The following is a 57,671-nucleotide window of genomic DNA, read 5'->3' as shown; positions in this document are numbered from 1 at the left end:
TAGAATTTGTCCGTTTTCTCTTCATTTTGGGCACCTCCACTATTGTTACAACTTAGTTCCTTTAATTGAAGGGTTCGACTCATCATCGGGCCCTTCATTATTTCCAGAAATTATTTTCCGGGATCGGAATAAAGGCTTCTAACAAAGTTGGATGTAACAATATTTAAAGTAAGAGTAATTTTGATGCTGTTTTATCAAAACCCTGTTACATGAAAGAATTGCTGGATTTGGTCAGTCTGTTTACTGATAAATGAAGATTTATTTTTTAAATTATGAATAATGCGTGATGCCTTTTTCAAGCAGACCCATCAAGTTTTGTTTTTCTTCAGGGAATTGATACCCTTCATAACTCTGGCTTAATAGGAGTCTGCCATTTGGTGTGGTCCAGAAATTTCCTGCATGGTCAAAACATATTCTGGAAGTTACATTCAGGGTTTCAAGTGTTTGTTTGATTTCCAAAAGCTGCTCTTTGGGGGTCATTCGGTCCAGTTCGTTCCTGGAAGCCTTTTCAAAGAATATGGTTCCGGGCCTGGGGGTAAAGGGCCGTGACCTGATGTAATGGGGATTGATTTGATTGAGGACATGGGCGGTATTTTTTGCATGGTCGTAAGACATGGCCTTTCCGCCCAGTCCCGGCATCCAGTATTCTGAAATCTGAAAACCTGCTTTCATGGCTTTTTGGCCGCCTTTGACATGGTCTTCGGGCGTGGTGCCTTTTTTGATTTTTTTCAGCAGGGCGGCGTCTCCTGTTTCAAGCCCGATATGAAGCCGGTTAAGACCTGCCTTGCGAATTTTTTCAAGATCAATGGCTGGTTTCCTTACAATGGTTCTGGAGCGGCCATAAGAAGTGACCCTTTGAATTGTCGGAAAGGTTGTTTTTAAATGTTTTAAGATCTGAACCATGTGATCCGTTTTCATGATCAGGCTGTCGGCATCCTGTAAAAAGACGGTTTTCCCTCCAACGGCCAGCCAGTTGAAGAGCATGGAAATACCAGGGTGAAAATAAAGTTCAGGTGTTTTTTTTAAGAACTGATCAAAAATTTCGGTCGTAATCAGCCCTTCTTTGCCCTGCTGCATTGATATCTTTTTTAGCTGTAAATATATTTCATGCATGACATTGATATCCTGAATGATATCCTTAGTGCTTCGCAGTTCAAATTTTTCCGATTTATACATGGCGCAGAAAGTACAATGGTTCCAGGGGCAGTTGCGCGTCATCCGTAAAAGGAGGGATGCAGTGCCACCTTCACTTGGCGGTCGATATATGCCGGTCTCAAACTCATAGTTTCTGCTCGAAGGTTGTTGCATGGATTTTCTTATTTTATCTCTTCATAGACAGACAAAAGGAACAATGTTGCAAAGGGCTGAAGGAATAAAAAGCCGATAAAGGATGATCCGCCAACGGTCGTCAGTGCGGCAAAAATAATAAAGACAATGATATGATCGGAAAGGTGAGCGCTTGTGACCATGGAGATGCTTTTTTTAATGGCATCCAAAAGCCCATATTGTTTGTCCACCATTATCGGGATCATATAGAGGCATGTGTAACCCATTATAATGGTGAACAAAATACCGGGTATAACAAACAGGGTAAACCCGATGACAGTGATAATAAAGACAACCAGACCGAAAATGAATAATGGTAGAAATAATCGGAGTTGCGAAAAAACATCCTGGGCTTTGGGTTCCCGGTTGTGTTTTAATAATTGAAACAGGGAATGGGTATATCCTGCAAATGCAACAGGCGTCAGGATACCGATGGAAACAATACTGACAGCAGCGGTCACAAGCGTTAAAATAATCAGTGATACAATGTTATTGATGCAATGTTTCCATGCTGTTTCAATATGATATTTCATGTTCATTATTTTTTCCTTTGTCTTAAGCAAATAAATAATTTAATATAGTAGCCTAAAAAAAATGAGTCAGTCAATATAAAGGGATGAAATTATCTTGACAAAATAAAAATTGGAGGCTTATTTTAGTTTAAATAAACAAAGTTAATTTTAATTGAATCCACGGAGGATGGTATGGAAATTAGAGTCACCCAGGCAAAGACGAACAGGACAAGGCCCAAAGATTCTGATCTGGGCTTTGGCCAAGTGTTTACGGATCATATGTTTGTCATGGATTATTCAGAGGATATTGGGTGGCATGACCCGCGGATAGAACCTTATGCGGATCTCTCTATTTCCCCCTCCGCCATGGTTCTTCATTATGGTCAGGCCATTTTTGAGGGGTTGAAAGCCTATAAAACACTGGATAAGAAGATCTGCCTTTTCAGGGCCAGGAATAATTTTGAAAGAATGAACCGGTCTGCAAAAGGAATGTGCATCCCGCGTTTTGATATTGATTTTGTCATGGATGCCTTGAAACAATTGATCAGGCTGGAAGAAAAATGGATTCCTGAAACCATTGGGACGTCTCTGTACATAAGGCCCACAATTATTGCAACAGATCCGTTCTTAGGCGTTCGGGCATCCTTTACCTATAAGTTTTATATTATCCTTTCTTCTGTTGGTGCATACTATGCCGAAGGATTGAACCCGGTGAAAATATGGGTTTCAAAGGACCATGTCAGGGCAGCCAAAGGCGGTGTGGGTGAATTTAAGACTGCCGGGAACTATGCAGCAAGTTTGATTGCATCTGAAAAAGCAAAAAAGGAAGGGTATGCCCAGGTGCTCTGGCTTGATGCCCTTGAAAGAAAGTATATAGAAGAAGTCGGTGCCATGAATATTTTCTTTCTCATAGATGATGAATTAGTGACCCCCAACCTTACCGGGACTATTCTGCCCGGGATCACACGGTATTCAGTCATCAGCCTTGCAAAAAACTGGGGGATGAACATATCTGAAAGAAAAATCAGTATTGACGAAGTGTTTAAGGCCCATGAAGATGGAAAACTCAAAGAAGTGTTCGGCTCTGGAACCGCTGCGGTTATTTCTCCTGTCGGCGAAATAAAATATGGTGATAAGGTTATTTCCATAGGTGACGGGACTCCCGGTGAAACAGCAATGAAGTTTTATAATGCATTAACCGACATACAATACGGAAAAGCCGAAGATAAAGAAAACTGGATTGAAATAATTGATTAATTGGAGATAAAATGGCGAAAAAGAAAGGAATTATACCCATTGGCAAAAGGATAAGGCGGGTCAGGCTGGATAAAAAAATTAGTCTGGACACAATGGCCAATGAAACAGGATTGTCAAAAGAATTTATTAAGAAAATAGAGTCAGGTGATCAAAGACCATCGGTTGGAACGCTTTTGCAAATTTCAAGAACCCTTCATATTGATTCAAGTTTTTTGCTGAAAGAGCAGGATGATGCCATTGAAGAAAGATCCAAGGCGTATACCAGGCGGACGGATAACTATGCTTATACCCCATTGACCCCCACTGCTGAAAATAAACATCTTAAAGCCTTCAGGATCCTGGTTGAAGCTGAAAAAAGCCATGGTGGGGTGGGGTTTCAGCACGAGGGAGAGGAGTTTGTTTATGTTCTTAAAGGGAAGGTGGAAGTCCAGGTCGGTGATCATGTCAACAAATTGAAAAAAGGGGATTCACTCCACTTTAATTCCGGCGTTAAACATGACTTGCGAAATACCGGTAAAACAGATGCAGAACTTATTGTTGTGGTGTATGCACCATAGCGTTTCAGGGAAATAAAGGAGTTAATCATGTTATTCAAGCTTACCGATGAACAGTTGATGATTCAGAATATGGTCAGGGAGTTTTCCCGGAAAGTCATCGCAGCAACCGCATCAGAAAGAGATAAAACAAAGGAATTTCCCGCTGAAAATTTTCGGCAGATGGGTGAACTCGGATTAATGGGGATGATGATCCCTGAAGAATATGGCGGTGAGTCTGCGGATACGATTTCCTATGTGTTGGCATTATCGGAGATTGCCTACTCATGTGCGTCAACATCAGTTGTTATGTCGGTTCAAAATTCAATTGTGTGTGAAAGTCTTTATAAATTTGGGACAGAGGAGCAAAAACAAGAGTTTCTGGTTCCCCTGGCTTCCGGTGAAATAATTGGTGCATTTGGTCTGACAGAGCCTGATGCCGGATCTGATCCGGTCAGCCAGCAGGCAACAGCTGTCAGGGATGGCGACCATTATATTTTAAATGGAACCAAGCGATTTATTACATCCGGCAAACATTCAAAACTAGTCCTGGTAACTGTAAAAACTGATGAGAGTAAAGGGCATAAGGGGATCAGCTGTTTTATTATTCCCAAGGGAACGCCAGGGTTAATTGTCGGCCATATGGAAGACAAAATGGGGTTGAGGGCATCTGACACAACCGATATCATACTTGAAAACTGCAGGGTTTCAGCAACCAATATGCTGGGTAAAGAAGGAGATGGTTTTAAAATTGCCATGTCAGGTCTGGACAGTGGCAGAATCGGCATTGCTGCCCAATCATACGGTGTTGCAATGGCTGCCTTTGACGCTGCCATAAAATACGCAAAAAAAAGAAAACAATTTGGCATGGCCATTTCAAAGCACCAGGGCATACGGTTCCAGATTGCGGATATGGCTACTCAGATTGAAGCGGCCAAACAATTGATTTTTTCAGCGGCATCCATGAAGGACAGAGGAGAGTCCTATACAAAGGAGGCTTCCATTGCCAAGCTGTTTGCATCTGAAATGGTGAATGATATTGCGGCAAGAGCCATTCAAATGCATGGCGGATACGGGTTTACCAAAGATTATGATGTTGAAAGATTCTACCGGGATGCAAGGGTGTTTACCATTTATGAAGGCACCAGCGAGATCCAGAGGATCGTCATTTCAAACCAGATTCTTAAAGACAAGAGAAAGCCTTGATAACATCATTTTTTTGACTGGCTTGACCTAAGGGAAAAAAGCAGCCATTTGGGGGAACCCTGAAAATGGCTGCTTTTGATAGTTTAAAAAGAAGTTAAGGGTCTAATAACCGTCTTTAAAAATGCTTGCTGCGGTTTTAACATCCTCAGGACAGAATATGAACAGGCATTTGCCGTCTGAATCAGACACAGACCCGTAGACATAATTAATATTAATACCTTCCTCGCCAAATTTTTTGGTAATTTTTGTAAATTCACCGGGTTTGTTTGTAATGTCAATGGCAACGACTTCCTTTGAATCAAACAAATAATCGTTTTCTTTTAAAAGATCTATGGCTTTTTCCGGCTGGTCAACAATGAGCCGGATCAGGGCAAATTGGGCAGAGTCTCTTCTCATGGAACTGTAGCTTGCAGAGGATGCAAATCTTTTTAAAGATTTGCCTCTGGCTTCAAAAAGGTTCTGGACATATGCAGATGCATCCTGGATGGTGATAGCATCAATATTAATAGTGTCTCCGGCTAAAAGTTCAGTTAATTTTGCAAGTTCCCCAGGTACGTTTTTAAGAAAAAGAGATATTTCTATTCTGATCATGCTGCCCCCTTATAGTCTGTATAATTACCTTTAACTGTTATTTGTGATATTCACGCCATCATCAAACGCTTTCATGTTCAGCGGAATAATTTTTGCCTTGGCGGCAAACTCTTCTTTAACACAGTTTTTCAAAATTTCCAAATCAACAAGCTTTGTTTTTGCAGCGAATGCGCTTAATGCAACAATGTTAGCTGCTCTGATGCTGCCTGCTTTTGTGGCAATATCATTTGCCGGAACAATCAGTTCGGTAATATCATCTCTTTCACTCCGGGTGGGAATAAGAGAGCTGTTTATAAAAATAACACCGCCCGGTTTTACATCCTTGGCAAATTTTTCCAGGGACGGACGGTTCATAGCCACAAGATGGCTCGGATTCTTAATGATGGGAGAGCCGATCCTTTTGTCACTGATCACAACGGTACAATAGGCGGTTCCGCCTCTCATCTCAGGTCCATATGACGGCACCCAGGCCACAAAAAAATCTTGTTTCATTGCTGCATAGGCTAAAAGTTTTGCGCTGAGCAAAATTCCCTGGCCGCCAAATCCTGCAAATTTTATTTCTGTTTGCATTGGTTTCTCCAAAAATTATAATACCTATTCAGGTACCTTGTAATCTCCCAGTTCATAATATGGCAGAAGATTGTCCTCGGCCCATTTTAATGAATCAAGTGGTGTCAGACCCCAGTTGGTCGGGCAGGTGCTGATAACTTCCACAAAACTGAAACATTTTCCTTCTACCTGATATTCAAAGGCTTTTTTAATGGCTTTTTTAGTTTTATTGACCTGCTGGGGTTTTAATACCGCCTGTCGGGTAACATATCCCGGGGTCACAAGCTCTCCCAACAGGTTCGCCATCCTTATGGGCATTCCGGTCTGATCTGTATCACGGCCCATAGGTGCTGTGGTGGCGCGTTGACCCGGCATGGTTGTCGGCGCCATCTGGCCGCCTGTCATGCCATAAATGGCATTGTTAATAAAAATGGTTGTAAATTTTTCACCTCTGTTGGCAGCATGGATGATTTCACCCATACCAATACTGGCAAGGTCACCGTCTCCCTGGTAAGTGAAAACGATGAGATCGGGCCTGACCCTTTTCATTCCCGTTGCCATAGCAGGCGCACGCCCATGCGCGGCTTCCTGGAAATCAAAATTAAAATAATTATATGCCAGCACTGCACACCCGACCGGGGCAATCCCCACTGTTCTTCCTCTTATACCTAATTCGTCAATAGCTTCTGCCACAAGCCTGTGAACAATGCCATGGGTACAGCCGGGACAATAATGTGTGTAATTGTCACTGAAGCTTTTTGGCGTTGAAAATGTTTTTCCCATTATATTTTTCTCCTAAATTTTGCGATTAGAGCAGCCCTTTAATAACATCGATAATTTTTTCAGGCGAAGGAATCTCCCCACCGCATTCACCATAAAAATCAACTTTTTTCTGGCCTTTAATGCAGCGTTCCACATCCTCGACCATTTGTCCCATGCTCATTTCAATGCTGATGACGGATTTGCAGCTTTCTTTGGTAGCTGCTTTAAAAATCGCTTCTTCCGGAAACGGAAACAGGGACTTCGGCCTTAACAGCCCAACTTCAATCCCTTCTTGTTTCATCATATCAATGGATGTTTTACATACACGGCTCATGGTGCCGTAACTGACAATGAGGACTTTATAATCCGTGTCTGTATTATACCCTTCGTACAGCACTTCCTCTTTTTTCATCTGTTCATATTTGGCTTTCAGGGCAAGGTTGTTCGCGTTGAGCTCTTTTGGATCAAGGAAAAGAGATCTGACAAGATTTCTTTTATTGCTTTTTCTTGTGTCCATGCCGCTGGTTGCCCAGTCGTCTTTATTAGACGGTTCTGTCTTAAGGTCATCCGGGAACTCCACAGGCTCCATCATCTGTCCGATTAATCCGTCACCTAAGATCATCACCGGCCCGCGATATTTTTCTGCCAAAGTGAAGGCTTTCATGGTCATTTCAACCGCTTCCTGAACACCGTCCGGTGCAAGAACCAGCAGGTGATAATCCCCGTGACCGCCGCCTTTGGTGGCCTGGAAATAATCTCCCTGGGAAGGCAGAATACCGCCGAGTCCCGGGCCGCCCCGCATAATGTTGACAAATACGGCAGGGCACTGGGCCGCTGAAATATATGAGATGGCTTCACTCATCAAACTGACACCGGGACTGGAAGAGGTTGTCATGACTCTTTCACCGGCAGCGGCTGCACCAAAAATCATATAGCCGACAGCCACTTCGCTTTCGCCCTGCAAAAATACGCCATCAACTTCAGGCATCCTTTTTGCGAGGTATTCGGCAACTTCAGACTGGGGGGTGATGGGATATGCAAAATAATTTTTACATCCAGCCCGGATTGCGGCTTCACCAATCGCTTCATTCCCTTTCATTAACACTTTAGACATTCTTTTTATCCTTATTCATTAATCAGTGGTCACTTTTTCGGGGCTCACTTTTTCGGTTTCAACAATGCTGATGGCAACATCAGGGCACATGATACAGCATATGGTGCAGTGGATGCAATCATCAGGTCTTGCCTGATATACGGGAAAATGTCCTTTCGCATTCACCTTATCAGTGATTTCTAGTACTTTTTTGGGACAGAAGTTGATACAAAGCCCGCATCCCTTGCACCGCTCAGAATCAATAATATGTTGGTACGCCATTTAAAATACTCCTTTGTTCTCAAACCCGTTTCCAGGGAGGATTCAGTTTCCTGTTTATTTCCAGTATGGGGCAGGTAAAACGATCCATCTCAAGTTGCGGTATTAAATGTGATACAGCCGTAATAAATTCAATTTTAAGTCCTGTTTCGCAAGATATATCTTTTAAAAGATTATACCCTTTATAAATATGTTCAGGTATTGTCTCGTCAATGAGATTGGCATTGCTGACAAGTCCTGTTATCTTTATTTTTGAAGAGCTTTCAATCTCCTCTTTTATTTTGATACAGCCTTGGACATTTTCGGTAAACGGCCTGAATGGATTTATAACCTGCAGCATATGGACCTCTTTTTTGGACAGATGGTCTTCCAGTGCGGCAAGCACCGTTACTCCCGCATCATCTCCACCGGCATCAAGAATGGTCAGTTCAGACGGCTGCTGGATGATCCCGGCAACGGCCGGTGCGAGAATGGGAAGATCTGCATGCATGTATTTTTTGTCCGGCAAGACAACCTCAATCCCCATATCTTCAAGATAAACTCTTGCTTCACGGGTTCTGAAATAGGGATTGACAAGATCAAGATCAGCAATCTTTACATCAATACCGTCCTTTTTTCTTGCTGCCGCAAGATTTACCGCAGTTTCGGTTTTGCCACTGCCGTAATTCCCGCAAATAACGACAATCCCTTTAATATCTATATCCAAACAACATTCCCTAAAGGATAAATTTTAATAAATCACTCAAAACTTTAATTAAATCAGAAAATCCTCTGTTTTGCAAATAATTTTTTTATAAATTTTAGTTTTTGGTCAATGTTTGTAGGTTTATCAAGGATTTATTAAATGATCACATATTAAATGATGCGGCAATGGTCTTGACTTCATCCCTGGTCAGCCGTCTGCCCCAGGTGAAACTTTGGGTTTTTATTTTCAAAGTTATCTCTTCCAGTTTTTTTTCATCATGGGAGATGTTCTGCAATTCCAGATATTTTTTAACCATGTGCCTGCCGCATAGAATATTTAAAAAGAATTGTTCTTCTGACATCATTCCGTAGTCTCCATCTGCATGGGTGCCCGCCACATGGGTTTTGACAGCATCCCCGAACATAGGGGTATTAACGGTTAACAGGTGCTCATGGGTCTGTTCATATATTATGGAATCAATATATTTATAATAGGCTTTAAATGCAGGGATATCATCCGTGTTAAGGTTAATATCAAAGCCCTGGTCCTGAAGTGTTTTTGCCGTTGTATAAAGATCGGCAATTCCGTTTCTTTCTCCAATTCCCAAAGCAGAAGCCTCAAGGGCACTTCCGCCTGCCAGAATTCCCATCATAGAGTTGGCCGATGCCATACCCATATCATTGTGGCAGTGAATTGATATGTTTGTATTCCCGGTTTTAGAGGAAAGCCGATTTATTTTTTCAAAGACTTGGTTGGGGGCCATTATCCCCGAAGTATCCGGTAAAGAAAGCATATCTATATGGTGATGACTTAAAAATGAAACGCATTGATCTAAAATACGATCATCAGATCTGCCGATATCCAGCATGGCAATGGAGATGCTGGCGCTGGAATGTTTTTTTCTGATAAAATCAATGGTTTTTGAAAGGCCATGAAGAATATTATCAAGCTGATCAGGCGTTACATCATTTTTTATATGCAGATGAAAATGCAGATCATTCACATGGGTATCCAGCAGAATAGCGGCATCATGAATGTTGGCCCTTCCCATGGCCGCAATGCGGATTTTATATTCGTTTTTTTGGGCGTGCCGGCAAAGTGTTCTGACCGTATCGACTTCAACATCATGGGCAGGAGGGTAGCCTGCCTGGCAGATATCAACATTTAGCTTTTCCTGGAAGTCAAGAATCTTTAACCGCTGTGTGGGGGAGAACATTAATCCTCTGTATTGCATACCTTCCCTGAGGGTTTCATCAATGATGGTAATTTTTTTATTTTCCATGGCGTCCTTTTATTGGATTAAATAGGGGCGGATTAAAATATCCATGAATCAATTTGGGAAAATATTTGGATAATTGTTTAATGATGGTTTCCATCCCCAAAGGCCTGCCGCCGTCTTCTATTTTGGACATAAGTTCATAATATTTTTTAGGATCAAAGTTTAAGTTGCGCCATTGGATCATATCGATTTGATAGGCATCAATAAATTCTTTTAATGCAGCAAATTCTTTTTCGGAATCCGTAAATCCCGGGCAGTTAAGATAGTTGATGGAAACAAATTTTCCTCGCTGTTTTGCTGCTTGAATACTTTTAAGGACATCTGAAAATTGATAGGACTTTGGCCTGAAATAAGCGTGATAGCAATTTTTTCTGACGGAGTTTAAGCTGACCCTCATGGAATCAAGCCCGGCTTTGCATAATTTTTCAACATGCCGGGGCAGGCTGGCATTTGTGTTCAGGTTGATGGTGCCCTTGTCTGTTTTCTCCCGGATAAGCCTTATGGCAGGCTCTATGGCTTTGAATGCAGTTAAGGGATCTCCTTCACATCCCTGGCCAAAACTGACGACCGCCTTTTTAACGTGGAAAATATGTTCAAGGGACACCTGGGCGATTTCTTCAGGGCTCGGGGTAAAGCTGATTCTCTCCTGGCAGGCGCACAGGTTATTTTCTGTTTGAAGGGAGATACATCCAAGACAATTGGCATTGCATACCGTTGATGTGGGAAGAGGCGCTTCATACCGTTTGAGGAAAAAGTTTTTCCCGGCAGGACAGCCATATTGCAAGGCGCAGGTTTCAAGATGCCGGATCAGGCGGTTGCCAGGATATTTTTTCTGCATCTGGTTGACGCCTTTGACAACACCTTTATGAGGCATTTGTCTTAAATCCTGGCGGGGTTCTGTGTCCACAAGTATGGCAGCAGATCTGAAATCGTTTTTCCCAAATCCAACCGCACCATAAGAGAACAATGGGAGCAAATTTTTGATTCCCTCATCATCGTAAGCGCAGAAATGCCGGTTCACATATCCCGGCGAGTTGAATATGGCAACAGGGAATATTTTTTCTTTTGGATCAAACGGGCTGTGTTCAATAATTTCAAACTTGTCTTTCGCGATATTATAGACAATGGGCTTTCTCTGGGGCAGCATCATGAGTTCGCTGCCATGGGGCATGGGCACAGTCTTATCTTTTTTCAATACAACAGGCGTGTTGCCTGACATCCCGGCTGCACCATAGCCTTCCAGCTCAAATATTTCCCCATTTTCTGCCGCCGCAACAGCCGTCAGAATATTTTTATTGATATAACCGATATCTTACTCCTGTCACCCCAAAGATACATCGAGAATCATCATTATCGAAAAACCGATCATTGTCGCCATTGTCACCATGTCGATGTTTGTATTGTCTCTTTGAGCTTCCGGTATGAGTTCCTCCACCACAACAAAAATCATGGCGCCTGCCGCAAAACACAGAGCGTATGGAAGAATATGCTGCATCTTCAGGACAAATAAAGCGCCGATTACCCCGGCAATGGGTTCAACTATACCGGAAGCCTGCCCCATGAGAAAACTCTTCCCTTTACTCATTCCTTCTCTTCTCAATGGCATTGACACCGCAGTGCCTTCAGGAAAATTTTGAATCCCGATACCGATTGCCAGAGCAATTGCTCCTCCAATCGTGGCAGAAGGAAGATCAGCTGCTACCGCTCCAAAAGCAACACCGACAGCTAAGCCCTCAGGTATATTGTGAAGGGTTATGGCAAGTACTAAAAGGGTACTTCGCTGCCAAGACGTCTTTATGCCCTCACTTTTATCAATACTTAAGCCCGGATGAAGGTGCGGCAGGAATTTGTCAGTCAGTCTCATGAAAATTCCTCCCCCCATAAATCCTATGACAGCGGTGAGCCATGGGGTATGTCCCAATTGTTCCGCCATCTCTATGCCGGGCGCAAGAAGAGACCAGAAGCTTGCAGCAATCATTACCCCGGCAGCAAAACCAAGCATTGAATCCATGACTTTCGGGTTTACAGCTTTTGTAAAAAAAACAAGTGCCGCTCCTGCAGCCGTTACACTCCAGGTAAAGAGTGTGGCAATGAAGGCCTGCATAACAGGATCAAATTGTTGTATAAAACCGATCATTTTTTTATCTTTTGTCCATAGTAACAAAATGTGACTGACATATGAGAATGACATGCAATGATTGATGTGCCAAGCATTTTATTTTTTTCTTACAGATCATTATGACAGGGTATCAGTGATTTCCTTTATTCGAATCGATATATCCCTGACATTTGTCGTTCTGTTATCTATCCACCATTTCGCGTCTTTTTCTTTTTGCCACTCCTGGAAGAATAGCAGGAATGCTTTGTCTGATAATGCTTTTGCGTCTTCATCTTCATGGTTCAGACTTTGATTTAAATAGTTGGCTTTGTTTATCAGTTCTGCCCTTATTTTTTCAGCCCAGGCAATTCTTTTGGGTGTGCCGGTAAGCTGTGGGAAACCTAAGCTCGCATTGGCTTTTGAAAGTGTTGCTATCTTTTTATCAAGATACTCTTTTTTACATGAATCGCAGTACCAGTCTTTGTTGTCCACAAGCCAGAGGCATTTTTCGTGGCTGTCATACATCTGGACAGAAAACTGGTTAAAACACGATTTGCACCTGACTTTATAATCACAACTTTGTTCTGTCATTATTTTTTGTACCTCATATATCCGACAGCAATTGATCAGCTTTATGCCAATTTTCTTTTTAAGCATGCCATTTAAAACAGTTCCGGGACAATAGCCGATTTTAAGTTATATCTCAATCATTTATGGCAAAACCATACTGATTTTTAAAGATGAAAGGCAAGTAGCAGTTGGGGTAGATGAAAACGGTTTATACGCAATTACGGCTGCTTTAAAAATAGCCGAGCAAAGGAACGAGGATGTTTCAAATTCTTTGGTTTACTCATCTCTTTAAAAAGAAAATGTTTACAATTATCCAACAAGTTTAACAGGGACAGTCTGGGGGAATTTTAGACTTTGGGATCAAGCCCCAAATAATAGAAGTCCACGCCTATTTGTTATAAATCGAGTCGCCAATATTTTTTATTTCAAATTTAAATTTCCGGGTGAGATCTTGACAAAATGTATCCCATGAGATACATTTGAGCCATGAACTATACCCTTGAAAGCACAAGCCAATATGACAAATGGTTTAAAAAATTAAAGGATACCTCGTCAAGAATCAAAATTTTAGCCAGACTTTCCCGTGTTGAAAATGGGAATTTTGGAGACCATAAGCAGTTGGACGAAAAACTTTATGAGTTGCGATTATTCTTTGGCCCAGGTTTTCGAATTTATTATACCATCAAGAAAAGGAGAGTTGTTCTCCTGCTTGTCGGAGGAGATAAGTCCAGCCAACAAAAAGATATCAATAAAGCCGATGCGCTTTTGAAAAAACTGGAGGAATGAAAAATGACTTTAGAAACAAAACCTTTTGATATTGCTGAATACATGCAGAATCCGGAAGAAATCCGTGCTTATCTGCAGGAGGTACTGGATACTGGGGATGATTCAGATTTTATTCATGCGTTGAGTACCGCTGCCAGGGCCATGGGAATGACAGAAGTTGCTCAAAAGGCAGGCGTCACCCGTGCCAGTTTATATAAATCCCTTGCTGAAGGGGGCAATCCAAGGTTCAGCACCATTAGCAAAGTAACTAAAGCTTTGGGGTTTAAATTGGCGGTTGCATAGATAGATAACCCATCAGTATATTTGGTCGTCCGAGAGTTACCATTTTTCCGTTTCCTAAAGATTTGATGAAGTGGATTTACAGGGACAGTCTGGGGGAATTTTAGACTTTGGGATCAAGCCCCAAATAATAGAAGTCCACGCTTATTTCTCATAGATCGAGTTACCAATAAAAGAATCCAGCGCTATTTTTTGAATAATGGTTTGGCAACATAATAGACACTTGAACGCAACAATGGATATTTCCAAAGATTGACAATGTTTGTAGTTTTGTTATTATGATATGTAAATGTCTCTTAGATAAGGAGGGCAGTATGCATATCTCACTAACACCTGAGCTTGAAACCAAAGTTAAGCAAAAAGTAGCATCAGGTTTTTACAACAATGCCAGTGAAGTGATTCGGGATGCTTTGCGGTTCTGGGAAAAAAACGAAGAATTGGTACAGCACATGAAACTTGAAATGTTAAAAGAACGCCTATTGATCGGTGCTGATCAAGCTAATCAGGGGGAATTTGTTGAGCAATCCGTCAGCGAAATTGTTTCTGAGGTCAGGAATGCGTAAATACCGCCTCACTCCTTCCGCAAAATCAGATTTAATTGAAATCTGGAATTATTCTGTTGAGATCTGGGGTGAGAAACAAGCTGAAAAATATCTTCAGGAAATCGAAGACAAGCTTAATCAACTTGCGGCTAATCCGGAACTTGGAAGACAACGACCTGAAATTTCGCCCGGATATTATTCCTTTCCTGCACAGAAACACATCATCTTCTATTTAAACTCAGGTAGTCACATTGATATCATTGGTATTTTGCATGGGAAAATGGATATCGATAAGAATTTGATGTAAGTTTTTACCTTAACCAACTGAGCGATAGTATATTTCTATTGCCATGATTTATCTAAAACGAGCATTCAATAACAGGGACAGTCTGGGGTGCTAGTTCGTTAAAAAAATGAGCTTGTTCTATACATAGTCCTCGCCATCACAACAAATTCAGTCTGATAAAATCAAACGATAAAATCCAACATTTGAAATGTGAATTTCATTGCAAATGACAAAATCACAAGACACACAATATCTTGGGGGGTCATTTTTTTAAAAAAAGTGAGTTCTGAACGTAATAAGGATACTAACGTGGCTGGAGCAAGTTGCACTTATGACAGAATTATAGTGACGTCTGAAATGAATGCTAAATTTTCTGGGGAAGTTGGTGTCATTCGATTTGATGAAATTTATGAACTTGATTGTGGGGTAAAAGTGTTAAGATCATCCGGTTTATGGAGTTTTCCGTGTCAATTGAGTCTGTAAAACATGGGAATATTTTCTACTTCGCTAATTATGCACCATACTTTTCGAGGATTTTTAATTTTACTTTTTCAGATATAATTTTTGCATCTTCGGGAACCCTGCTGTAAATGGAATAGTAAGCAATTTGATGCACATAGTCATCAACATCATTTATATCAGCTGAATCATTCTTCATCTCTGTAATAACCTCTCTTGCAATCCCATCTATATCCCAATCTTCTATTGCCATATCTTCTCCACAGTATTCAATAAATCATGATATAAAAAATATATTATTTTAATAAAAATCAATATAGCACAAATATCAAACTATTACTGAAAAAAATCATGGACTATTTGTTTTAACTTCTTTTTGTCCTTCGTTTCACATTCCCAAATAATTTTAACCTGCCAACCAAGTTCCAATAGCTTATTTCTTTTTGTTTTATCTCTTTCAACATTGCGTGCAAATTTTGCCTCCCATTTTTTAACATTACTTTTAACTTTATATGCCAGATTACAACCTTCATGGCGATGCCAGAAACACCCATGAACCAATATGACAGTCCTGTATTTAGGTAATACAATATCTGGCTTGCCGGGAAGATCTTTTCTATGAAGCCTGAAACGATATCCCATCCTATGTAAAAGTGAACGGACAGCAATCTCAGGTTTGGTATCACGATTTTTAATTCGTGACATATTCCAGCTTCTTTTTTCTGGAGAAAGAGTATCCATAACTTACAACATTTCAGCTTTTTTTAAACTTTTAAATACCACTCCGGCAATTTGAAATGCCAGTAGAGGAGGAACCGCATTACCGACTTGAATGTACTGCTGGGTTCGACTTCCTTCAAAAAAATAATTATCGGGAAATGTCTGGAGCCTTGCTGCCTCTCTTACGGTAAAACTTCTGCACTGTATTGGGTCATAATGAATAAAATAATGACCATCTTTTGAAATATGACTGGTTACAGTAGTTGAGGGTATATTATCAACTTGAACACGAAATCTGTCGTTGAACTTACCGCTTCGAGCATTCTTATGTTTTGGTATCAATTCTTTTGGAAACTCCAGGATTTTGGGGGATACACCAAAACATTTGGAATAGCATGCTGCATAAAGATAACGGTGTAAATCCGACGTCATATGGGATTTACTCTGATGATTACATGCCCCATCCAATTTTTTATCTTTATACCACCATGAATTTATCATTTTGCCATTAAATTTACCTTGAACAAACTGACCACCAGTATCTAAATCTGATGATTTTTCTATTTTTTTAAGAGTTTCTACAAGACAGTTCTGAATATCACCATCTCGCTTGATATATTCAAGGAACCATTTATTATTTCCGAGTTGAAGTACACGCTTTTTCCATTTTTTGGCTGAATCTTTACTCCTTGATAATCCACTCCTCAGTTTTGGCAGATCACTGAGCGTTTCTACAACGGTTGTGACCTTCTTGCTTGGTTTAAGTGTATCAGGCCTTCCAAATGAATATTTTCTTCTGATACCAAACAGAACAACACGGTGTCTCCTTTGTGGAATACCGAACTCCTCCGATTTGATTATATAATCTCTTGGATTTGAAAACTCAGGAGTCACTGCATCACCCTTTTCAGGCATGATGAGAGGATAAATTTCATAATCATCTTCGAACTCAGCATTGCGATTATCACTACCTTGTAATGTTTTGAGTGGACATTTTAAGTCACTGAGAATTTTCTCAAAAATCGATTTGCCATTAACCTTGGCAGAAAGCATCCCCGTAACATTTTCCATGATAAAAGCAGTAGGCAAATGCTTGGCAATGATCCTTAAATATTCTTTGTACAAATAATTTTTGGGATCTTCTTCGGGTATATAATCTTTTATTCCTTTATTTCTTGAACGACCAATGACAGAGTAGGCTTGACATGGCGGCCCACCAATAAGAACCCATCGATCTCCATAATCTTTTTTTAAAGATTTTATTCTTTCATCAATTCTTTTGTTTAACGAGTCAGACGAACCCAGTTCTGCACACCAGACCTCGTCATTAGCTTTGTTAAACTCAGTTGGATATAAACTGAAAAGAGTTTCCTGGCTGTCAATTTCGCCCCTCAAGTAGCTATAATATTCAGAGGGGACTTGACCTTTTGGAAATTTTCGAAAAAAACTTCTTAGCAGAAGAGTTTTATGTGCTTCTATCTGTTTTTCGATGGAAAGAACAGTTTTGAAAACAGAATTTCCATTATCGTCACTTGCGGAGGAAAAACCCTCCCCCAAGCCACCCGGACCAGCAAACAGATCTACAACAGCAACAGTTCTCATAGTTAAACAGGAAAACCCAGTTTTTTAGCTTCATCAACAATCCTTTTACCCTGAAGAGCCTGTTTCCGTGAGGGTTTTTTACCCCGGGCAAGGAGTTTGCCAATGCTGAAAGAGATACTTCTCTGCCAAGCTTGTAAGTTATCAGTTTCTTTCGCCCATCGGGCAATTTCAAACCATTTCTCAAATGGGGTTTTCATCACCTCCGTAATTAGTTTTTCATCATTTTCATCAGGCCCATCGATCCCTCTTTCAGGGACACTGGCCCTGTATCCTTTTGAAGCAATTTGATCCGAGGATATATCGGAAAGTTTAATCGGTATGTCAAGTTCTTTAAGTCCTTCCCAACATTCTTTCTTTTTACACCATTCGGTAATATTCCTTCCACCTGGTGGATCAGTGATATGAGCGTGTACTGTAATTGATATTTTTCTTATCGCTTCTGAAAGGTCTTCACTCAGAGTTTGATTTTTCCATATTTTTCCCAAATCTATACGCTGATATGAATAAAAAGAAAGCCAAGCTAAAGAATAAGTAACTATCTGTGCCCTATAACCTCCATATTTCTGACTGGAAACTATTTTTTCAGTTTCTCTAAAAAGAATCGCTTTGGCTGCCAATTTCTGAAAATACTCTTTATTTGCTTTAAAACCTTTTCTTTCACTAAGACGCGCTGTAAAATCTCTGAAATTTTTCTGAGCCCCGAGACTTACTATCCATGGTATCTGAAGCCATGTATTCTCGAACTTCGCCAGATCGGTTTTTACAAAACGTTTCCGGGTAGGATTCTCTCTATTAAAGGTCCGTCTCTGAGCCAGTGTCAGCTTTGATTTTTCATCATTATATTGTCCTCTGGAACGTTCATAGAACCAGTGTGTAAGTTGATTAGATCCACTTGGGGCCGGTGCCCAGATTGTGCGCGACAGCTCTTCAAGCTCGACATGAAATGGGTCATTTGAATAGAAATCTGCTTCATTCACTTTATTTTGACTATTCGAATACCTAGAAACTAATGGAACAACTTTATCGAGCCTGATTTGATCATTGATAATGCATAACTTGGCCTGAATAAATGCTGAAGACAAATCAGCTTTGTCGTTTTTTCGGGTGTGGTATAAAGATGCCGTTGTCTGACCTCCATTGACAATCTGGAAATCTTTCAAATATGTAATCCTTTTACCGCCGTCCTCAGAATCTTCCAGAACTATACTTTCAGCAGTACCTGTAATTCCGTTGTTATAAGCAAGGAACATCTCCGGTTCGGTATTAAGAGTTACCCTGATTCCTTTATTAACTTTTCCTCTTGCCTGAAGAAATGCACGTACATTCCTTTCAAGAAGGCGGGCATTATATTTTTTATACAAATCAGCAAGGACAGTTCCAGGAAACACGGCCAGAATTGTTTTGTAGTCAGTGTTACTGTCAGCAATTTCAAGACAGGGAATTGTTGTCTTGAAGTCTTTTTTAAAATCAATTTCAATTGTCTCCCTTTTGCTGCCGGAGCTTATTATCTGTACGAACCTTTGAATATCCCAAACATGAAAGGAAATTTTCAGATGACCTTTTTCGATATCTGAAAAAGAAACGGGCTTACATCTGCAATCCGTGAATAGAAAAATTCTCACTTCTTTTAATTTTTTCCGCCGTTCATGTAAAAGCAGAGCAAGATCCAGAGCTGGAGAGACCTCAGGAATCAGGTTAAAATATCCATCATCCAGACATTTATTCAGAAAGTTCAGTGCTTTATTCAATTCGATTTGAATCTGTTTTTTGCTTATTGAAACTGAGGGGCATTTCCTGCTGCAAAACACAGAAAACAGATCAATCGAATCGATATCTGCTCCATAGCTATAGCCATTGATTTTTATTTCCCGTCTTTTATGCTCACAGATTTCCCCATCATCTATTTCAGCTGCTTCGGTAAGGTGTTCAATCATTAATTCTGCATATTTATCATCCCATGAAGTATTTTCATCAGAGTGATTTATTATATCTTCAATTTCTCGATTAATATTTTGAAGCAGTTTATCTGTAAGTGTTGTATTGTTTAAATCCATATTATTACCTAATCAAAAAGAAAATTCAAAAAACCAAGCGCTCTGTTATCAACAGTGCCCGTGGTAACGCCTCTATCCAAAAATCGGTTAAATTCTTCGCAGGATGTTTCAGGAACGAGTGCACAATTATGACAAGCTGCGAGATTACAGGAATATGGACCCTGCCCCCCCATATCACCGAGTTCCATACACACTGGGTCTGCAGAGCACCACTGTGATTTTCTTACAGCATCTTTCAATAAAGGCTCAAAAAGTTTTGGTTGCCCCATACGTACCAACCCCCCCATTGTACCTTCAGAATCACCTGCTGCCGTATAAATCAAGAGAGCTGCCATGGGACTGTCCTTATCTGTAGAGAAATAAAGCCTTTCTCTTAACGAGGCAGAACTGTAGCCACATTCAAACGTCAGCTGATTCATTAAAAGATGAGAAAACGTATGAATAACTATAAATACAGGATGTAGCTCGTTAAGAACTTCAAAACTTCCTCTCTCGGAAGTAGCATTTTCATAATTGGTACGAAGATTTAAAACTCGATTTTCAATTTTCTCCTTGTCTGAGCCTTCAAGCCATTTTTTTAAAGAAAGCTGGTTAAATTCAAAAAACAAACCTTCCCCATTGACAATTGAAGCGGGTAACCAGGAATCTGATAATGAGGGGGGATTAAGCCATAAATTATTTCTAAGCTCAAAAAGGTTCTGTTCACGAGGTGGTATCAATCTTGTAAATCCAGTAAAAACTCTCGTTTCACGCAGTTTTTTAATCAACATTATTTTCGAAAATATTCTTGATATATTATCCGAATAATCGTTTAAATCTGCTATTTCAGATTTCAGGAAAGGCCCATCCCATTCTTCTGAAAGGATATTATACTCCTCTTTTCTAAAACTGATTCGATCGTAGGAATCATCACCATCACCTTGATCATTATCACCTCCATTGTCCAGATAAAATTTTAAAGCTGTTATTAACTGATTATCTTCATATTCTTCAAAATATTTTCCGTGTTTATTTTTTAGACTTTCCAATATTTTATCTGGTGGCAGACCTAAGTTGGAAAGTATATCGATAAGGTCAGAAAATTTCGGTTTTTCAATAAGATGCCTGATTTCTTCACTATCCGAGTCATCTTCTTGAGCTTTACCAGCAGTTTTGGGCAAAAATATTGAGCTGAAAATCTGGGAAAAATAGATGTTTGAAGAATTCCTCAGTGCACCTCTTAAGGGTCTTCCACAGGTAGATCCATCAGTATCATGGAGCCATAGACGCTGCCCGCCACATTGAAGTAGGCCTCCTCTTATGGCTAAATCATTAGACGTTATCCCGCCAAGCTTTCGTCTCTTTCCGCATTTTGTACAGCTCACTTCAATACTTTCCAGAGTCCCTCCACCATACTCTATTAATTTCAAGCTGTTCTCCCCGCAGCTGGGAGCAGGTTCTTGATGTGCCCATTCATTCCACGGGAAATCATGAATATGGCCATGATCGCACACGGCAACAAATCTAACCTGTACCATAGGAAATTTTTTAGAATTCTTTGCTTGACATACTGGACATATATTTTGTTTTTTCAACCCTTGGTACGTTAACACAGTTTTTTCCATATGCCCGCAATAGCTGTTACTGCAATAATGCCATGTAGGAAATCTGAGAAAAGGGATAGTAAGGCCCACATTAGGTACTTCGACACCCGGGATGCCTCTTCTGAAATCCGGTGGTTTTCTGAGATGATCCACTCCTAAACTCCGGTTTATTCGCCATTCATCATCTATCTTGAACTCTTCACAGTCGCTGTCATTCTCTATCTGACTGAACCAGTGATCCAGACCACAGCAGATAAGTGAAATACCGAATCTATCGGTATGCATCGCGCCTGGGCCAAAAGGGGCTATGATTTGCGATTGTCTTAAGGGACCTCTTTTTGCCATTATTCATCCTCTTCTTCAAGTTCATTATATATATTGTACATATTAGTTATATCCATTTGACATTCCGCATCAACATTTCTCATTGATGTTGGGGTTGCCCATGAAGTCTGCTCGATGTCCCACGTTACCCACGTTTCATATCGTCTCAGAAGGCTGTCTGGCTGTTCCTGTTGTTTCTCCCACCAAGTTCTCTGCCATTTGTTAAACTGTTTCAATCTTGTCTCAAATTTTTTCATGACAGAGGAAAGTTCATTTTCATCAACAAATATCACTCTATTTTTTATAATATTTCTAAGTTTTTCAATTAAGACAGGGTCAACATTAGTTGGCTTGCTTGAAGCTTCTTTAGAACCCATTAATCTTAAATAAACAGCAAAAAGTGCATGCAGAGCCCTGTCAATAACAGGAGGTGCAAAAGGAGTGACACTTGTAGGTTCTACCTGTGCATACATCTGACTGTGGGCACTTTGAAATTTTTCAAAATGAGATCTATCCCTCGGTTTGCTGCTGCTGAAAAGGGTCGTCACAAGCCCTGGACGCTCCCACCATTTCCTTCCAACACGACCTGACACCTGTATATATTGAGCCATTGTTTTAGGTTGGCCAACTATTGACATCAATGTAAGTCGGTCTACATCTATTCCTACTTCAATAATACTTGAAGCCAGACATACATCAATCGAACGGGCATTTTTACCCGAGTATTTACGCGACAGTTCTTCGAGCGCTAACGGAACTTCTTCATTCGTCATCCTGCTGGTTAATTCCAGGACTCTATTCAAAAATCGTTTTTCTGTAAATCCATGCCTGGCAGCAATCCCTTTTATCGCACCGGGTATATCCGTCTGAAAAAGAGACAATGCTCCACCCAGCTCCCTGATACTGTTGAAGAAAACGAGTAAAGTCCACCATGGATCTCGTGTTCCAATACCATCAAACATCATCGCACCCATTAACAGTGCAGAATACACCCTGACCTGTAAAGTCTGCATTGAAGGTAAACCGGGGGCGTAAATACCTATATACCTGCGACCCGGTTTGAGTTTTCCATCTTCACTCTCTGCATATCGAGCAAAAAAAGAATCACCAGCATCCAGACCCGACGGTGGAAAAAGATTTGTTTTTTTACGTGCGAAAAGGGATTTGACTTGATCCTGATAACGCCTGATAGTAGCAGTTGAACATACTATTTTTGGTTTAATTTTAACATTATTCTCTTCATGGGTACACAACTCTTCAATTATGGTTTCATAAAGACCGACCATTGTTCCAAGAGGTCCTGATATCAAATGTAGTTCGTCTTGTATAATCAATCCTGGTGGTGGTTTCACTCGTTTTCCATGAATATCAATTCCAAAGAGAGAGCCAGATGCAGGAATCCAGGATAGCATGGCAAATTTATCTACCGTTCCAATTATCAAAGAGGGTCTATTCTCATATATTTCTTCATCAATTACATGCACTGGAAGGTTCTTGTGAAAAGGACATTTTTTATCCGGACACTTGAAGGTGACTGTATTACCTCTAGATTTATAGCCACGAATATAGGTTGTCCCCCTAATAATAATTCTTCCCATTTCAGCACCGCACCATGGGCACTGTCTTAAAATAAATGGATTTTCGGAATAACGATTTGTCTCTAACTTCCTTAAGGCTATTTTAGCAGCAGCTCTTTTATTGGGTGTATTGGCACTCCCGACCCATATACCTATGGAAAAAGGTTTTTCACCTAAACCACCTATGTCCTGCCGTATTTTTTCCATGGCACATATCAATCTGCTGGCTCTCTGGAACTGTTGAGTTGTCAACAATCTCAAAGTGTAACGCATCAATACATGAACACCATCATCATCTGCTTTCTGAAAACGTCTATAGAACATTGTGAAAGCGGCCAACCCCAGATACGCTTCTGTTTTTCCTCCACCAGTTGGGAACCATATTAACTCTACATCATTTCTCGTTTCGCAATTCAAAACAGCTGAACGAAGGGACATCAAAATAAAAGCTATTTGAAATGCTCGCCAGTAACCTGCATTTTTTGGAATATTTTCAAAGTTGATTTCTTTATAAGGTGGATTGAAAATGTTTCTATGATTCGCTCTGTCATAGTCAAAAAGCCGTTTTCCATCACCTGCAATCTGCTGCATAAAGAGGGACTTATTGGCAAGCTGAAAAGCTTTGAGGGCCGTTTCCTCTTCTTTTAAAAATTTTAGACCATCCCGCATTCTTTGTGCACATATATCAGCATTTGATACATGATCATCAGCCACGTCCTGTAAGTCTTCCTCTAGAAGAGGAATTTCGTCAGATCTTTTAGAAATCCAGTTAAGATATTCAGATATAAAGGTCTCAAGCAATTCAAACAGTCCAGGTTCAAGGCCAGATAAAACAGACATCGATATCTTTAAAAGGTTACCATTAGAATCAATAGCATCAGGGGTTATACTGGGAATTTCATATTGAGGAAGAGGATCGGCAATAAGATTTTCAGGAGGTTCCCGTGAACTGTCATCCCAACTGGCTGCACAACCATGACCAACGGCAAAAGTTTTTTTCTTGTTATATAAAAGCCTAAACGATTTTAATTCAATATCATCAGCATTTACATCCATCTCAGCCTCAGGATAAGGTAAAATTCTACCACCTTGTATTTTTAAAGAAAGATTCGACTGGAAAAGAGTCAGCTGGCTCTGTTCCGAAGCACTTGATGCCTGCCGTTCTGTTCTATTCACGAGACATACAGTTAATAGACGCTTGTCAGCTCTGTTTTTCTGACTTGAATAAATATCAGGGCGTGAAAAGCATTCCACTGAAAATTTCAAGCCGTTATCAAATTTCCTCTCCCCAATTTTTACAAACGAACTATTTTTAATATTTTCAGAGGGTGAAGACAATTCGGGTATTGAGATAGCTTCCCTGAAAAACCATATCCTGGCAGCCTCTCCTATTGTAACTTCTTTTGGAACGTATCTACCCGTATTTACGGTTACGATAATTTTGGAATTCTCAGGAAGTTCAGCTAAAAAGCTTATACCCATACTTGAAGGCTGAACAGTATTCGTCAGGGATAAATCAAAATCATCGGTATCGCTGGCAACATTGTCAGATTTGCCAACTGAATTAATTTCAACAGACGTTTCCGTTTCAATTCCTAATGAATCTTCAGCTGCTTCGACATCAGAAGATTGTATTTCATCATGGCTTATACTGGGGGGATACAGAACACCAATACCATACCGGTTAATTGGTGTTTCCTTTTTTATAATTTCATCAAGAGACTCTTTCTGAATCCAGGGTTTATTTGCATCTTTCCAGCTTTCAAAATGGATGCTGCCAGAACAGTCAAGGGGTTCTCCGACCTTGCACGGCCCCATGATTTCTGATTTTAAAAATCGAACCAGTTTATTTCTGTTCTCGATATGTACAGACTCGGTATCCATATTTACACTCCAAGTATTTGTTTTAAATCATCGCGAGCCGAATTATTCAATAAAATAACAAGCTTTGAGAGAGTCCTAGTTATTGAAATATATAATAGGTTTATTGTTTCAATATGTTGAATTCTATCCATATCAGTAACTATTACAACAGGAGTCTCCAGCCCTTTGAAAGCGTGTATGGTACAATAACTGATTTTATTATGCACACTTTCTTCAGGGGAATATACAGCGACTCGTTTATCCCAAGGGGGTTTTAATTTTTTCGAACAGCATGAGTTTGAAATTGGTGAAAGGATTACAATCTCTTCATTTTTATATTTATCCTTAGTTCGAAATCTATCCAGAAGATTCGCTAAGATATCAGCCTGCTCATCATCATTGTCATAAAACTTCAACTCAGGTTTAACCTTATCATCAGGCCTGAGAATATTTTGATACTCAGGATCAAGCCCTCCAAGCAAATGTGCATATTCGGCGATCCTAGGTGTGTTTCTGCAATTAATACCCAAAGTATAAACAGGAGTACCTTGGCAGCGGTGTGTTATGAAATCCATCAATTTTATGTCAGAAGCAGAATAAATTTGTTGATTATCAAAATCCCCAAATATCTTCCAATATCCATCAGACAGATCCTTCTTTAACAGCAGATCAATAAAATCAAGATATTCATCTCTAAGAACATCCTGAGCTTCATCCAACACTAAAAAATCATAAGCCTCAACATCAGTTCCATCTGAGTTTAATATTTTCTCAATCGCAGCTTCTGGTAATGTTTTTGACCAGAAATCTGAAGAAGGATTACTTTCCATTTTTAAACCTGAAACCTTTAACATTAGGGCATGAAGAGTCGATATAGTAATTTTTTCTAGATCCTCTTGTTCAAACTGTCTTTTAATCCAAATCGAGATATTCTTGTTAAAACAAAGAAAGAGTACCTTCTTTCCTTCAAGCATTGATCTACGAGCTGTTTCTATTGCAAGAAGCGTTTTTCCCGTACCGGCAGGACCATTGAAAACCACCATAGCATTCGTCTGCATTGCATCAAGAGCTACAAATTGCTCCGAAGTATATTTTTTCAAACTCTCAGATAATTTTTTTCTACGTGAAGAGGGTGACTGGTAATATTCAAATTCAGGCCTTAATATATCTTTGATTACACTACACAATCCATTATCAGGCCCGTTAAAAGAAGGATCAAACCAATTCATGCCGGTTTTCTTCTTTAACAACAGTCTTGCCTGATCCAGAACATTAGAAAATAGCTGAGAAACAGGTCTTGCATTAAAATTGTCGCTGTCAATAACTTGCCAGTCATTCCATTCAAGAGACTTCCTTTTGAAGGATATGAATGGAAAAATAACAGCAGACCAGAAAATCACTTTTCCCAGATCAAAATTGAGATTTGTAAGATAATTCCTTATACTGTGCATATTGTCAGCAGCCTGTTTGAAAGGTCCTCTTTTGTCACCTTTACTTTTTTTACCGTAATGCCAGAGGCCTTTATCAACAGCAAGAGACTTACAACCCTTCACTTCCAGACATAAAACTCCTTTCCCTGGAATTATTATTACAAAATCGCATTCTCCCACTACTTGAGATATGTGTTTTGAAACATCCAGCGAATGTAAGACAATCCAGTCTTTAGCTTTAGAGTCCTTTTTTATTTTAAGAGCTACATTACGTTCGCCATCGTATTTATAATCGGCTATAACTGGAGGAATTATTGTGGCCATAGTTTTAACTGTACATTAATTTATTAACTGAATTTGAACTGATTATGTATTTTGTATTTGAGATCGCTTCAATATGAATCACTGATAATTTTCCGGCTATATCTGGAAGGTCAACTTCAATCTTTCCATATTTAACGAATTCATTCATACTGGCGGCTGTAATTTTCGATCGAAGTAGTTTACTTATTTCTCGACCAGCTTGAACATGCATTTTGAAAATTGATTTTGCATTATTCCAGTATACCTCCGCTCTCTCAGAGATTCCTGAAAATTTCATTATTGCTTCAAAGTCCCGATAATCTTTTGGTTTTATAGTTTCGTCTTTGCTCCAGTTTCTTATATTACTTTCGTTTGCTATCAGAGATCCCAATTTGATAAGTTCTGATTGAACATCTGATAAATATTCATATGAAAACAATTTACGCCTGAAAGCGATCTTCCACTCATTTTGCAGCATTCTTACTAATTCTGCACGTTCCCCTAAAAGCATATCTGCCACAGCAGCAATGGAATCATTACTTCCCTCGGTCCTTACAATCAGCGGCATACCAGGTTCTAACTGCCTGTTCGAAATCTTATTTACCTCTGTTTCCGGCTGAAAATTTACAATATGAGAATAACTTTCAATATCCTTGTAAAGATAACAACCATCGTCTAAAGAAACTATTCGGCATTCACAGTCCGATACCGATGAATAATCGTTCTTGGGGAGTACGTTTGATTTGGTAACTAAAATAGATACCGGAGAAAAATTATAATCGTCGAAAGAAATAGGTGTCGATTCAAAAATATCATCATCACTGACATACTTATACCCTGGATCAGGTATATATTCATCAAATTCCTTCAATGCTATGCAGTTAGGTTTTACATCAAAACTTGGGGTAGGTTTAAACTCTCCTTTAATCCATGAGAAAGATAGAAAATAAAGGTTCCTGGCCCTGGGAGAGCGCCAAACATATTCATAATCAGCAAATGGATTTTCTGAAAATAGTTTTATTGAACCACAGAAAACTATCAGATCATAAAATCTAAGTTCTTTTAACTGCCTCGGATTTAGTATTTCACATTTTGAATCAAAGAGATCCTCACTCTGACGGAAAAACTCTTCAACAATAAAAACGTTTTTTGCATTTGGGAGGCAAATGGCAAAAGAATCATTCACCTCCCTATTGAGCATCATAGATTTCACCCAAGTCATAAAAGGATGTTCTTCAGACGGCAAATTATTGATTAGATCATTGATTTCATTTATTAACTGAATTTGTTCAGGGAACTGAGAAGCAAAATTAAGAGCTGTTTTCAGAGAGGATCTAAGTTTTTCTGATAGTAATTCTGCAGAGGAAAAAGGTAGTGGTGTTGTTGTTAGATCAAAACGAAACCGCTTCAATGCAGAGCTCAATTCCGGCCAGAAGGCGAGTTCTCTGAGATCACCTAAACTACTTAACAGCTTCGAAATTTTTGATGAGATTGTAGCAAGATATCTATTATCAAATTTAATTTGATAAAGATTGGTATAACTCTGATATAGTTTAGATATATTTTCAATAGCTGAACTTTTCATTCATACCTCAAACATGATCATTTCGATAGTTTCTGGCACCGTTTTTAATAAAATCATCTCTTCATCATTTTCACGATCGGAATAGTGCTGGTCTATAAATACGTTGCGCGCAGTTGAAAACTGGTGGTCACATCGGTCCAGAAATACAATCTTTTTATCGCATTCAATATCGTCAAAATGTTTCAGGAAAGGCATTGAACCATCAAAGACAACGAGTCCCGACTGATGATTAGAATCCTCCAGGGAATCAGAACTGAGAACAGTCCCTTTTGACAAATCATATTCAGAAAACAGATAATTATCTAAGCGTATAATATCCTGTATTGAACCCTCAAGCCAATCTTCAGCCAAATTCAAGTAAACTGGAAGATTATCAATTTCATTTTTTAAGGTTGTTTTATTCCCGACTATAGTAAATCTATCTTTTGATTCAATAAGATATTTCAGTAATTTTTTTTCGTTTTTACAGTAATAATTCCTAAAAAAATCAAACCCGCGCATAGCATATCCGACTTGGTGATCACCGACTTTCCTTTCTGGATGAACGGCCTCTCTAAACAAATGGATATGAGCTTCAGGAATTATTCTATCGTGCCTTCTATTCTCGGTTCCCGGGACACTTACAGAAAACATTTTCTGCCCTTCAAATTCCATTATCCCTTTTGAAAAACACCTTTTCCACCTGTCATTATCCCATATAAGAAGTGGTGTGCTTTGCTCCATTCCAGTAATTGAATGAAAATATTCATTATTAGAACCATCAAAGCCCATTCGCCTAATTGCTGATTCAGTTTCATACCCAAGCAGAAAAAACAATGCGGCATAGGATCGAGATGGGAGAGAAAAGCCAATTACAATTTCGGTATTATTTTCAGGTAATAAAGCTGTTCTTTGCCCGGCCTTAAAAAACCATAACGCCCAGTCAGGCAGAGACTGATGTCGATCAGAGCTGTTCTTGATATAAATTTTATTACTTACATAACATGAACTTAAGTCTCTGAAGACTACTTTCATGTCAGAATCTGAATTTCTGATATCAAACGTCTCATTGTTAATTATATCAATTTCGCTCAGAAAGAATTGATATGTTAAAAATTTGGTATATCCTGGATAATCTTCCTGTAATTTATTCTCTATAATACTTATGAAAATTGATTTAATTAATGCTTGGTCTTCATTTTTATAGCAGTCTATTTTTCTATTAAAATCAGCATAAGTTTTTTCAATTTTTTTGAAGAAGTCTGGAAAGATTTGCAAAATATCATTTGATGGAATTCGTTTTACAAATTTTAAATCCGCAAACATCGAGTCTGTTTCATTAGAAGGAGAGATAGAGATTGTTTTCTTTAAATCGTTTTTTTCCTCATCATCAAGATATGGGAAGTCTTCTTCACAGAAACACCATTTTTCTCCAATTTGGTATACTAAATTATCTATTATTTGTTTCTTATTCTTAATCTTTTTTTTAGTCAGGAATAATAAAAACAATCTTTCCAACACAGTTTTCTTGAGAGCCCTGATATCTTTATCAGTTAGCAGCCATTGATCTTTAAGAAATTTGAAGATATATGTAATTTTTTTAATATCCTCGAATGAATAAAGGGATTTATTTGAAGTTATAGAATTAGAACAGTTCTCAATAAACGAAAAATACCCTGCTGTTAATGAACCTTCAAAAGCAGAGAGATAGCGATTTTCTAAAACAAGGCTATCTGATTCAAAATCATTAAGTGGAGCAAGTGGCATAAGAATTACTTTGTATAAGATTGAAAAACCTAAAATAAGGTATTTTATACTTCTTTTATACTTCTTTGATAGATGTTTATTAATATCGAAGTTTGGTGTCAAGAAAATTGTTTTATTCTATTATTAATTTTATGGTCGTTATTTTTTGTCACTACCTTCAATATTTTATCACTAAGGACTATATCAAAAATGAAATCCCCCACTGCTCAATTGAAAAGCCCGGACTATTAACAGTCCCGGGTTTTCTGAGCCAAAGACAGACGCAATATTTTGTGGTTGGGGAAAATTTATTCATTACGCAGATAATCAATTTTAATATCATAAGCTGATTTTAAATGATCTTCTGCCGGCACATCTGAATTTTTTTAAGTATAGTCGCGAGCACCGATAAAATAAGGTTTGTCCAATCGAAATCTTGTGGTATATTGATTTTTTAGTATTTAAGGGGGAATAGGTATAAATATATGTGTTTAGCAGTTCCGTCTAAAATTATTGAAATCAATGACAAGATTGCCAAAGTGGATGTGGATGGTGTCATCCGGGAAACCAGCATCATGCTCATGGATGATGTAAAAATAGGGGATTATGTCATTGTCCATGCAGGCTTTGCCATTAATAAGATTGATGAAGAGGCTGCTCTTCAAACCCTGGAGGATATGCGCAATATTCTTGCAGCAGAAGCCAGACAGGCAAAGGGTTTGAATGACCATTTATAAACATTTATGAAAGTTTCTATCGCAGCAAAAAGGCTGGAAATCAGCGGAGTGGTTCAAGGCGTTGGTTTCCGGCCTTTTTTATTTGCCCTGGCCAAAAAATATTATTTGAAAGGGGAGGTCTCCAATACCTCCGGCGGCGTGCTGGTTATTGTGGAAGGACCGCCTGATAATATTGAGAATTTTATTAATGATATTTATTATAAAAGCCCTTTGCTTGCTTGTGTGACAAGGATTGAACCTTTTGACGAAGAGCTTCACAATTTTTCTTTGTTTCAAATTGTGAAGAGCCGTGCCTCCAACAGCCGGACCACTTTAATTTCTCCTGATGTAAGTATTTGTCCGGACTGCCTGGCTGAAATGAAAGATCCCTGCGACAGGCGGTATGAATACCCGTTTGTCAATTGTACAAATTGTGGCCCAAGGTATACCATTATTGAAGATATTCCCTATGACCGGCCTCAAACGTCCATGAAGCATTTTAAGATGTGTTCGGACTGTCAAAGCGAGTACGATGATCCGTTAAACAGAAGATTTCATGCCCAGCCCAATGCATGTCCTGACTGCGGCCCGCAGGTTTTTTTAACAGACAATAAGGGCAAAAGGATCTATTCGGATTCAAAAGAGGCTATAATCCTTGCAGCGCAATATTTAAGCCGGGGAAAGATTGTTGCCGTAAAGGGTCTTGGCGGATTCCATCTGGCCTGTGATGCATCCAGCCAGGATGCTGTTAAAAGCTTAAGGCTGAGAAAAGCACGCCCCCATAAGCCTTTTGCCCTGATGGCTCAATCGGCATCTCATCTGTTTGATCATGTTCATGTAGGTTCTGATGAAAAGGAACTTTTAGAGTCCTATCACAGGCCCATTGTCCTGCTGAACAAGAAGAATATCAGGCAGGATGATATTAAAGGACTTGCACCGGATGTGGCCCCCTTTAACAATTGTCTCGGGGTCATGCTGCCCTATACACCCTTGCATTATTTATTGCTTGAAAAGGGGCCTGATGTACTTGTGATGACCAGCGGGAACCGTTCAGGAGAACCGCTTTCCATTGATAATGAGGACGCATTGGATGCATTTTCTCATATTGCAGATTATTTTTTATTGCACAACCGGGACATCTATTTTGGGGCAGATGATTCCATTGCAAGGATTCAGACAGGGAAGACAAGATTTATAAGACGTTCAAGAGGGTATGCCCCTTTGCCAATATCTTTAAATAAAAAAATGCCGAAAATTCTGGGATGCGGGGCAGGGCTTAAAAACACAATCTGCCTGACACGGGATAATGATGTGTTTTTAGGCCAGCATATCGGGGATATGGATAATGTGAAGGTGTATGATTTTTATCAAAACAGTATTGATCATTTAAAACAGATTCTCGACATTCAACCTGAGATTATTGCCCATGATATGCACCCGGGCTATATGAGTACCGATTATGCCAAAGCACAGAACAATGTAAAAAAGGTGGCAGTTCAACATCACCATGCCCATGCTGCGGCCTGTATGGCAGAAAATGATCTTGATGGCGACGTCATTGCCATAACCCTTGATGGTACAGGGTATGGAACAGACGGCCATATCTGGGGCGGGGAACTTCTTGTATGCACACAAAAAAAGTTTAAAAGAAAAGCGCACCTTTCATATATCAAGATGCCGGGCGGTGATGCTGCCGTTCTGGAACCCTGGCGCATGGCAGCGTCGGTTCTTTACCAGGCCTTTGGAAATGATTTTTTAAGTTTGGATATTCCATATATAAGGCAGATGGAAAAAGGAAAGCTGTCCTTTGTATGCCAGATGATGGAGAAAAACTTGAACTCTCCTTTGACATCCAGTGCAGGAAGGCTGTTTGATGCGGTTGCTTCCCTGCTTTGTATCCGGCACAAGATTACCCATGAAAGTCAGGCCGCAATGGAACTGGAAGCCATAGCAGACAAAAATCTGATAGATGATATCTATGGATTTGATATTGTACAAAATAAAAATGATGACAGGGATGGATCATTTGAAATTGATATGATGACCTGTATCCGGCAGATTACTCAGGATTTGAAACAGAGTGAATCATCCGGCAGAATCAGTTTAAAGTTTCATCATACACTGGTAGCGGCCTTTACTAAAGCAACATTAAGAGTGAGTAAAGAAACAGGTATACAAAAGGTCGTCCTATCAGGAGGTGTATTTAATAATGATATAATCCTGAAACAGATGATCAGGACTCTTGAAGAAAATAATCTTAGGGTATACACACACACAAAGGTTCCAACCGGGGATGGGGGAATCTGTTTAGGTCAGGCAGTGGTTGCTGCTGCTTTGGAAGCCAATTAAAAAAATAGGTTAAAATATGGTTTTAAAATATATTGAAGAGTACAGGGATGGTTCTCTTGCAAGGGATCTTGTGAAAAAAATTCATTCTGTCAGCAAAAAAGACCTAAGACTGATGGAGGTCTGCGGAACCCATACCACGGCCATTTTCAGGCATGGCATCAGGAGTGTGCTGCCTCAGGGTATTACGCTTCTTTCCGGTCCCGGCTGCCCTGTGTGTGTGACTGCCCAGAAAGATATTGATGCCTTTGTGGGGTTTGCAAGGGTTAAGAATGTGATTGTGACCACCTTTGGGGATCTCATCAAGGTGCCGGGCTCAAGTTCGACCCTTGGAAAAGAGAAGGCTGCCGGGGCTGATGTAAGAATTGTTTATTCGGTGTTTGATGCCGTTAATATTGCCAGGGAAAATAAAGATAAAGAAGTGGTATTCTGTGGTGTGGGGTTTGAAACAACCATCCCGACGATTGCGGCCGGTATTCTCATGGGAATCGAGGGGCAAGTTGATAATTTTTCCGTTTATTCGGCTAACAAACTCACACCGCCGGCCTTAGCCGCCTTGATGGAAACAGACGGGGTAGAACTAGACGGCTTTATCCTTCCGGGTCATGTCTCTGTGATTACGGGAACCGATGCCTACAGGGATACGTTTGAAAAATATGATATACCATCCGTGATTTCAGGATTTGAGCCCATCGATATCTTACAGGCCATTCTCCTTTTAATTGAGCAGAATGAGGCAGGGAAACCCGCCCTTGAAAATGCATACCCAAGGGCGGTCTCCGATGTAGGGAATGTAAAGGCAAAGCAAATCATGAATCAGGTTTTTGAGGTCTGTAATGCGTCCTGGAGAGGGATAGGGGAAATTCCTTCAAGCGGCATGGAATTGAAAAAAGAGTATCAAAAATTTGATGCCGCCATAAAATTTGGGATGGATATGCCGGATGTGCCGGAGCCAAAAGGCTGTGCCTGCGGGGAAATCCTCATGGGGTTGAAAAGGCCTTACGAATGCGCCCTTTATAAAAAAAAATGTACCCCCCTGAATCCTGTAGGGCCCTGTATGGTTTCAAGTGAAGGATCTTGCGCAGCATTTTACCGATATAGTTAGGCAAAGAACAGGAAGAAAAATGATTGAAGAAAAAATATTATTAGACCATGGTTCCGGAGGCAAAGCCTCCCACACACTGTTTTCCAATATGATCCTGCCCTTGTTTGAAAATTTTGAATTATCAAAACAGGATGACGGGGCAACTCTGGATGTTGAAGGCACAACGCTTGCTTTTTCAACCGATTCTTATGTGGTGGATCCCATTTTTTTCCCCGGCGGAAATATCGGTGATCTGGCGGTAAACGGAACCGTCAATGATATCTCCATGTGCGGTGCAGTCCCTAAATATATCAGTGTCGGATTGATTATAGAAGAAGGACTGCCAATAAAAGACTTTAAGCTCATCCTTGAAACCATGGCAACTGCTGCGAAAAAGGCAGGGGTCAAGATTGTAACCGGGGACACCAAGGTTGTTCCCAGGGGAAAAGCGGACAAGATTTTTATTAATACTTCCGGTATCGGAGTGATCCCCCCTGATGTCAACGTGTCAGGAAGCAATGCAAAACCCGGAGATAAAATTATCATCAGCGGTACCATCGCAGATCACGGGATTACGATTTTAAGTTCAAGGGAAGGCCTGAAATTTGATTCTGATATCAAAACCGATTCAGCACCGTTAAACAAGATGGTGCAGTCCGTTATCCAGTCCGACTGTGATATTCATGTGCTTCGAGATCCCACAAGGGGAGGCATTGGCACAACTTTAAACGAGATTGCATCACAATCCAATGTGGGAATTAAAATAGATGAGCAGTCTCTTCCCATCCGGGGACCTGTTCAGGGAATCTGTGAGCTGTTGGGATTTGATCCCTTATATATTGCCAATGAAGGCAAATTGATCGCCTTTGTGCCTGAAAAATATGCCCGAAAAGCACTTGAGCTTATTCAGCAGGATGAGTTTGGAAAAGATGCAGTGATCATTGGTGAAGTAACAAGTGAGGATCCTGGTAAGGTTTTTTTAAAAACCACGATTGGCGGGTTGAGGATAATCGATATGCTGACCGGAGAGCAGTTTCCAAGAATTTGTTAAATTCAAGTTGAATCGGTTATTTCAGTTAAGAAGTTTTTCTATATGTTCTCTTGCGACGTTCATGAATGACGGTAAAGCCTTGACAAGGACAGGGGTCATCTCGGTTCCCCAGTCAATTTTGTCAGGTTCAATGCCAACCACCTTTAGTTTGGGCCTGTGGCCTCTCATCCGGGCCATGTCAAGGGAGTCCAGAAGATCAACATCATGAAGGGACAATACCTGTTTCTCATTTTTCACCAGATCATTTTCATCAAGGCTGTAGAGGGTGCCCGGCTCATGTCCGGCTCTCACAATATCCAAAACCAGAACTTGTTCGTATTCTTCAAACAGATAAAATATATCCTGGGTAAAGGTTCCTCCATCGATAAAATCAACCAGGGTTTCATCGTAATTTTCTTTTTCTTTCCAGAATTTATGAATAGCATGAACCCCGGCACCTTCATCCATCATGAGGATATTTCCCACACCCAAAACCAACAGTTTTTTCATTTGGTTAAATTTTCCATTTTATTGCAATTTCTAAAATTTAGCTGATAGACAAAAAAGATTTTCATGCAACCATAAGAGGGGATGAAATTTTTCACCCCCTCTTATAATTCAGTAAAAATCAATTTAAATTATAATGGAATTTCCACTTTAATTTCTCTGCCGGTGTTGGCGTCCAGCACGTGGACGGCACAACCCAGTCAGGGGTCAAAGGAGCGGATCAGCCGCCCCACATTCACCGGGTTTTCAGGATCAGGAACAGGAACACCGATCAGCGCCTGTTCCATTGGTCCTCTCTGGCCCATATCATCCATTGGGTTGGCATTCCAGATCGTTGCCGAAGTAATCTGGTAATTGGCAATCTTTTTATCTTTAATGTCAATGTAGTGAAGAAGAGCGCCACGAGGTGCTTCTGTAAGTCCAAGGCCTTCTGATGAATCAGGAATTGGCGCCGGAACAAAGGTTTCTTTTCCAGGTTGTGCTTCTGCAAGCCATTGTTCAACAGCATCTGCAACCATGACAGTCTCTTCAGCTCTGGCAACATGTCTTCCAAGAATAGAGAATGCAGCATCACCAATATCTCGCATTTTTTTAACGCCCAGTTTTTCCTGGCCGATTTTAGACAATTCAGGATTGGTGACCCACATTCTTGCAAGCGGGCCTGCCTCATGGGGATTGCCATTGTATCTGGGTGCTTTGATAAAGCTGTATGCACCTTCTTTGTACGGATTAGGAAGGGTTCTCCCTTCGGAAGGGGTAAGACCGGTTGTGGAATCCTCAAAATAAGAATATTTTACATATTCTTTGATAAGGGCCGGATCAACCGGGTAATCTTTTCCGTCGGTGTAAACTCCTCTTTTCAAAAGCGTATTGCCTGCATCATCCATTGGGAATACACCCCATGCAACACAATTTTGATAGCCGCCGCCTGTTTTCAGAAGATCTCCATAGGGACCTGCAAGCAGATATACTATGGGGACATATTTTTCAAGGACAAATTTTTTGACTATTTTAAAACGTTCTGCATAGGCATTTAACGCTTCTCTGGTTGGGATTTCTGTGGTTCCACCCACAACAACACCCTGAACGTGGGGCATTTTACCGCCAAGAAGAGCCACCATTTCGTGACAGATTTTTCTCATTTCAAGGGCTTCAAGATACTGGCCGACAGCAACATCATTGATGTCTTTTGGAACGCGGACATCATTTTTTGCGTATCTTGGGATAAACGGGGCAACATCAGGACCATTGACATAGTCAAGGGCTGCCAGATGATAGAAATGAAGAATATGGGATTGAAGGAAATTGGCACCCAGAATCAGGTTTCTTGCAATTCTGCCGTTTTTGGTCAGTTTAACTTTGAATGCATCATCAAGCGCCAGTGCAGATGCGGTTGCATGTGCGGTAGGGCATACACCGCAGATTCTCTGGGTAATCTGGGTTGCATCCCTTGGATCCCTGCCGATCAATATTTGTTCAAAGCCGCGAAACATGCCGCCAAATACTCTGGCATCAACGACAACACCGTTCTTTATTTCAACTTCTACTTTAAGATGACCCTCAATCCTGGTGACAGGATCAATGGCAACTTTAATTTTTTTCCCGGCAATGACCGGAACAGCTTGTGGTTTACAGCCTGCCATAATAAAATCTCCTTAAGGTTTAAAAGTTTCGGATATTTGTGTTATGCGGGTTCATAGAAAGGGGATGATAAATCCGGAAATCCGGGTTCAACACACCCAATGCAGACAGCATTGTCCACACACCAGTTCATGCCGCTGTTCCATTTGCGTTTGTAACAGTCAGCATATGTATCCGGACCTTTACAACCAAGATCCATACGGCAGCCTTTTGCATCGGAAAGTTTTTCAGACATTTCACCTGCATCATACTCTTTAACACGGGGGCAGTTATCATGGATATTCTCTCCAAAGAAGACCACGGGACGTCCATCGTCATCTAATTCAGGAAGACCTTTTGTGAGCAGATGAACGATGGATCCGACAATCCAGTCAGGATGCGAAGGACAACCTGGAATATTAACAACCGGCGTTTTAATGTGATAAATGTGAAAGAAATCCATTACACCTGTCGCACCGGTTTGATTCCCTTCGGCAGCCGGAATTCCTCCATACGCGGCACAGGTTCCCACGGCCAGAACGCTTCCTGCTTTTGCACCCAGGTCTTTTGCAATGTCAACCATGGTGATTTCTTTGTGGTCCAGTTCTCCGAAATTGCAGTATTTCCCATTTGCGGCCATTGGAATGGCACCTTCAATAGCCAGGGAGAATTTTCCTTTGTACTTTTCTGCAATATGGTAGAGATTTTCCAGGGCGGTTTCACCTTCACTGGCCATCACAGTGGGATGGTACTGAAGACTGATAACTTTGAGAAGTACATCGGCAATGGATGGATCAACGTTGTTCAATAGGGAAACTGAACAACCGGAGCAGCCTTGCCCCTGAATCCAGAGAACCGGATGGGTTTCAAGGGCTTTTTCCAGTGCTGAAATAAGGGCGGGATTGAACATTTGAGAAATACCGATTCCAGCAGCTGTTCCGGTAACAGTTTTCAAAAAAGTTCTTCTGGAAACCCCTGTTTTTTTTTGCTGGCCATCAAGCAACATTTCTTTGTCTTTCACGGGCACCTCCTTGATGTTGTTAAGAATTAATCAATCCTATATTTATACCTCCTTGGTATCTTATGGCCAATTTAATTCATGCAAAGTATGCTGATTTTACATTGCACTAAATATAATTTATTTTAAATATAGCGTTCAATTTTTGTTGTCAACCTATAATTCCTATAATTTTTTATATGATTAACAGTATTTCTTTTTTATTTTAAATGAGAAAATCGAGATCTGGAATCGGCATCAGCTTCTTGTTCGGTCCCAGGCAGACAAGTTCCAACGTGCAGGTAACAGCCGGTTTTGTGGCATCCGGCCGCCAGGCTTCATGGAAAAAGATGACCCTGTAATCCCCTTCTTTTTCCCATGTTGTTTTAATATCGAGAAGATCCCCGAAAACTGCTCCGTCGTGGTAACCTAAGGTTATTTTATAAACGGCAAAACCGATTCCCTGCTCATACCACATGTCAGCAAGCACGTCAATACCAATGATATCTTCTCTTGCCCGTTCAAAGAATTTTAAATAATTGGCATGGTAGACAACCCCTGAGTGGTCTGTGTCTTCATAATAAACCCGGGCTGGGAAAAGATGTGTTTGCCTGTTTGAATCATTCATTATTTATGTCCTGTAAAGTGAGTCATTTGAAAGGCTTCATAGCTAACTTGTCCGGTAGAACCGGATACTTACTTCTTCTACGGTGGCCAGTCCCTCTGTAATGGCGTAATCAATGATCGGCATAAAGTCGTCTATTTTTTTCAGGGTATCGACAATCTCTATGACCATGGGCATGCCTTCTGAAAGCCTTAGAATTTTTGTGGTATGAATCATTGAATGTGCTCCGAAACCTAAGATGCCGCGAGTAACTGTTGCCCCGGCCAATCCGTGCTCCCTTGCTTTTTTTACAATCCATTCGTACAGAGGAGCCCCGTCTTTTTTGTCACTCTCACCGATGAAGATCCTGAGCAAATGCCCTTTTTCCGGAAGAACCATAAATTCAACCTCCTTTATAATAGTTTAGACATGGAAAATCCAAGCCAGACAGAACCGAACCCAAGGATAAGATGAAGCATGAAGTTTGTTAACGCTCCAACAAACTGTCCATCCCGGGAAGCCGTGAATATTTCATATCCAAACGTTGAAAAAGTTGTAAATCCTCCCAGAAATCCAATAAGAATCAATGCGCGAATTTCAGGGGTAAATATTTGTCTTGTTTCAGATAATCCGCCTAATATGCCGATGAAAAGACACCCGATTACATTGACCGTTATGGTCCCGTAGGGGAAGAAGGGATCATTAAACAGTCTGTGGGATAAATCGCTGATGATATATCGGCAGATAGATCCTGCAAAACCTCCTATTCCAACCATCAATATTTTAATCATATCCATCTCCTGCAAAATCATCATTCCAACCGAGTCTGGCTTTTGGGAGTTTAAATAGAAATGAACACAAAAGCCATGTTTATTTAATAAGCCTTCCATTTTTTAAGAATAATACGGATAATGGTATGAATATGAGGCAGGGAACATTCAAAACGCGAGCGTATGGGCCGGATGATTGAAAGAATAGGGCTTGGCACAATTAAATCAGATTTTAAAAAGGCAATTCATATTTTTAAGGTTTAGTCGATCATAAAAAGGGGGAAAATGGACAGGCGCAAATTTTTAAAACAGGTGTCATTGTGGTCTGCCGGTATCATTATTACTCCTCCCGTGTTTAATCTTACCCCAAAATTGTTTGGTTCTCCTTTGATAAAACCGGATATTCTAGTGGCAAAAGGGGATGATTATTCCGGTATGGTACGACAGGTTGTTCAGTCCCTGGGCGGGATAAAGGCCTTTGTTAAAAACGGTGACAAAGTCGTGATTAAACCCAACATCGGGTGGGACAGAAATGTTGAGCAGGGGGCGAATACCCATCCGTTGATTGTGGCCGAGCTTGCAAAGCTTTGTCTTGGTGCCGGGGCATCAAAGATATTTATTTTTGACAGGACATGTAATGAAGAGCGCAGGTGCTATAACAATAGCGGCATAAAGTCAGCAATGAAAGAGATCCGGGATAAACGACTCCGGCTTGAGTATATTGATGATAGAAAATTTGTACCTGTAAACATCAAAAAAGGAAAGGCATTAAAGGAATGGTCTTTTTATAAAGATGCCCTTGAAGCGGATTGCTATATCAATGTGCCGGTTGCCAAGCACCACAGCCTGTCCCGATTGAGCATCGGGCTTAAAAATGTCATGGGCGTTATCGGTGGCTGGCGGGGTAAAATTCATTATAAGCTTGGCGCCAAACTTGCAGATTTGAACATGGTCATCAAACCAAAACTCACCATTGTGGATGCCACCCGGGTGATTGTAAGGAACGGTCCACAGGGCGGGGATTTAAAGGATGTAAAGATACTTAATACCATTATCGGGTCTGTGGATCCTGTAGCAGCAGATGCGTATGCCACCACTCTTTTCGGATTGGAACCCCATCAGATTAAGTCCACGGTTGAGGCCTATAAAAGAGGATTGGGACAGATGGACCTGGGTAAATGCAATGTCCGCTATCTAAAAGCCTGATTTTTATGAAGATAAAACCTTATTTAAAACAGGTACGTCGATTATCCCAGCTTATCTGCCTGGTGATATTTTTATTTTTATTCAGGCAGACCGATTATACCGGAAGTGATACCATCCCCTATGCCGTCAATATTTTATTCAGGCTTGATCCTCTTGTACTGGCCACTATAACTTTAGCCCAAAAAACATTTGTCACACTGCTTTGGCCGTCTTTTATCATTATCGGGTTGACTTTTCTTTTCGGCAGGTGTTTTTGTTCCTGGATCTGTCCATTGGGAACATTGATTGATATATCCGATCATTTTATCAAATCCCCAAAAACCAGCGTTCGCCTGCCATATTTAAAATATGTCATTCTGATTATTATATTGATCTCTTCTGCCTTCGGGGTGCAGCTCCTGGGATTTGCAGACCCTTTTTCACTCCTTGTGCGGGGAATGGTGTTCAGTATCGACCCCGTAATGAATTATCTTGTTTCCCTGTTTTTTGATTCAGTCTATACCAGGGGGCCTGCCGCATTTTCAAATATAAGCGAGCCGGTATATGAAGTGCTTAAGACCTTTGTTCTTCCTTTTAAGCAGAGCTTTTTTTATCTGTCATTTTTATCATTTTTTTTACTGATCCTTATTTTTATAATGGAAGTTTTTGGTAAACGGTTCTGGTGCCGGAACCTGTGTCCTTTGGGCGGACTTTTGGCGCTTATTTCAAGACTGTCCATTTTCAAAAGGATTCCTGTCAAAGTCTGTAAAAATTGTGAGCTGTGTGAATCAGAGTGCCGGATGAACGCCTTTGACAAAAATCATTACTTCATGTTTGAAGAGTGCAGCCTCTGCATGGACTGCCTCGAGTTTTGTCCGGACAATATCACCACGTTTAAATTTTCCATCCCGAAAAACAAACCATTTGTCAACATCAATAGACGGCAATTGATCGTCGCCGGGCTTACCGGACTGGCCCTGCCGGTTCTTTGCAGGACCAATGCGATGTCTAAAATGCCGGATGATGATTTGATCCGGCCGCCCGGTGCCCTGAATGAAACAGATTTTTTAGCATCCTGTGTGCGGTGTGGGGAATGTATGAAAGTCTGCATTAATAATGCACTGCAGCCTTTGTTTCTGGAGAAGGGCTTTGAAGGCATGTTTACACCAAAGCTGGTTCCGAGGCTGGGATATTGTGAATTCAATTGCACGCTCTGTTCCCAGGTTTGTCCCACAGGTGCTTTGGGCCGACTGAATGTAAAGCAAAAGCATGCTTTTATCATCGGCAAGGCATATTTTGATAAAAATAAGTGTATGGTCTATGCAGAGAAAAAATCTTGTATCGTGTGCGAAGAACATTGCCCGACCCATGATAAAGCCATTAAATTTAATGAAATCAAAATTCGGGATGTCTTTGGAAATCCTGTTGTATTGAAACAGCCCTATGTGGTGGAGGAACTTTGCATTGGATGCGGTATCTGTGAGCATATTTGTCCGGTCCAGGGGGAGGCTGCCATAAAGGTGGTTGGCAAAGACAGCAAGATGGTATCCAGGTCAGGATACACATAATTATGGGTTGTAAAACAAAAAATTAATGTTATTTTTAATTGTCAAAAACGTACAAACCAGTGATAAGCTAAAAAGGCCATCAGGGAGAAACGTGTGAAAGCATTGATTATTGCTGCCCATGGCAGCAGGAAAAAAGAATCCAACCTGGAAGTTGCATCACTTGCAGCAAGAGTGCTTGAAAAAGCAAAAAGATCATTTGAAGTAGTTGAGTATGCTTTTTTGCAATTTGCCGATCCTCTTCTTGAAATGAGAATTGATGAGCTGGTGCAAAAGGGGGCAACAAAGATTGTCATATTTCCGTTTTTTATCGGCAGTGGCCACCATATTCTTGTGGATATGCCTGAATTGATAAAAAAGGCTCAATTAACCTATCAACAGGTTGAATTCAAGTTGACCCGGCATCTTGGAAAAATTGAAGCTATTGAAGATATCATCCTCCATGAGGTGATGAAATGAATTTCGTTAACCGGTTGAGCCGTGTATGAAAAAGATTGTTATCATAAAAACAGGTGACACCTTTCCAGCTATTGCAGAGCAGTTGGGAGATTTTGAAGACTGGATTTTTCAAGGTTTAAGTGTCGGTAAAGAAAATGTCCGGGTGGTGGATGTCCCAAACGGAGATGCGTTGCCGGCCGTTGAAATATGTAAGGGTGTAGTGATTGCCGGATCCCATGCCATGGTGACCGGCAATTTTTCATGGAGTGTGGCAATTGAACAATGGGTTCCGGACGTCATCCATTCCAATATACCCATTCTGGGCATCTGCTATGGTCATCAACTGCTTGCTAAAGCCATGGGCGGAGTGGTGGAGTACCATGCCGGGGGAATTGAAATCGGTACCGCTGAGATTGAAATTGTGCAAGAAGATACATCAGATATGCTTTTCAAAGGATTGCCGAAAACGTTTACAGCCCATGTCTGTCATTCTCAAACGGTTGCTAAACTTCCGGATAATGCTATCTGCATAGCCAAAAACTCATTTGAACCCAACCATGCCTTCAGGATCGGTCCATCCGCCTGGGGGGTCCAGTTCCACCCGGAATATGATGCCCGGATTATGGCTGCCTATGCAGAAAATATGGAAGCCGAGATCAAGGAATCAGGGCTTATTTTATTCGAAATTTTGAATAAAATAGAGCCCGCTCCAATTCCACTTAAGATTTTGGAACGATTTGGAAAGCTGGTGGAATAAATCTTTCTCTAGCGGTTTAGGGTCCAGTCATAATTCAGGTAACTGATTTTAATCTTTTCCCGGGAAGAATTAAGCTTTTCTTCCAACTCTTTAGATGCATATTTTTTAATAAACAGAAGTGAGTTATCGGAAAAATCCGCTTCAAACCATTTGAAAATTTTGCTGACAAAAAGGGTGTCTCCTTTGATAAAAGTATTTTTTTTATCATTGATAAATTTTTTTGCCTGGTTATTTAGCTGATTTTCCAGAGTTTCACCTTTATAGGGCTCATTCCGAAGCGGTGGGCAGCTTTTAGAGGCACAATTTATGGCAAAATGAACCCGGGGGTCTTTGAACTTTGGCCGAAGGATTTTATGCTCGATGTGATCAAGGGATACGGTTTTTTTTTGCAGCAAAATAAATTTTTTGTTCCAGGGATTGGAAAAAAAACTGCCAACCTCTTTAATGGAATTAATCCCTGGATATTTTGTCAATACAAGTTTTATGGTGAATGCATTATAAACGTTGATATAAAACGCAAATTGAGAGTTCCTTGAAAGGGATTTTATATTGGTGTGACTCAATATGGCCAGATACGCATTCAGTAGTTTTTCATCTTTTTTAAACCCGTCATAGTTAACGTGTTTATTTGTGACATGCTTTTTTAAAAGCGATGCATAAATACGATTGTCAATATCATCCTTTGCCATGGAATGGGTTGTGAAAAACAAGAATAGAATAGATAAACCAATGATATATTTGAATCTGGTTTGCATAGATACCTCTTTATCTTCAGGTTTTTTTCATGAGATTATTCCAATACCGGCAAAAATATCAAGACCGCCATGAAAAATGGGCTTTAGCTCAAGCTTCAGTCCAAGATACGATTTGTACTCTCTTGACGGAAGAATGATCCCCGCACGCCACCCTTTAAAATCAGTCGTCAGTTTTTTTCCGATCTCACGGTAAAAGGACCGGGGATCGCTATTTCCCCCGAGCCTTTTCCCATAAGGCGGATTTAACATCACTACCCCTTTTTTTCCTGGGGATATTTCAGATGGATTGATGGAAAAAAAATCTTTTTTTGCGGCATCTATGATACGGGTGAAGTCATGGTTTGAAATATTTTGTTCCAGGGCAGTTAAGGCCATATCATCGATATCAGATGCAAAAATTTCTTTTTTTGAAAAGACAAGAATTTTTTCCCGGGTCTGTTTTTTCAGATAAGCATATGTCTTTTGGCTGAACCCCGGCCAGTTTTCAAATGCAAAGGATCTGAAAAATCCTGGCGGCAGATTGGTTTTCATCATAGCGGCTTCAAGAGAAAAAGTGCCTGACCCGCACATGGGATCAATCAATATGTCTTTTTTTGAAAAATTGGCCCAGAAAAGCATGGCAAAGGCCAGATTTTCTCGTAACGGTGCCTGGCTTACCTTCTTTTTGACGCCTCGTTTAAATAAAAGCGCTCCTGTGGTGTCCTGTGAGATCGTAAAATTATTTTGCTCAGCCCTGATATAAATCGTCTGATTTGATTTGTTTTTACCCGGTGAAATAAATGCACCGCCCGAACTTAATTGATTTAAAATAATTTTTTCACACCGCTGTGCAATGGCATCGGAATGGTATAGCCTTGATTTTTTTGTTGTGACACTAAACTTGAGCGAACAATTTTGCGGCAGATAGAGTATCCAGTCAATGGCGTTCATTTTTTTTTCAAGTTTGTCAAAAGAGTCTGCCTTAAACTGGCTGATCCGCATCAAAATTCTTGAAGGACTTCTTAAATTAAGATTGAACGCCATGCATGTATTGGGTTTGTCTTTAAATTCAATCCCCCCCTGAATGGCCTTTAGACTATCTTCAGGGAATCCCAGTGCAAGCATTTCATTCAGGCAGACTTTTTTTAATCCGGGTGAACAGACAGCAAAAAAACCATGGTCCCTGCCAGTAATTCTTCTTTTTACTCTTTTTTCAAACGAAGATGTTGTCATCGGTATCATCTGTCATTTTTATATTCTGTCATAGGAGCAACGGATCAGACTCTCAGTGGTTTCCCAGGAGATGCATTCATCGGTAATGGAGACTCCGTATTTAAGCGTTTTGCAATCCCCATTGCATTTCTGGTTGCCTTCAAACAAGTTGCTTTCAAGCATTAATCCAATAATACTGGTGTTACCGTCAAGCCGCTGATCCAGCACACTTTTAAATACAAAGGACTGCCCTTTGTGTTTTTGTCCCGAGTTATCATGGGAGCAGTCTATCATCACGGCATCCAGAAGGTTTTTTGTTTTAAGTCTTTTCTGGACTTTTTCCACGGAAACCGGATCGTAATTCGGGTGGGGACCACCTCGAAGAACAATATGGCCGAAAGGATTTCCCTTTGTGCTGACCACTGAAGAATATCCCTGCGGGTCGATTCCGAGAAAATGCTGGGGTGCGCCTGCCGCTGTCATGGCATTGATGGCCGCAGTAAGACTTCCATCCGTGCAGTTTTTAAATCCAACCGGCATGGAAAGACCGCTTGCCATTTCACGATGGGTCTGGGATTCCGTTGTCCTGGCACCAATGGCCACCCAGGTTAAAAGGCCGGCAATATACTGGGGTGTGATGGGATCAAGAATTTCTGTGGCAGTGGGAAGCCCCATTCGATTGATGTCTATCAACAGGGATCTGGCTTTTCTCAATCCTTCATTCATATCATAAGAAGCATCAAGAAAGGGATCATTGATCAACCCTTTCCATCCAACCGTTGTTCTGGGTTTTTCAAAATAAACCCTCATAATCAGATTAATTTTTTCTTTAACCACATCCCTTAATCGTTTCATTTTTTGGGCATATTCAAGGGCGGCATCCGTGTCATGGATTGAGCAGGGTCCTGCAATCACAAGGACCCGGTCATCTTTTTTCTGTAAAATATTTTCAACTTCACGGCGTCCGTTAAGAACGGTTTTTGCAACATCATCTGCTACCGGAAGCTCTTCTTTAATGGATGCCGGTGAAATAAGGGGTTTGAACTCTTTTACATTTACATCATAGGTCTGTTTCATGGCCTTTTCCTTTGCAGGGTTTATTCAAAAGCCGGCAACTGAAAACAAAAAAGCCGCAGGCTTTTGCTGCCTGCGGCTTTTTTGTTAAAAATAAACTTTAGCGCAAAACAGGCAGACCGGTATAAAAAAAATACCTGAAATAAAAATAAAATCTGTCTGTTAAGCAAAAATTCATATGTTTATCCTTTGAGAAACAGGTAAACCATATATTTTTTTTCAAGTCAAGGGAATTAATGAATTTTTACCTCCCTGCAGAGTGAGATAAAATTCATTCTCCACTTTAATTGAAAAAATGTTTTCCTATCTATGCATAACTTGATATCAATAATTATTTTCATGTGCCGTTCCAAAAGTTGTATAATAAAAGATGCAGAAGAAAACAAAAGGTGTTCTATGTCAAAAGTTGCTCTTGTAAGATGTGAATCATATGAATACGATAGTGTGAAAAGATCTATTGAGAGAGGAGTTTCACTTATAGGCGGTCTTTCCCTGTTTGTTCAAAAAGGTGAAAACATTTTATTAAAGCCCAATATCCTCGTGGGTGACGCCCCGGAAAAGTGTGTGACAACAAATCCGGCTGTTTTCAAAGCCGTTATTGAAATATTAATAAATGCCGGAGCAAATGTTACTTATGGTGATTCACCCGCAATAGGTAAAACTTTGAAGGCCGCAAAAAAAGCGGGGTTAACTCAGGTTGCAGATGAATTTAATATTAAATTGGCAGATTTTAAGACCTGAAAGGTAGGGGCATAGGGGACCATTTATAGATAAGATGAGAAGATTTTGATTCGTCTTTTATGTCCTTTCCGTTAAGAGATCATGCAAATCTATGCCCATGAAATCGGTCTTTTGATCTTTTTTCCTTATTGATATCTCAAAGAAAATTTTATGAAATATTTGGGTTAAAGTATATCCGCATAAATCCGGGGCAATCCGGCCTGTTTGATTTTCATGGCAGTATGATGATAGTTGTATGTTACAAATCTTGGTTCAACCGTATTTTTTTGAATATCCCAGATGACGTAGGTGGCTTCATGGGCACCGTGCCTTGGCTGCCCCACACTGCCGGCATTGATGATGTATTTTTTGTCATTTAACAAAGATGTCCTTTGGGTGAATTCTTTTTTTTTAAGGCCCTTATTATCAAATTCATAGATTTTCAGCAGGTGCGTATGCCCGACAAAGGCAATGCGTTTATGAATCTTTTTAGCGCGTTTGATCAGCTGGGCATCAGATAGGTTAAAAATATAGCCATCAATTAAATTTGAAGAGATGCCGTGGATAAATAAGGCCCCATACAATCCCAGGCTTGAATCCAATGAAGAAATGTATTGTATTGAGCTGCCTGATAATTTTTTACGGTTGATATCAAGGGCTGTGATGGCATTTACATTAAACAATCTTTTATAGTTGTCGTTGAGAATGGCGAATTCGTGATTGCCGCGTATTGATGTAACTAAATAGGATTTCAGCTTCAAAAGAACGTCTTCAGGATCGGGGCCATACCCGATATTATCACCCAGTGAAACAATTTTTTGTATTGATTGTCCGGATATGTCATTCAATACAGCTGTTAATGCCTCAAGGTTGCTGTGAATATCTGAAATAACGGCCATTTTGTCCATAAGCGACCTCAATATATTGGTCATGCGGCTTTCATTTAATATTGTACCAGATTTAAAAGCATTTGAAAAATTCGGGTTAAGTGGCCATGGATTGTCCAGCCCGTGTTAGAATGGAAATGTTTTAATTCGAGAAAGATGAAATCCATCGTATCCAAATTCATGATGGATGGAGGTTGACCTAAAAATAACAAAACTATTTATTGCTTTTCCATAGACCTCTATATAGAAATACTAATGGAATTTTTTAACGATAAAACAAAAGCAATGCATGAAATTCAGCTATTGATGGATAGATATAATAGTGGAAAAATCACAAATATAATTCGTACGGTTGGTGGATATGCTAATATAAATTATAAAGTTAGTACTAACAAGAGAGATTATCTGCTGAAAATTCATCTAAACAAAAAAATCGAGGATATTATTCCCGAAATAAAAATTTTGGAATATTTAAAGACTAAAGACATACCCTCGGCTTATCCTATTCCAGACAGGGAAAATAAATTTATTAATGCACTTGGCAACGATAATATTGTGATATATGAATTTATAAACGGACATCACCCAGAGGTGAATATAGAAACAACACAACAGATAGCCAAAGTTGCGGCCTCTCTAAATTTATTAGAAGTGCCGACATCTTTCACTCAAAAAAACTGGGTAGATATTGATTTCTGTAAGACTGTTATTCAAAAAATTCCTTCCGCCGTTTATGCACAACCCGATATCTTTGATTATTTCATAGAGCAAACCAACTATCTGGAAGAACCATTGTCGGTAAAACTTCCCAGGGGTTTAGTACATGGCGATTTATTCCCTGACAACACAATGTTTAAGGGCAATAAATTGCTTGCTATTTTAGATTTTGAAGTAATTTGTATTGAAAATTTATTGCATGAACTTGGGACTGCAATCCAAGGATTTTGCTATGTTGATAATAAATTGTCAGAAGAACTTTTGCATACTTTTCTTAATGAATATCAAAAATATTACAAGCTGAACCAAATTGAGAAAGAATTGCTACCCGCATACATGCAATGGGGAGCACATTGCATGATTGCTTGGCATTTAATAGATGTAATGGAAGACAATGATACCATAAAATATAAAAGAGCGCAGGCGCTTATTGCAAGGGTGAAACAATTGCGAAAAATGTCTTTTTCATTTTAATAAAAGATTGTTTCTGTATTTTTTAAAATTTCGGATTCTGAAAACTCTGGACAGGGATAATAATACTTGAGCCGTTTAAACCGGCGCATAAATTATTGAGCAGGGATATTTTTTTTATAAAAAAATACTTGACAGTTTAAAAAATAAAATTTAGTTTAAAATTTCCGCTGAATACAATGGCGTATTAGCAGAATTAGAAGAAAACAAAGGTGTTTTCCCAATATTACCGGGCGAAGGCCTTTTTTTGTCTTAAATTTTGGAAGGAGGACGTGTAGAATGAATGGAATTACCCAAAAGATAGGTTTTGTTTTTATGGTTCTTATTGTCTTTGGCGGGAGTGCCTGGGGTGGTTGGTTCAGCTTTGAGCCCAATATGATACTTTTAAATGGGAGTGCTGTAGCTATGGATCTCAAGGATCTTCAAAAACAAAATGCTTACATCGAAAAAGGAGATATAGCAAAAGCAAATCAATTAATAAAAGATTCGAAAGTTCATATCGTTAAAAGTGGAAAAAGTCAGGACCGTGTTGAATATGTCGAGTATGAGGAATACGAAGGCAATATTTTTGTTAGAGTTAAAGATGAGAGCGGGAACAAACTTTGGGCAAACATGATTGGCCTTGCTTGTGAATGTGAAGGGCAAGGTAAGCAAAGGAATATCATTAAGCAAGATTTGATCAAAGAGAAATTTGAGCCATTAGCAAAGGTGACCCCTTAAACGGAGATTGTAAAATCTTTATATGCTTTAAGCAGCTTTTCTTCTGAGCACTAATGGTATAATCAGTGACGGGCAAATATTTAAAGAAACCCCGTAGACTTCCAAAATTATTAATTTCCAGTCAGAAAGTTAAAGATACATTGTTCAAAAGCATCTACCGGTAAAATTTTTTTAGCCCGGACTACTGATACGGTTCTGAGAGATTGATTTCGGGGGCGGCGAGTGAGCCTTCAATTTAATTCGCTCAGCGGCCACGATCAAATCTCTGGCTATAGTCCAGGCTATTCAAGATTCAAAAAGACCGAGGACAGTCATCTATAAAATCCTTTTCTAGTAATAGGTTTAATTCAATAGAAACAAAAGAATAAAAATTCAGAAAAAGTCTGGAGCCAATGTACGGATTCGAACCGTAGACCTGCTCATTACGAGTGAGCTGCTCTGCCACCTGAGCTACATTGGCTTGCTGTAAAGATACTATATTAAATGAAAATGTTCAAGCCGCAGGCAGCAGTCTTTCCTTTTTTGCTTGACACCCACTATGCTTAGTCAATAAGTTGGAGTATAGATCGTTTCATCCGACCATTGAACACAAAAGGATTGTTGCATATGGATATGAAAAGAGATTACTATGAGGATGTACAGCTTTTTACATCTCCTGTTGTCATCTTCTGGTTTTCTGCCTTGATCGGAGCGCTCTATCTTTTCCCCCTGTTTGCAGGCAATTATTATGTTTATGTAGCCAATTATATTGCCATTAATATCATTGTGGCAGCGGGCTTAAATCTTCTGGTCGGATATACAGGACAGATTTCCCTTGGTCATGCCGGTTTTTTTGCCATTGGCGCGTATGGAACGATTATTCTGATGATAAAGGCAGGATTCCCATTTCTTCTGGCCCTGCCATGCGCCGCTTTTATTGCAGCCTGTTTCGGGTTCCTGCTGGGTCTGCCGGCGCTTCGGCTTGAGGGGCCCTATCTTGCCATCGCCACGCTGGGATTCGGATTGACCATTACTCAGATTATCGGGCGGATTGAATTTTTTGGCGGCAGGGAAGGTCTCCATGCACCTGACATCACTATTGGCCCCTGGGTTCTGGATACGGATAAGGAGTTTTATTATCTGTTGATCACCCTGACAATCCTGCTGCTGTTTTTCATGCGGAACCTGATCAAGACCAGGGCAGGCCGGGCATTTATTGCCATCAGGGATGCTGATATCGCTGCCCAGACCATGGGGGTGAATATTCTTTATTACAAAACCCTGGCATTTGCAGTGAGTGCATTTTATGCCGGCATTGCAGGGGGGTTATTTGCCTTTGTTTTAAAATTTATTGAGCCGGAAATTTTTACCCTGATGATGTCCATCATGTTTCTGGCCATGGTGGTGGTGGGAGGCCTTGGTTCCATGATGGGGCCCATTGTCGGGGCCACACTTCTTTGCTGGCTGGACTTAAAATTGCGCAATATTCTTGATATTCCCTATGTCGGGGAATGGCTGGAACAGCTTTCCAGACACTGGTTTTCCATCACCGGTGTCTCCAACATTCAATATATTGTGTTTGGTTCCATTATGATTGCGATTGTACTGTTTGAACCACTTGGACTCTATGGCATATGGATTCGAACGAAAAAATACTGGCGAACCTGGCCGTTTTAATGGGAAGGTGTGAATGATTGATTTGATTCAGATGATTGTCAACGGTATTGCAGTGGGAAGCTCCTATGCCTTAATGGGACTTGCCATGGTCATTATTTATAAAACATCTGAAGTCCCGAATTTTGCCCAGGGTGAAATGGCCCTGATATCTTCTTTTTTCGCCATGATGCTTTTAACCTCTTTTAATATATCTGTATATCCGGCGTTTTTTTTAACATTTGTGTTTGCAGTCCTTCTGGGAGTCTTTTTAGAATTTGCCATCCTTCGGCGGGCAAAGGAACCCAATGTTCTGGGGATGATCGTTATCACCATTGGCATTGAAATGGTTCTCTTAGGGTTTGTGTCATGGAAATTCGGGGCGGAACAAAAGACCATGCCGTTTCCAATAGGGCCCTATGACAGCTTTATCATCGGGGATATCTTTATCAGCAAACTTGAGGTTTTGACACTGGTAGCAGCCTTATTATTAATGAGTGTGCTCTATTTGTTTTTTAAATATTCAAAACTGGGGCTTGCCATGAAAGCCACCCAGCAAAACAGTGTCGCCGCACAGATTGTCGGGATCAGAACCAACCGGATTTTGATGATGACCTGGGGGATATCCTCTCTTGTGGGAGCCGTGGCCGGGCTTTTGATTTCTCCGACCATCATGCACCCCTTTATGATGTGGGATCCCATGCTTAAGGGATTTGCCGCAGCCGTCATGGGGGGCATGACTTCTTTGCCCGGGGTCGTGATAGCCGCCTATATGCTGGGTATTATTGAGAATCTGTTTGGTGGATATGTTTCCATTGAGTTTAAAACTGTGGTTGCCTTTGCCATTATTGTGCTGGTGTTGTGTATCAAACCCAGCGGTCTTTTTGCCAGGCATTATGTGAAAAAGGTTTAATCCCGGTTTAACTCGGGCTTCAATCAGGGAATACGTGATCGTAATATAGAACCAATGATCGTTTAAAAAGGAGGAAATGATGAAAAAAAGATTAAGGCTTGTTTTATTTGTTTCTCTGGCATTTTTGTTGAGCTTTGCCCCAAACCTTTGCGCTGAAGAGGGTGTGACAGATACAGAGATCCATCTTGGGCAGTGGGGCCCTCAGACCGGCCCTGCAGCAGCTTGGGGTAATGTGGCCAGGGGTACGGGTGACTATTTTAAATGGATCAATGACAATGGCGGTATCCACGGCAGGAAAATTGTCTATCATATGTTTGATGACGGGTATAATCCAGCCAAAACAAAGGCCGGGGTGAAAGAACTCCAGGAAGGCACAGGGATATTTGCCTGGGCCTGCGGAGTAGGGACATCTCCCGGTTTAGCAGTTCGAGATTATCTGGCCAAAAGGAATGTTCCATGGGTAGGGCCTGCCGCAGGCTCCATGCACTGGGTAAATCCTCCCCAGAAAAATCTATTTGCCGTGTATCCGCTTTATGTGGGTGAGGCAAAGGCATTGGTAAGATATGCCATTGAAAAGATGGGGAAAAAACGAATTGCCATAGCGTACCTCAATGATGAATACGGGAAGAACGGGCTTCGAGGGGCGCTTGCAGAATTAAAGGCTCACGGAATGAAAGCGGTTGCACAGGTGTCCATGGAGACCAAAGATTCCGACCTTAAACCCCATGTGATGCAACTAAGAAAATCTAAAGCAGACATGGTTCTCATGTGGACAACAGTGGGCCATTCTGCAAGGATCGTCGGTATCAGCAAGGCCATGCAGTTTGCCCCGCAATTCATGAGTACCAGTACCACCTCTGATTTTCCTTTGATGATGCATATCACAAAAGGCATTTGGGAAGGGGTGATTACCGCTACTCTTGGTGAACTTCCTGAATCAGATCATCCTTTGCTTAATAAATATAAAAAAGAAGTGTTTGATAAATATGCTGCCAAGGAAGAAAGATGGGGCGTTTTTTATTATGCGGGTATTATTTTCACCGAGCCTATGATTGAAGGATTGAAAAAGGCGGGGCGTGATCTGACAAGGGAAAGTTTTATTACTGCGATGGAACAGATAAACGGATTCAAAGGCATCGGTCCTGAAGTCAATTATAAGCCGTATAACAAGAATGACATGTATTCACGGCAGGGGGCATCCCAGACCTTTCTGGTTCAGTGCCTTGCCGGTGGAAAAGCAAAGAAGCTGACGGACTGGATGGATATTAAGTAGTATGGGTTTTTCTTTTTTCCTGGTTGACCACCTGTCCATTTCCTTTGGCGGGATAAAGGCTTTGCAGGATATCAGCTTTAACATGAACAAGGGTGAGATCTTTTCTGTGATCGGTCCCAATGGTGCGGGAAAGACCACCCTTTTTAACTGCATATCAGGGCTTTATAAGCCTGATCAGGGAAATATCCGGTTTAAAGGCAATCTCATTGAAAATAAAAAACCCGATACCATTGCCAGGATGGGTATTGCCAGAACCTTTCAGAATATTGAACTTTTTTCCCATATGAACACCATGGAAAATATCATGCTGGGTCGACATATCCACATGGAAACAGGTCTTTTTAAAGGCATGTTCATGTGGGGAAAATCTTCTTTTGCCGCCAGAGAAGAGATTCAACACAGAGAAAAAGTGGAAAAAATTATTGATTTTCTGGAGCTTCAGAACATACGCGACAAGTTTGTAGGCGCTTTACCCTATGGAACGCAGAAATTGATTGAACTTGGAAGGGCTCTTGCTTTGGAGCCCGACTTGCTTCTGCTGGATGAGCCCTGTGCCGGCATGAATTCGGAAGAAAAACAGGATATGATTTTCTGGATCAAGGATATTCAGGATGATCTGGGGATATCCATCCTGCTCATTGAGCATGATATGAAAATGGTCATGGATATATCCGACAGGGTTATGGCCATTAATTTCGGAAAGCAGGTCACTCTTGGAACCCCTGAACAGGTCCAGCAGAATAAAGAAGTCCTCAAAGCATACATTGGGGAGGAAAATTAAAAATGCCGGATCTGCTTGAAGTCAAAAATATTGAAACCTATTATGATCTGGTTTATGCCATCAGAGGGGCTTCTTTTGCTGTAAAAGAGGGAAGCATTACCGCAATCCTGGGCAATAACGGTGTAGGAAAATCAACCATTTTAAAAACGATCATGGGCCAGATAGAAGACCAGCCGGACAAGGGCATCATTGAATTTGAAGGAGTTCCCATACACCATAAGGATACGGATGAAATTGTCCGCAAAGGCATTGCCTATGTGCCGGAGGGCCGCGAGGTTTTCGAGGAACTGACCGTCCATGAACATTTATTGATGGGGGCCTATACCCGGAAAGATCCGTCAGGGATAAAACAGGATATTGAACAGGTCTTTCAATATTTTCCCGTTTTAAAAAATAGAACCAACCAGTGGGCAGGAACACTCTCCGGTGGAGAACAGCAAATGCTTGCCATTGGCAGGGCTTTGATGCTTAGACCCACACTGTTGATCCTTGATGAGCCATCCTTGGGGCTTTCTCCTATCCTGGTAAAAGAAATTTTTTCCATTATCCAGGAGATAAACTCGAAAGGGACCACCATCCTTCTGGTTGAGCAGAATGCCAACATGGCCCTTTCCATTTCTTCCACAGGCCTGATTCTTGAAAACGGACGGTTTGTAATGAAAGGCAAATCAAAAGATCTCTTAGAAGACAAGGATGTCAAAGAATTTTATCTTGGCATAAAATCCGAAACATCTGCTAAAGGCTACCAGCGATGGAAAAGAAAGAAAGCATGGCGATGAAAAAGACCGATACCCTATTTGAGACGATTCCCCAGGTGTTTAATCAGACGGTTAGTCAAAACGGTTCAAGGGTTGCATTGCGAACAAAAGAGCTGGGTCTCTGGCATGATATCACCTGGAATGAATACCATGATAAGGCAAAAAAACTTGGGTGTGCTCTGGTATCCATGGGATTTGAAAAAGGGGACAGTGCCTGTATTATCGGCGATAACAGCATCGAATGGGTGGTGGCTGATTTAGGAATTCAATGCGTGGGCGGGGTGTCTGTCGGGGTCTATGCCACCAATGCCTGGCAGCAGGTAGAGTATGTGGTCAATCATTGCGATGCCAGGTTTTTATTTGTGGAAAATGAAGAACAACTGGACAAATGGTTGATGTTCAGACAGAAGACACCACTGTTGAAAAAGGTTATTGTCTGGGACACAAAGGGGCTTTTATCCTTCACTGATCCCATGGTGATGACCTTTGATCAATTGATTGAAAAAGGCAGTAAAACAGATGAAGAGAATCCGACGCTGTTTAAAGATTACCAGGCCAAAGTCAAGCCGGATGACCTTGCAGTGATCATTTATACCTCGGGCACTACAGGGCCGCCCAAAGGTGCCATGCTCACCCATAAAAATGTGATGTGGGAGGCCAGTAGCATTGTTGATGGCACTTTCAGCCTCTACCAAAGCGATAATATCCTTTCCTTTCTCCCCCTGTGCCATATTTTTGGAAGGCTATTCACCGTATTTATTCATATAAAATTTATATTTATTGTAAATTTTGTCGAAAAACCGGATACGGTTATGCAGAATACGATGGAAATATCACCTGACATCGGGTATTCCGTTCCAAGGATCTGGGAAAAATATTATTCCAATATCATGATTAAAATGGCGGATGCAACGTGGTTCAAAAGAAATGTCTTCAAGGTTGCACTAAAAATTGGAAAAAAAAGGGCTGACCGCTTAATGAATTTCAAACCCCTTGGGGTTGTTCTAAAAGGCCTTTGTTTTTTAGCATGGTTTGCTGTTTTCAGAAAACTTAAAGAACGTCTTGGGTTTGAAAAAATGCGGGTAGCTATTTCTGGTGGAGCCCCCATATCAAAAGATGTATTGCATTTTTTCCAGTCCATCGGAGTGAACCTGGTTGAAGGCTATGGGCAGACTGAAGGAACGGGTGTTGCAGCTCTTTGCCGGGAGAATGAGGTAAAATTTGGAACCGTGGGCAAAGCCCTTAACGGCGTAGAGATAAAAATTGCTGAAGATGGCGAGATTCTTGTAAAGTCGCCTGGTGTGTTTAAAGGGTATTTTAAAAATCAAGCATCAACTGCCAAGACCGTTATTGACGGATGGTTGTATTCAGGAGATGTGGGCAGTCTTGATGAAGAGGGTTTTTTGACAATAACGGATCGGAAAAAAGATATTATTATTACTGCAGGCGGTAAAAATATCACCCCCCAGTATATTGAAAATAAACTCAAGGCAAGTGTCTATATTAATGATTCCGTGGTGATTGGAGACAGGCGAAAATTCTTATCCTGTCTGATCATGATTGATGAAGACAATGTGGTGAAATTTGCCCAGGATAACAAAATTCAGTTTTCAACCTATAAAGATTTAACCTGTGACGAGCAGGTGATTGCCCTCATTGACCGCGAAGTCAAAAAAGTCAATGAAACCCTTGCTAGGGTTGAAAATATCAGAAAATTCACCCTTCTGCCCAAGCGGCTTTACGAAGAAGATGGTGAAGTGACTCCCACCATGAAAATTAAGCGAAAATTTGTCAACGAGGCGTTTAAAGATTTGATTGAAGCTATGTATTAGGCTTTTCTCAGGTTGTCTATTTTTTCAAAATAGGTGTTGCAGCAGAGATCTTCGACTTCCAGCATGGTACGAAAAGCTTCAGAAAAATTATTCTTTCCGGTTGTAAACAGGCCGTGGCCATAAACAATGGCACTGTTTGTCTGTTCAAGCGCACGAGGCAGCGTATTGCAAAGTCCGAAAGGGCCTGTGCCGACTTCGCCCGGCACAATGGGGGTGCATCCCACAACTCTTTTTTTCGGACATTTGATATGGCAGTGTTCTTTAAAATCACAGGCAGCTTTCTCAACCGGGTCGCAATCCATGGATAAAATCACTGAGAATTTGGGATGGCCGTGGAGGATGGCCTTGCAGCCGGTGCGGGAAATGGTTTCCAGATGGGCTGTCAGTTCACTTGAGGCGGTAAGCCCGGCACTGGTGGAACCGTCCAGGGGAACCGGATCAATGCATCCGCCAAGTTCATCCAGAGAGCT

Annotated in this window: 56 protein-coding genes and 1 tRNA gene; 24 read left to right on the top strand and 33 right to left on the bottom strand. The window is 40.6% G+C overall.

The features are described from left to right. Positions 1-270: 270 nt before the first annotated feature. Positions 271-1,308 carry a radical SAM protein gene (locus HGJ91_RS13950; protein ID WP_291348425.1) on the bottom strand — a complete coding sequence of 346 codons (1,038 nt, stop codon included), beginning with the start codon at positions 1,306-1,308 and terminating at the stop codon, positions 271-273. Between the two features lie 8 nt (positions 1,309-1,316). Beyond that, positions 1,317-1,865, bottom strand: coding sequence for a hypothetical protein (locus tag HGJ91_RS13945; RefSeq protein ID WP_291348424.1), 549 nt, complete (start codon positions 1,863-1,865; stop codon positions 1,317-1,319). 165 nt (positions 1,866-2,030) lie between these two features. Between HGJ91_RS13945 and HGJ91_RS13940 the strand changes: the two genes are divergently transcribed. The 3 genes from HGJ91_RS13940 to HGJ91_RS13930 are packed head-to-tail and all read left to right on the top strand — an operon-like array spanning position 2,031 to position 4,834. Continuing rightward, positions 2,031-3,095, top strand: a complete 1,065-nt coding sequence (locus tag HGJ91_RS13940) for a branched-chain amino acid aminotransferase (protein WP_291348423.1) — start codon at positions 2,031-2,033, stop codon at positions 3,093-3,095. An 11-nt stretch (positions 3,096-3,106) separates the two neighbouring features. Next, the gene (locus HGJ91_RS13935; RefSeq protein ID WP_291348422.1) at positions 3,107-3,652 is read left to right on the top strand and encodes an XRE family transcriptional regulator; all 546 of its coding nucleotides are present in this window, start codon (positions 3,107-3,109) and stop codon (positions 3,650-3,652) included. A 27-nt stretch (positions 3,653-3,679) separates the two neighbouring features. Continuing rightward, on the top strand, positions 3,680-4,834 hold the full coding sequence (locus HGJ91_RS13930; protein WP_291348421.1) for an acyl-CoA dehydrogenase family protein: 1,155 nt from the start codon (positions 3,680-3,682) through the stop codon (positions 4,832-4,834). Between the two features lie 102 nt (positions 4,835-4,936). Here HGJ91_RS13930 and HGJ91_RS13925 read toward each other — a convergent pair whose 3' ends face one another. The 10 genes from HGJ91_RS13925 to HGJ91_RS13880 all read right to left on the bottom strand — a co-directional run bounded on the left by HGJ91_RS13925 (position 4,937) and on the right by HGJ91_RS13880 (position 12,761). After that, positions 4,937-5,425, bottom strand: a complete 489-nt coding sequence (locus HGJ91_RS13925) for an amino acid-binding protein (RefSeq protein WP_291348420.1) — start codon at positions 5,423-5,425, stop codon at positions 4,937-4,939. 30 nt (positions 5,426-5,455) lie between these two features. Continuing rightward, positions 5,456-5,995, bottom strand: coding sequence for a 2-oxoacid:acceptor oxidoreductase family protein (locus HGJ91_RS13920; RefSeq protein ID WP_291348419.1), 540 nt, complete (start codon positions 5,993-5,995; stop codon positions 5,456-5,458). Between the two features lie 24 nt (positions 5,996-6,019). Continuing rightward, entirely contained in the window at positions 6,020-6,757 is a 738-nt protein-coding gene (locus HGJ91_RS13915; protein WP_291348418.1) for a thiamine pyrophosphate-dependent enzyme, read from the bottom strand. A gap of 25 nt (positions 6,758-6,782) precedes the next feature. Further along, positions 6,783-7,850 carry a 3-methyl-2-oxobutanoate dehydrogenase subunit VorB gene (vorB, locus tag HGJ91_RS13910; protein ID WP_291348417.1) on the bottom strand — a complete coding sequence of 356 codons (1,068 nt, stop codon included), beginning with the start codon at positions 7,848-7,850 and terminating at the stop codon, positions 6,783-6,785. An 18-nt stretch (positions 7,851-7,868) separates the two neighbouring features. Continuing rightward, positions 7,869-8,111: a ferredoxin family protein gene (locus HGJ91_RS13905; protein ID WP_291348416.1), complete on the bottom strand. Its 243-nt coding sequence runs from the start codon at positions 8,109-8,111 to the stop codon at positions 7,869-7,871. 19 nt (positions 8,112-8,130) lie between these two features. Beyond that, the gene (locus HGJ91_RS13900) at positions 8,131-8,814 is read right to left on the bottom strand and encodes a cobalamin biosynthesis protein CbiA (RefSeq protein ID WP_291348415.1); all 684 of its coding nucleotides are present in this window, start codon (positions 8,812-8,814) and stop codon (positions 8,131-8,133) included. 142 nt (positions 8,815-8,956) lie between these two features. Further along, positions 8,957-10,075 carry a hypothetical protein gene (locus HGJ91_RS13895; RefSeq protein ID WP_291348414.1) on the bottom strand — a complete coding sequence of 373 codons (1,119 nt, stop codon included), beginning with the start codon at positions 10,073-10,075 and terminating at the stop codon, positions 8,957-8,959. Beyond that, entirely contained in the window at positions 10,065-11,291 is a 1,227-nt protein-coding gene (locus HGJ91_RS13890) for a radical SAM protein (protein ID WP_291348413.1), read from the bottom strand. Before HGJ91_RS13890 ends, HGJ91_RS13895 begins: the two co-directional genes overlap by 11 nt. A 102-nt stretch (positions 11,292-11,393) precedes the next feature. Then, a complete protein-coding gene (locus tag HGJ91_RS13885) occupies positions 11,394-12,209 on the bottom strand; it encodes a ZIP family metal transporter (RefSeq protein ID WP_291348412.1) in 816 nt (271 codons plus the stop codon). Positions 12,210-12,308: 99 nt separating this feature from the next. After that, positions 12,309-12,761: a hypothetical protein gene (locus HGJ91_RS13880; RefSeq protein ID WP_291348411.1), complete on the bottom strand. Its 453-nt coding sequence runs from the start codon at positions 12,759-12,761 to the stop codon at positions 12,309-12,311. Positions 12,762-13,226: 465 nt separating this feature from the next. Between HGJ91_RS13880 and HGJ91_RS13875 the strand changes: the two genes are divergently transcribed. From HGJ91_RS13875 to HGJ91_RS13860, 4 genes are all read left to right on the top strand, one after another. After that, positions 13,227-13,526 carry a type II toxin-antitoxin system RelE/ParE family toxin gene (locus tag HGJ91_RS13875; protein ID WP_291348410.1) on the top strand — a complete coding sequence of 100 codons (300 nt, stop codon included), beginning with the start codon at positions 13,227-13,229 and terminating at the stop codon, positions 13,524-13,526. Between the two features lie 3 nt (positions 13,527-13,529). Beyond that, complete coding sequence (locus HGJ91_RS13870; RefSeq protein WP_291348409.1) at positions 13,530-13,808, top strand: addiction module antidote protein; 279 nt, start codon at positions 13,530-13,532, stop codon at positions 13,806-13,808. A gap of 311 nt (positions 13,809-14,119) precedes the next feature. Further along, the gene (locus HGJ91_RS13865; protein ID WP_291348408.1) at positions 14,120-14,368 is read left to right on the top strand and encodes a type II toxin-antitoxin system ParD family antitoxin; all 249 of its coding nucleotides are present in this window, start codon (positions 14,120-14,122) and stop codon (positions 14,366-14,368) included. Beyond that, positions 14,361-14,654: a type II toxin-antitoxin system RelE/ParE family toxin gene (locus HGJ91_RS13860; RefSeq protein WP_291348407.1), complete on the top strand. Its 294-nt coding sequence runs from the start codon at positions 14,361-14,363 to the stop codon at positions 14,652-14,654. The genes HGJ91_RS13865 and HGJ91_RS13860 overlap by 8 nt, the downstream gene beginning before the upstream one ends. 490 nt (positions 14,655-15,144) lie before the next feature. Here the strand turns inward: HGJ91_RS13860 and HGJ91_RS13855 are convergent, their stop codons facing one another. The 9 genes from HGJ91_RS13855 to HGJ91_RS13815 all read right to left on the bottom strand — a co-directional run bounded on the left by HGJ91_RS13855 (position 15,145) and on the right by HGJ91_RS13815 (position 29,879). Beyond that, positions 15,145-15,345, bottom strand: coding sequence for a hypothetical protein (locus HGJ91_RS13855; RefSeq protein WP_291348406.1), 201 nt, complete (start codon positions 15,343-15,345; stop codon positions 15,145-15,147). An 83-nt stretch (positions 15,346-15,428) separates the two neighbouring features. Further along, a complete protein-coding gene (locus HGJ91_RS13850) occupies positions 15,429-15,833 on the bottom strand; it encodes a very short patch repair endonuclease (RefSeq protein WP_291348405.1) in 405 nt (134 codons plus the stop codon). A gap of 3 nt (positions 15,834-15,836) precedes the next feature. Then, positions 15,837-17,414 (bottom strand): DNA cytosine methyltransferase, encoded by a 1,578-nt coding sequence (locus tag HGJ91_RS13845; protein ID WP_291348404.1) that lies wholly within the window; start codon positions 17,412-17,414, stop codon positions 15,837-15,839. Positions 17,415-17,416: 2 nt separating this feature from the next. Further along, positions 17,417-19,036 (bottom strand): AIPR family protein, encoded by a 1,620-nt coding sequence (locus HGJ91_RS13840; protein WP_291348403.1) that lies wholly within the window; start codon positions 19,034-19,036, stop codon positions 17,417-17,419. 440 nt (positions 19,037-19,476) lie between these two features. Continuing rightward, entirely contained in the window at positions 19,477-21,396 is a 1,920-nt protein-coding gene (gene drmB / locus HGJ91_RS13835) for a DUF1998 domain-containing protein (protein ID WP_291348402.1), read from the bottom strand. Beyond that, positions 21,396-24,836, bottom strand: a complete 3,441-nt coding sequence (locus tag HGJ91_RS13830; protein WP_291348401.1) for a helicase-related protein — start codon at positions 24,834-24,836, stop codon at positions 21,396-21,398. The genes drmB and HGJ91_RS13830 overlap by 1 nt, the downstream gene beginning before the upstream one ends. Positions 24,837-24,838: 2 nt before the next feature. Further along, positions 24,839-26,569, bottom strand: a complete 1,731-nt coding sequence (locus HGJ91_RS13825; protein ID WP_291348400.1) for an NERD domain-containing protein/DEAD/DEAH box helicase — start codon at positions 26,567-26,569, stop codon at positions 24,839-24,841. A 4-nt stretch (positions 26,570-26,573) separates the two neighbouring features. Next, on the bottom strand, positions 26,574-28,133 hold the full coding sequence (locus tag HGJ91_RS13820) for a hypothetical protein (protein WP_291348399.1): 1,560 nt from the start codon (positions 28,131-28,133) through the stop codon (positions 26,574-26,576). Further along, positions 28,134-29,879: a hypothetical protein gene (locus HGJ91_RS13815; RefSeq protein WP_291348398.1), complete on the bottom strand. Its 1,746-nt coding sequence runs from the start codon at positions 29,877-29,879 to the stop codon at positions 28,134-28,136. Positions 29,880-30,343: 464 nt separating this feature from the next. Here HGJ91_RS13815 and HGJ91_RS13810 point away from each other — a divergent pair, with 464 nt between their 5' ends. From HGJ91_RS13810 to hypE, 4 genes are read left to right on the top strand one after another with little or no spacing between them, the layout of a single operon-like run. Next, a complete protein-coding gene (locus tag HGJ91_RS13810) occupies positions 30,344-30,595 on the top strand; it encodes a HypC/HybG/HupF family hydrogenase formation chaperone (protein ID WP_291348397.1) in 252 nt (83 codons plus the stop codon). A 6-nt stretch (positions 30,596-30,601) separates the two neighbouring features. Beyond that, a complete protein-coding gene (gene hypF, locus HGJ91_RS13805) occupies positions 30,602-32,923 on the top strand; it encodes a carbamoyltransferase HypF (protein ID WP_291348396.1) in 2,322 nt (773 codons plus the stop codon). 16 nt (positions 32,924-32,939) lie between these two features. Further along, positions 32,940-34,025 carry a hydrogenase formation protein HypD gene (gene hypD, locus HGJ91_RS13800; RefSeq protein WP_291348395.1) on the top strand — a complete coding sequence of 362 codons (1,086 nt, stop codon included), beginning with the start codon at positions 32,940-32,942 and terminating at the stop codon, positions 34,023-34,025. Positions 34,026-34,044: 19 nt separating this feature from the next. Continuing rightward, the gene (gene hypE, locus HGJ91_RS13795; protein WP_291348394.1) at positions 34,045-35,055 is read left to right on the top strand and encodes a hydrogenase expression/formation protein HypE; all 1,011 of its coding nucleotides are present in this window, start codon (positions 34,045-34,047) and stop codon (positions 35,053-35,055) included. Positions 35,056-35,076: 21 nt separating this feature from the next. On the opposite strand, the gene hysD is transcribed toward hypE, so the two are convergent. The 6 genes from hysD to crcB form a co-directional block, all read right to left on the bottom strand. Further along, the gene (gene hysD / locus HGJ91_RS13790; RefSeq protein ID WP_291348393.1) at positions 35,077-35,544 is read right to left on the bottom strand and encodes a NiFeSe hydrogenase maturation protease; all 468 of its coding nucleotides are present in this window, start codon (positions 35,542-35,544) and stop codon (positions 35,077-35,079) included. A gap of 128 nt (positions 35,545-35,672) precedes the next feature. Then, positions 35,673-37,184 (bottom strand): NiFeSe hydrogenase large subunit HysA, encoded by a 1,512-nt coding sequence (gene hysA, locus HGJ91_RS13785; RefSeq protein WP_291348392.1) that lies wholly within the window; start codon positions 37,182-37,184, stop codon positions 35,673-35,675. Positions 37,185-37,225: 41 nt separating this feature from the next. Next, complete coding sequence (gene hysB, locus HGJ91_RS13780; RefSeq protein WP_291348391.1) at positions 37,226-38,182, bottom strand: NiFeSe hydrogenase small subunit; 957 nt, start codon at positions 38,180-38,182, stop codon at positions 37,226-37,228. Between the two features lie 202 nt (positions 38,183-38,384). Next, positions 38,385-38,786, bottom strand: a complete 402-nt coding sequence (locus tag HGJ91_RS13775) for a YbgC/FadM family acyl-CoA thioesterase (protein WP_291348390.1) — start codon at positions 38,784-38,786, stop codon at positions 38,385-38,387. 42 nt (positions 38,787-38,828) lie between these two features. Then, on the bottom strand, positions 38,829-39,161 hold the full coding sequence (locus HGJ91_RS13770) for a DUF190 domain-containing protein (RefSeq protein WP_291348389.1): 333 nt from the start codon (positions 39,159-39,161) through the stop codon (positions 38,829-38,831). Between the two features lie 14 nt (positions 39,162-39,175). After that, positions 39,176-39,553, bottom strand: a complete 378-nt coding sequence (gene crcB, locus HGJ91_RS13765) for a fluoride efflux transporter CrcB (protein WP_291348388.1) — start codon at positions 39,551-39,553, stop codon at positions 39,176-39,178. A 264-nt stretch (positions 39,554-39,817) separates the two neighbouring features. Here crcB and HGJ91_RS13760 point away from each other — a divergent pair, with 264 nt between their 5' ends. The 4 genes from HGJ91_RS13760 to HGJ91_RS13745 all read left to right on the top strand — a co-directional run bounded on the left by HGJ91_RS13760 (position 39,818) and on the right by HGJ91_RS13745 (position 43,477). Continuing rightward, positions 39,818-40,738 carry a DUF362 domain-containing protein gene (locus HGJ91_RS13760; protein ID WP_291348386.1) on the top strand — a complete coding sequence of 307 codons (921 nt, stop codon included), beginning with the start codon at positions 39,818-39,820 and terminating at the stop codon, positions 40,736-40,738. Between the two features lie 5 nt (positions 40,739-40,743). Further along, entirely contained in the window at positions 40,744-42,285 is a 1,542-nt protein-coding gene (locus tag HGJ91_RS13755) for a 4Fe-4S binding protein (protein ID WP_291348385.1), read from the top strand. Positions 42,286-42,378: 93 nt separating this feature from the next. Continuing rightward, on the top strand, positions 42,379-42,741 hold the full coding sequence (locus HGJ91_RS13750; protein WP_291348384.1) for a CbiX/SirB N-terminal domain-containing protein: 363 nt from the start codon (positions 42,379-42,381) through the stop codon (positions 42,739-42,741). 25 nt (positions 42,742-42,766) lie between these two features. Continuing rightward, a complete protein-coding gene (locus tag HGJ91_RS13745) occupies positions 42,767-43,477 on the top strand; it encodes a glutamine amidotransferase (protein ID WP_291348383.1) in 711 nt (236 codons plus the stop codon). Positions 43,478-43,485: 8 nt separating this feature from the next. Here the strand turns inward: HGJ91_RS13745 and HGJ91_RS13740 are convergent, their stop codons facing one another. Genes HGJ91_RS13740 through HGJ91_RS13730 form a run of 3 tightly spaced genes read right to left on the bottom strand, consistent with a single transcriptional unit; the run spans position 43,486 to position 46,500 of the window. Continuing rightward, positions 43,486-44,232: a DUF547 domain-containing protein gene (locus HGJ91_RS13740; protein ID WP_291348382.1), complete on the bottom strand. Its 747-nt coding sequence runs from the start codon at positions 44,230-44,232 to the stop codon at positions 43,486-43,488. Positions 44,233-44,259: 27 nt separating this feature from the next. Then, on the bottom strand, positions 44,260-45,444 hold the full coding sequence (locus HGJ91_RS13735) for an RNA methyltransferase (RefSeq protein ID WP_291348381.1): 1,185 nt from the start codon (positions 45,442-45,444) through the stop codon (positions 44,260-44,262). Between the two features lie 18 nt (positions 45,445-45,462). Then, the gene (locus tag HGJ91_RS13730) at positions 45,463-46,500 is read right to left on the bottom strand and encodes a 3-deoxy-7-phosphoheptulonate synthase (protein ID WP_291348380.1); all 1,038 of its coding nucleotides are present in this window, start codon (positions 46,498-46,500) and stop codon (positions 45,463-45,465) included. A gap of 393 nt (positions 46,501-46,893) precedes the next feature. On the opposite strand from HGJ91_RS13730, the gene HGJ91_RS13725 reads away from it, so the two are divergent. Then, on the top strand, positions 46,894-47,238 hold the full coding sequence (locus HGJ91_RS13725) for a DUF362 domain-containing protein (RefSeq protein ID WP_291348379.1): 345 nt from the start codon (positions 46,894-46,896) through the stop codon (positions 47,236-47,238). A 164-nt stretch (positions 47,239-47,402) separates the two neighbouring features. Here HGJ91_RS13725 and HGJ91_RS13720 read toward each other — a convergent pair whose 3' ends face one another. After that, complete coding sequence (locus HGJ91_RS13720) at positions 47,403-48,125, bottom strand: metallophosphoesterase family protein (protein ID WP_291348378.1); 723 nt, start codon at positions 48,123-48,125, stop codon at positions 47,403-47,405. A 234-nt stretch (positions 48,126-48,359) separates the two neighbouring features. Here HGJ91_RS13720 and HGJ91_RS13715 point away from each other — a divergent pair, with 234 nt between their 5' ends. Both HGJ91_RS13715 and HGJ91_RS13710 read left to right on the top strand, forming a co-directional pair. After that, positions 48,360-49,295 (top strand): homoserine kinase, encoded by a 936-nt coding sequence (locus HGJ91_RS13715; protein ID WP_291348377.1) that lies wholly within the window; start codon positions 48,360-48,362, stop codon positions 49,293-49,295. Positions 49,296-49,571: 276 nt separating this feature from the next. Next, positions 49,572-50,012, top strand: a complete 441-nt coding sequence (locus HGJ91_RS13710; RefSeq protein ID WP_291348376.1) for a hypothetical protein — start codon at positions 49,572-49,574, stop codon at positions 50,010-50,012. A 384-nt stretch (positions 50,013-50,396) separates the two neighbouring features. Here HGJ91_RS13710 and HGJ91_RS13705 read toward each other — a convergent pair. Further along, positions 50,397-50,472, bottom strand: a tRNA-Thr gene (locus HGJ91_RS13705). A 146-nt stretch (positions 50,473-50,618) separates the two neighbouring features. On the opposite strand from HGJ91_RS13705, the gene HGJ91_RS13700 reads away from it, so the two are divergent. The 6 genes from HGJ91_RS13700 (at position 50,619) to HGJ91_RS13675 (ending at position 57,201) form a co-directional block, all read left to right on the top strand. Then, the gene (locus HGJ91_RS13700; RefSeq protein WP_291348375.1) at positions 50,619-51,668 is read left to right on the top strand and encodes a branched-chain amino acid ABC transporter permease; all 1,050 of its coding nucleotides are present in this window, start codon (positions 50,619-50,621) and stop codon (positions 51,666-51,668) included. A 13-nt stretch (positions 51,669-51,681) separates the two neighbouring features. Then, the gene (locus HGJ91_RS13695; RefSeq protein WP_291348374.1) at positions 51,682-52,557 is read left to right on the top strand and encodes a branched-chain amino acid ABC transporter permease; all 876 of its coding nucleotides are present in this window, start codon (positions 51,682-51,684) and stop codon (positions 52,555-52,557) included. Positions 52,558-52,636: 79 nt separating this feature from the next. Continuing rightward, complete coding sequence (locus tag HGJ91_RS13690) at positions 52,637-53,830, top strand: ABC transporter substrate-binding protein (RefSeq protein ID WP_291348373.1); 1,194 nt, start codon at positions 52,637-52,639, stop codon at positions 53,828-53,830. Position 53,831: 1 nt separating this feature from the next. Continuing rightward, positions 53,832-54,611 carry an ABC transporter ATP-binding protein gene (locus tag HGJ91_RS13685; RefSeq protein ID WP_291348372.1) on the top strand — a complete coding sequence of 260 codons (780 nt, stop codon included), beginning with the start codon at positions 53,832-53,834 and terminating at the stop codon, positions 54,609-54,611. A gap of 2 nt (positions 54,612-54,613) precedes the next feature. Beyond that, a complete protein-coding gene (locus HGJ91_RS13680; protein WP_291348371.1) occupies positions 54,614-55,390 on the top strand; it encodes an ABC transporter ATP-binding protein in 777 nt (258 codons plus the stop codon). Continuing rightward, positions 55,363-57,201 (top strand): long-chain fatty acid--CoA ligase, encoded by a 1,839-nt coding sequence (locus HGJ91_RS13675; RefSeq protein WP_291348370.1) that lies wholly within the window; start codon positions 55,363-55,365, stop codon positions 57,199-57,201. The genes HGJ91_RS13680 and HGJ91_RS13675 overlap by 28 nt, the downstream gene beginning before the upstream one ends. Here HGJ91_RS13675 and HGJ91_RS13670 read toward each other — a convergent pair. Then, positions 57,198-57,671, bottom strand: a 474-nt coding sequence (locus HGJ91_RS13670) for a class II aldolase/adducin family protein (protein ID WP_291348369.1), incomplete at its 5' end; no start/stop codon positions are given. The two genes, HGJ91_RS13675 and HGJ91_RS13670, sit on opposite strands and share 4 nt — an antisense overlap.

It is taken from the genome of Desulfobacula sp. (assembly GCF_014237455.1).
Lineage (GTDB): Bacteria > Desulfobacterota > Desulfobacteria > Desulfobacterales > Desulfobacteraceae > Desulfobacula.
This window is presented reverse-complemented; position numbering and strand designations above follow the sequence as displayed.

What these genes read in the sequence shown, in the direction of transcription:
- HGJ91_RS13950 (WP_291348425.1), bottom strand. Translation starts at nt 1,308, where the DNA reads ATGCAACAACCTTCGAGCAGAAACTATGAGTTTGAGACCGGCATATAT.
- HGJ91_RS13880 (WP_291348411.1), bottom strand. Translation starts at nt 12,761, where the DNA reads ATGACAGAACAAAGTTGTGATTATAAAGTCAGGTGCAAATCGTGTTTT.
- HGJ91_RS13855 (WP_291348406.1), bottom strand. Translation starts at nt 15,345, where the DNA reads ATGGCAATAGAAGATTGGGATATAGATGGGATTGCAAGAGAGGTTATT.
- HGJ91_RS13860 (WP_291348407.1), top strand. Translation starts at nt 14,361, where the DNA reads ATGCGTAAATACCGCCTCACTCCTTCCGCAAAATCAGATTTAATTGAA.
- HGJ91_RS13915 (WP_291348418.1), bottom strand. Translation starts at nt 6,757, where the DNA reads ATGGGAAAAACATTTTCAACGCCAAAAAGCTTCAGTGACAATTACACA.
- HGJ91_RS13885 (WP_291348412.1), bottom strand. Translation starts at nt 12,209, where the DNA reads ATGATCGGTTTTATACAACAATTTGATCCTGTTATGCAGGCCTTCATT.
- HGJ91_RS13820 (WP_291348399.1), bottom strand. Translation starts at nt 28,133, where the DNA reads ATGAAAAGTTCAGCTATTGAAAATATATCTAAACTATATCAGAGTTAT.
- HGJ91_RS13865 (WP_291348408.1), top strand. Translation starts at nt 14,120, where the DNA reads ATGCATATCTCACTAACACCTGAGCTTGAAACCAAAGTTAAGCAAAAA.
- HGJ91_RS13940 (WP_291348423.1), top strand. Translation starts at nt 2,031, where the DNA reads ATGGAAATTAGAGTCACCCAGGCAAAGACGAACAGGACAAGGCCCAAA.
- HGJ91_RS13755 (WP_291348385.1), top strand. Translation starts at nt 40,744, where the DNA reads ATGAAGATAAAACCTTATTTAAAACAGGTACGTCGATTATCCCAGCTT.
- drmB (WP_291348402.1), bottom strand. Translation starts at nt 21,396, where the DNA reads ATGGCAAAAAGAGGTCCCTTAAGACAATCGCAAATCATAGCCCCTTTT.
- HGJ91_RS13730 (WP_291348380.1), bottom strand. Translation starts at nt 46,500, where the DNA reads ATGAAACAGACCTATGATGTAAATGTAAAAGAGTTCAAACCCCTTATT.
- HGJ91_RS13830 (WP_291348401.1), bottom strand. Translation starts at nt 24,836, where the DNA reads ATGGATACCGAGTCTGTACATATCGAGAACAGAAATAAACTGGTTCGA.
- vorB (WP_291348417.1), bottom strand. Translation starts at nt 7,850, where the DNA reads ATGTCTAAAGTGTTAATGAAAGGGAATGAAGCGATTGGTGAAGCCGCA.
- HGJ91_RS13870 (WP_291348409.1), top strand. Translation starts at nt 13,530, where the DNA reads ATGACTTTAGAAACAAAACCTTTTGATATTGCTGAATACATGCAGAAT.
- HGJ91_RS13740 (WP_291348382.1), bottom strand. Translation starts at nt 44,232, where the DNA reads ATGCAAACCAGATTCAAATATATCATTGGTTTATCTATTCTATTCTTG.
- HGJ91_RS13745 (WP_291348383.1), top strand. Translation starts at nt 42,767, where the DNA reads ATGAAAAAGATTGTTATCATAAAAACAGGTGACACCTTTCCAGCTATT.
- HGJ91_RS13815 (WP_291348398.1), bottom strand. Translation starts at nt 29,879, where the DNA reads ATGCCACTTGCTCCACTTAATGATTTTGAATCAGATAGCCTTGTTTTA.
- hysD (WP_291348393.1), bottom strand. Translation starts at nt 35,544, where the DNA reads ATGAAAAAACTGTTGGTTTTGGGTGTGGGAAATATCCTCATGATGGAT.
- HGJ91_RS13720 (WP_291348378.1), bottom strand. Translation starts at nt 48,125, where the DNA reads ATGGACAAAATGGCCGTTATTTCAGATATTCACAGCAACCTTGAGGCA.
- HGJ91_RS13930 (WP_291348421.1), top strand. Translation starts at nt 3,680, where the DNA reads ATGTTATTCAAGCTTACCGATGAACAGTTGATGATTCAGAATATGGTC.
- HGJ91_RS13725 (WP_291348379.1), top strand. Translation starts at nt 46,894, where the DNA reads ATGTCAAAAGTTGCTCTTGTAAGATGTGAATCATATGAATACGATAGT.
- HGJ91_RS13760 (WP_291348386.1), top strand. Translation starts at nt 39,818, where the DNA reads ATGGACAGGCGCAAATTTTTAAAACAGGTGTCATTGTGGTCTGCCGGT.
- HGJ91_RS13685 (WP_291348372.1), top strand. Translation starts at nt 53,832, where the DNA reads ATGGGTTTTTCTTTTTTCCTGGTTGACCACCTGTCCATTTCCTTTGGC.
- HGJ91_RS13945 (WP_291348424.1), bottom strand. Translation starts at nt 1,865, where the DNA reads ATGAACATGAAATATCATATTGAAACAGCATGGAAACATTGCATCAAT.
- HGJ91_RS13890 (WP_291348413.1), bottom strand. Translation starts at nt 11,291, where the DNA reads ATGTCAGGCAACACGCCTGTTGTATTGAAAAAAGATAAGACTGTGCCC.
- HGJ91_RS13770 (WP_291348389.1), bottom strand. Translation starts at nt 39,161, where the DNA reads ATGGTTCTTCCGGAAAAAGGGCATTTGCTCAGGATCTTCATCGGTGAG.
- hypD (WP_291348395.1), top strand. Translation starts at nt 32,940, where the DNA reads ATGGTTTTAAAATATATTGAAGAGTACAGGGATGGTTCTCTTGCAAGG.
- HGJ91_RS13905 (WP_291348416.1), bottom strand. Translation starts at nt 8,111, where the DNA reads ATGGCGTACCAACATATTATTGATTCTGAGCGGTGCAAGGGATGCGGG.
- hypF (WP_291348396.1), top strand. Translation starts at nt 30,602, where the DNA reads ATGAAAGTTTCTATCGCAGCAAAAAGGCTGGAAATCAGCGGAGTGGTT.
- HGJ91_RS13675 (WP_291348370.1), top strand. Translation starts at nt 55,363, where the DNA reads ATGGAAAAGAAAGAAAGCATGGCGATGAAAAAGACCGATACCCTATTT.
- HGJ91_RS13845 (WP_291348404.1), bottom strand. Translation starts at nt 17,414, where the DNA reads ATGAGAACTGTTGCTGTTGTAGATCTGTTTGCTGGTCCGGGTGGCTTG.
- HGJ91_RS13680 (WP_291348371.1), top strand. Translation starts at nt 54,614, where the DNA reads ATGCCGGATCTGCTTGAAGTCAAAAATATTGAAACCTATTATGATCTG.
- HGJ91_RS13715 (WP_291348377.1), top strand. Translation starts at nt 48,360, where the DNA reads ATGGAATTTTTTAACGATAAAACAAAAGCAATGCATGAAATTCAGCTA.
- HGJ91_RS13700 (WP_291348375.1), top strand. Translation starts at nt 50,619, where the DNA reads ATGGATATGAAAAGAGATTACTATGAGGATGTACAGCTTTTTACATCT.
- HGJ91_RS13925 (WP_291348420.1), bottom strand. Translation starts at nt 5,425, where the DNA reads ATGATCAGAATAGAAATATCTCTTTTTCTTAAAAACGTACCTGGGGAA.
- HGJ91_RS13810 (WP_291348397.1), top strand. Translation starts at nt 30,344, where the DNA reads ATGTGTTTAGCAGTTCCGTCTAAAATTATTGAAATCAATGACAAGATT.
- HGJ91_RS13895 (WP_291348414.1), bottom strand. Translation starts at nt 10,075, where the DNA reads ATGGAAAATAAAAAAATTACCATCATTGATGAAACCCTCAGGGAAGGT.
- hypE (WP_291348394.1), top strand. Translation starts at nt 34,045, where the DNA reads ATGATTGAAGAAAAAATATTATTAGACCATGGTTCCGGAGGCAAAGCC.
- HGJ91_RS13920 (WP_291348419.1), bottom strand. Translation starts at nt 5,995, where the DNA reads ATGCAAACAGAAATAAAATTTGCAGGATTTGGCGGCCAGGGAATTTTG.
- crcB (WP_291348388.1), bottom strand. Translation starts at nt 39,553, where the DNA reads ATGATTAAAATATTGATGGTTGGAATAGGAGGTTTTGCAGGATCTATC.
- HGJ91_RS13935 (WP_291348422.1), top strand. Translation starts at nt 3,107, where the DNA reads ATGGCGAAAAAGAAAGGAATTATACCCATTGGCAAAAGGATAAGGCGG.
- HGJ91_RS13850 (WP_291348405.1), bottom strand. Translation starts at nt 15,833, where the DNA reads ATGGATACTCTTTCTCCAGAAAAAAGAAGCTGGAATATGTCACGAATT.
- HGJ91_RS13825 (WP_291348400.1), bottom strand. Translation starts at nt 26,569, where the DNA reads ATGGCCACAATAATTCCTCCAGTTATAGCCGATTATAAATACGATGGC.
- HGJ91_RS13735 (WP_291348381.1), bottom strand. Translation starts at nt 45,444, where the DNA reads ATGACAACATCTTCGTTTGAAAAAAGAGTAAAAAGAAGAATTACTGGC.
- HGJ91_RS13775 (WP_291348390.1), bottom strand. Translation starts at nt 38,786, where the DNA reads ATGAATGATTCAAACAGGCAAACACATCTTTTCCCAGCCCGGGTTTAT.
- HGJ91_RS13710 (WP_291348376.1), top strand. Translation starts at nt 49,572, where the DNA reads ATGAATGGAATTACCCAAAAGATAGGTTTTGTTTTTATGGTTCTTATT.
- HGJ91_RS13875 (WP_291348410.1), top strand. Translation starts at nt 13,227, where the DNA reads ATGAACTATACCCTTGAAAGCACAAGCCAATATGACAAATGGTTTAAA.
- HGJ91_RS13690 (WP_291348373.1), top strand. Translation starts at nt 52,637, where the DNA reads ATGAAAAAAAGATTAAGGCTTGTTTTATTTGTTTCTCTGGCATTTTTG.
- HGJ91_RS13695 (WP_291348374.1), top strand. Translation starts at nt 51,682, where the DNA reads ATGATTGATTTGATTCAGATGATTGTCAACGGTATTGCAGTGGGAAGC.